The organism is Actinomadura macra NBRC 14102, assembly GCF_001552215.1.
GTDB lineage: Bacteria > Actinomycetota > Actinomycetes > Streptosporangiales > Streptosporangiaceae > Spirillospora > Spirillospora macra.
The window spans coordinates 1-49213 of sequence record NZ_BCQT01000022.1; the positions used below are offsets into that span (position 1 = coordinate 1).

At 68.2% G+C, this 49213-nt stretch carries 52 protein-coding genes and 4 tRNA genes; 16 read left to right on the forward strand and 40 right to left on the reverse strand.

What is annotated here, in order from left to right:
* Positions 1 to 11: 11 nt before the first annotated feature.
* From AMA02S_RS32990 to AMA02S_RS33000, 3 genes are all read left to right on the forward strand, one after another.
* Complete coding sequence (locus AMA02S_RS32990; protein ID WP_157430990.1) at positions 12 to 971, forward strand: ABC transporter substrate-binding protein; 960 nt, start codon at positions 12 to 14, stop codon at positions 969 to 971.
* 8 nt (positions 972 to 979) lie between these two features.
* Positions 980 to 1291 (forward strand): hypothetical protein, encoded by a 312-nt coding sequence (locus AMA02S_RS43300; protein WP_067466538.1) that lies wholly within the window; start codon positions 980 to 982, stop codon positions 1289 to 1291.
* Positions 1292 to 1608: 317 nt separating this feature from the next.
* Complete coding sequence (locus AMA02S_RS33000; protein ID WP_084265865.1) at positions 1609 to 2733, forward strand: adenosine deaminase; 1125 nt, start codon at positions 1609 to 1611, stop codon at positions 2731 to 2733.
* A gap of 221 nt (positions 2734 to 2954) precedes the next feature.
* On the opposite strand, the gene rpoB is transcribed toward AMA02S_RS33000, so the two are convergent.
* The 21 genes from rpoB to AMA02S_RS33105 form a co-directional block, all read right to left on the reverse strand.
* Complete coding sequence (gene rpoB / locus AMA02S_RS33005) at positions 2955 to 6431, reverse strand: DNA-directed RNA polymerase subunit beta (protein WP_067466544.1); 3477 nt, start codon at positions 6429 to 6431, stop codon at positions 2955 to 2957.
* 414 nt (positions 6432 to 6845) lie between these two features.
* On the reverse strand, positions 6846 to 7910 hold the full coding sequence (locus AMA02S_RS33010; RefSeq protein WP_067466547.1) for an Rv1363c family protein: 1065 nt from the start codon (positions 7908 to 7910) through the stop codon (positions 6846 to 6848).
* Positions 7910 to 8401, reverse strand: coding sequence for an Rv1363c family protein (locus AMA02S_RS33015; protein WP_067466549.1), 492 nt, complete (start codon positions 8399 to 8401; stop codon positions 7910 to 7912). The genes AMA02S_RS33010 and AMA02S_RS33015 overlap by 1 nt, the downstream gene beginning before the upstream one ends.
* A gap of 10 nt (positions 8402 to 8411) precedes the next feature.
* The gene (locus AMA02S_RS33020; RefSeq protein WP_067466552.1) at positions 8412 to 9872 is read right to left on the reverse strand and encodes an MCE family protein; all 1461 of its coding nucleotides are present in this window, start codon (positions 9870 to 9872) and stop codon (positions 8412 to 8414) included.
* Positions 9869 to 11212, reverse strand: a complete 1344-nt coding sequence (locus AMA02S_RS33025; RefSeq protein ID WP_067466555.1) for an MCE family protein — start codon at positions 11210 to 11212, stop codon at positions 9869 to 9871. Before AMA02S_RS33025 ends, AMA02S_RS33020 begins: the two co-directional genes overlap by 4 nt.
* Positions 11209 to 12486, reverse strand: a complete 1278-nt coding sequence (locus AMA02S_RS33030; protein ID WP_084265866.1) for an MCE family protein — start codon at positions 12484 to 12486, stop codon at positions 11209 to 11211. The genes AMA02S_RS33025 and AMA02S_RS33030 overlap by 4 nt, the downstream gene beginning before the upstream one ends.
* A gap of 18 nt (positions 12487 to 12504) precedes the next feature.
* Positions 12505 to 13563, reverse strand: coding sequence for an MCE family protein (locus tag AMA02S_RS33035; protein ID WP_067466558.1), 1059 nt, complete (start codon positions 13561 to 13563; stop codon positions 12505 to 12507).
* Positions 13564 to 14595, reverse strand: a complete 1032-nt coding sequence (locus tag AMA02S_RS33040; RefSeq protein WP_067466560.1) for an MCE family protein — start codon at positions 14593 to 14595, stop codon at positions 13564 to 13566. It abuts the gene before it with no gap.
* Entirely contained in the window at positions 14592 to 15896 is a 1305-nt protein-coding gene (locus AMA02S_RS33045; RefSeq protein ID WP_245667934.1) for an MCE family protein, read from the reverse strand. Before AMA02S_RS33045 ends, AMA02S_RS33040 begins: the two co-directional genes overlap by 4 nt.
* Positions 15897 to 15903: 7 nt before the next feature.
* Positions 15904 to 16728 (reverse strand): MlaE family ABC transporter permease, encoded by an 825-nt coding sequence (locus tag AMA02S_RS33050; protein ID WP_067466563.1) that lies wholly within the window; start codon positions 16726 to 16728, stop codon positions 15904 to 15906.
* Positions 16728 to 17579, reverse strand: coding sequence for an MlaE family ABC transporter permease (locus AMA02S_RS33055; protein ID WP_245667935.1), 852 nt, complete (start codon positions 17577 to 17579; stop codon positions 16728 to 16730). Before AMA02S_RS33055 ends, AMA02S_RS33050 begins: the two co-directional genes overlap by 1 nt.
* Positions 17579 to 18679 carry an ABC transporter ATP-binding protein gene (locus tag AMA02S_RS33060; protein ID WP_067466566.1) on the reverse strand — a complete coding sequence of 367 codons (1101 nt, stop codon included), beginning with the start codon at positions 18677 to 18679 and terminating at the stop codon, positions 17579 to 17581. Before AMA02S_RS33060 ends, AMA02S_RS33055 begins: the two co-directional genes overlap by 1 nt.
* A gap of 584 nt (positions 18680 to 19263) precedes the next feature.
* Complete coding sequence (gene rplL, locus AMA02S_RS33065; protein ID WP_067466569.1) at positions 19264 to 19656, reverse strand: 50S ribosomal protein L7/L12; 393 nt, start codon at positions 19654 to 19656, stop codon at positions 19264 to 19266.
* Between the two features lie 52 nt (positions 19657 to 19708).
* Positions 19709 to 20317, reverse strand: a complete 609-nt coding sequence (gene rplJ, locus AMA02S_RS33070; RefSeq protein ID WP_067466571.1) for a 50S ribosomal protein L10 — start codon at positions 20315 to 20317, stop codon at positions 19709 to 19711.
* Positions 20318 to 20617: 300 nt separating this feature from the next.
* Entirely contained in the window at positions 20618 to 21514 is an 897-nt protein-coding gene (locus tag AMA02S_RS33075; RefSeq protein ID WP_067466574.1) for an SCO4651 family lipoprotein, read from the reverse strand.
* A gap of 115 nt (positions 21515 to 21629) precedes the next feature.
* Complete coding sequence (locus tag AMA02S_RS33080) at positions 21630 to 22487, reverse strand: SCO4651 family lipoprotein (RefSeq protein ID WP_067466575.1); 858 nt, start codon at positions 22485 to 22487, stop codon at positions 21630 to 21632.
* A gap of 267 nt (positions 22488 to 22754) precedes the next feature.
* Positions 22755 to 23471, reverse strand: coding sequence for a 50S ribosomal protein L1 (rplA, locus tag AMA02S_RS33085; protein ID WP_067466579.1), 717 nt, complete (start codon positions 23469 to 23471; stop codon positions 22755 to 22757).
* Between the two features lie 61 nt (positions 23472 to 23532).
* On the reverse strand, positions 23533 to 23964 hold the full coding sequence (rplK, locus tag AMA02S_RS33090; RefSeq protein ID WP_067466582.1) for a 50S ribosomal protein L11: 432 nt from the start codon (positions 23962 to 23964) through the stop codon (positions 23533 to 23535).
* A gap of 126 nt (positions 23965 to 24090) precedes the next feature.
* Positions 24091 to 25032 carry a transcription termination/antitermination protein NusG gene (gene nusG / locus AMA02S_RS33095; protein WP_439951619.1) on the reverse strand — a complete coding sequence of 314 codons (942 nt, stop codon included), beginning with the start codon at positions 25030 to 25032 and terminating at the stop codon, positions 24091 to 24093.
* 77 nt (positions 25033 to 25109) lie between these two features.
* Positions 25110 to 25358 carry a preprotein translocase subunit SecE gene (gene secE, locus AMA02S_RS33100; RefSeq protein WP_067466585.1) on the reverse strand — a complete coding sequence of 83 codons (249 nt, stop codon included), beginning with the start codon at positions 25356 to 25358 and terminating at the stop codon, positions 25110 to 25112.
* A gap of 121 nt (positions 25359 to 25479) precedes the next feature.
* Positions 25480 to 25552 (reverse strand) — tRNA-Trp (locus AMA02S_RS33105).
* A gap of 302 nt (positions 25553 to 25854) precedes the next feature.
* On the opposite strand from AMA02S_RS33105, the gene AMA02S_RS33110 reads away from it, so the two are divergent.
* Complete coding sequence (locus AMA02S_RS33110) at positions 25855 to 27066, forward strand: pyridoxal phosphate-dependent aminotransferase (protein WP_067466588.1); 1212 nt, start codon at positions 25855 to 25857, stop codon at positions 27064 to 27066.
* 186 nt (positions 27067 to 27252) lie between these two features.
* Here the strand turns inward: AMA02S_RS33110 and AMA02S_RS42385 are convergent, their stop codons facing one another.
* The 3 genes from AMA02S_RS42385 to AMA02S_RS33125 form a co-directional block, all read right to left on the reverse strand.
* On the reverse strand, positions 27253 to 28002 hold the full coding sequence (locus AMA02S_RS42385; RefSeq protein ID WP_067466591.1) for a hypothetical protein: 750 nt from the start codon (positions 28000 to 28002) through the stop codon (positions 27253 to 27255).
* A 3-nt stretch (positions 28003 to 28005) separates the two neighbouring features.
* Positions 28006 to 28515, reverse strand: coding sequence for a SigE family RNA polymerase sigma factor (locus tag AMA02S_RS33120; RefSeq protein WP_067466594.1), 510 nt, complete (start codon positions 28513 to 28515; stop codon positions 28006 to 28008).
* 77 nt (positions 28516 to 28592) lie between these two features.
* Positions 28593 to 29597, reverse strand: coding sequence for a hypothetical protein (locus tag AMA02S_RS33125; RefSeq protein WP_067466597.1), 1005 nt, complete (start codon positions 29595 to 29597; stop codon positions 28593 to 28595).
* Positions 29598 to 29820: 223 nt separating this feature from the next.
* Between AMA02S_RS33125 and AMA02S_RS33130 the strand changes: the two genes are divergently transcribed.
* Positions 29821 to 30921, forward strand: a complete 1101-nt coding sequence (locus tag AMA02S_RS33130; RefSeq protein WP_084265869.1) for an adenosine deaminase — start codon at positions 29821 to 29823, stop codon at positions 30919 to 30921.
* Between the two features lie 14 nt (positions 30922 to 30935).
* On the opposite strand, the gene AMA02S_RS33135 is transcribed toward AMA02S_RS33130, so the two are convergent.
* The 6 genes from AMA02S_RS33135 to AMA02S_RS33160 form a co-directional block, all read right to left on the reverse strand.
* Positions 30936 to 31517 (reverse strand): TMEM165/GDT1 family protein, encoded by a 582-nt coding sequence (locus AMA02S_RS33135; protein ID WP_067466600.1) that lies wholly within the window; start codon positions 31515 to 31517, stop codon positions 30936 to 30938.
* 221 nt (positions 31518 to 31738) lie between these two features.
* Positions 31739 to 32806: a UDP-N-acetylmuramate dehydrogenase gene (locus AMA02S_RS33140; RefSeq protein WP_067466603.1), complete on the reverse strand. Its 1068-nt coding sequence runs from the start codon at positions 32804 to 32806 to the stop codon at positions 31739 to 31741.
* 50 nt (positions 32807 to 32856) lie between these two features.
* On the reverse strand, positions 32857 to 33282 hold the full coding sequence (locus AMA02S_RS33145) for a MaoC family dehydratase (protein WP_067466605.1): 426 nt from the start codon (positions 33280 to 33282) through the stop codon (positions 32857 to 32859).
* A complete protein-coding gene (locus AMA02S_RS33150; protein ID WP_067466608.1) occupies positions 33282 to 33719 on the reverse strand; it encodes a MaoC family dehydratase N-terminal domain-containing protein in 438 nt (145 codons plus the stop codon). Before AMA02S_RS33150 ends, AMA02S_RS33145 begins: the two co-directional genes overlap by 1 nt.
* Before the next feature lie 268 nt (positions 33720 to 33987).
* A complete protein-coding gene (gene rpmG / locus AMA02S_RS33155) occupies positions 33988 to 34152 on the reverse strand; it encodes a 50S ribosomal protein L33 (protein WP_067466611.1) in 165 nt (54 codons plus the stop codon).
* 117 nt (positions 34153 to 34269) lie between these two features.
* Positions 34270 to 34343, reverse strand: a tRNA-Met gene (locus AMA02S_RS33160).
* Between the two features lie 672 nt (positions 34344 to 35015).
* On the opposite strand from AMA02S_RS33160, the gene AMA02S_RS42390 reads away from it, so the two are divergent.
* From AMA02S_RS42390 to AMA02S_RS33170, 4 genes are all read left to right on the forward strand, one after another.
* On the forward strand, positions 35016 to 35447 hold the full coding sequence (locus AMA02S_RS42390) for a hypothetical protein (protein ID WP_157430991.1): 432 nt from the start codon (positions 35016 to 35018) through the stop codon (positions 35445 to 35447).
* Between the two features lie 97 nt (positions 35448 to 35544).
* Entirely contained in the window at positions 35545 to 35694 is a 150-nt protein-coding gene (locus AMA02S_RS42395) for a hypothetical protein (RefSeq protein ID WP_157430992.1), read from the forward strand.
* Between the two features lie 55 nt (positions 35695 to 35749).
* Positions 35750 to 35902 (forward strand): hypothetical protein, encoded by a 153-nt coding sequence (locus tag AMA02S_RS42400; RefSeq protein WP_157430993.1) that lies wholly within the window; start codon positions 35750 to 35752, stop codon positions 35900 to 35902.
* Positions 35899 to 36207 carry a hypothetical protein gene (locus AMA02S_RS33170; protein WP_067466616.1) on the forward strand — a complete coding sequence of 103 codons (309 nt, stop codon included), beginning with the start codon at positions 35899 to 35901 and terminating at the stop codon, positions 36205 to 36207. Before AMA02S_RS42400 ends, AMA02S_RS33170 begins: the two co-directional genes overlap by 4 nt.
* A gap of 46 nt (positions 36208 to 36253) precedes the next feature.
* On the opposite strand, the gene AMA02S_RS33175 is transcribed toward AMA02S_RS33170, so the two are convergent.
* From AMA02S_RS33175 to AMA02S_RS33195, 5 genes are all read right to left on the reverse strand, one after another.
* Positions 36254 to 36329: transfer RNA gene (locus tag AMA02S_RS33175), tRNA-Thr, on the reverse strand.
* 91 nt (positions 36330 to 36420) lie between these two features.
* The gene (locus tag AMA02S_RS33180) at positions 36421 to 36684 is read right to left on the reverse strand and encodes an acyl-CoA dehydrogenase family protein (protein WP_245667936.1); all 264 of its coding nucleotides are present in this window, start codon (positions 36682 to 36684) and stop codon (positions 36421 to 36423) included.
* 31 nt (positions 36685 to 36715) lie between these two features.
* Entirely contained in the window at positions 36716 to 37438 is a 723-nt protein-coding gene (locus tag AMA02S_RS33185) for a hypothetical protein (protein WP_245667937.1), read from the reverse strand.
* 58 nt (positions 37439 to 37496) lie between these two features.
* A complete protein-coding gene (locus AMA02S_RS33190; RefSeq protein ID WP_067466623.1) occupies positions 37497 to 38324 on the reverse strand; it encodes a hypothetical protein in 828 nt (275 codons plus the stop codon).
* Positions 38318 to 39049, reverse strand: a complete 732-nt coding sequence (locus AMA02S_RS33195) for a MerR family transcriptional regulator (protein WP_067466626.1) — start codon at positions 39047 to 39049, stop codon at positions 38318 to 38320. Before AMA02S_RS33195 ends, AMA02S_RS33190 begins: the two co-directional genes overlap by 7 nt.
* 263 nt (positions 39050 to 39312) lie before the next feature.
* Between AMA02S_RS33195 and AMA02S_RS33200 the strand changes: the two genes are divergently transcribed.
* From AMA02S_RS33200 to AMA02S_RS33210, 3 genes are read left to right on the forward strand one after another with little or no spacing between them, the layout of a single operon-like run.
* Positions 39313 to 40440 carry a pentapeptide repeat-containing protein gene (locus AMA02S_RS33200; protein ID WP_067466629.1) on the forward strand — a complete coding sequence of 376 codons (1128 nt, stop codon included), beginning with the start codon at positions 39313 to 39315 and terminating at the stop codon, positions 40438 to 40440.
* A gap of 2 nt (positions 40441 to 40442) precedes the next feature.
* Positions 40443 to 41306 (forward strand): ABC transporter substrate-binding protein, encoded by an 864-nt coding sequence (locus AMA02S_RS33205; RefSeq protein ID WP_067466631.1) that lies wholly within the window; start codon positions 40443 to 40445, stop codon positions 41304 to 41306.
* Positions 41307 to 41314: 8 nt separating this feature from the next.
* Positions 41315 to 42490: a WD40 repeat domain-containing protein gene (locus AMA02S_RS33210; RefSeq protein WP_067466634.1), complete on the forward strand. Its 1176-nt coding sequence runs from the start codon at positions 41315 to 41317 to the stop codon at positions 42488 to 42490.
* Between the two features lies 1 nt (position 42491).
* Here the strand turns inward: AMA02S_RS33210 and AMA02S_RS33215 are convergent, their stop codons facing one another.
* The 4 genes from AMA02S_RS33215 to AMA02S_RS33235 form a co-directional block, all read right to left on the reverse strand.
* Entirely contained in the window at positions 42492 to 43040 is a 549-nt protein-coding gene (locus tag AMA02S_RS33215; protein WP_067466637.1) for a YciI family protein, read from the reverse strand.
* Between the two features lie 195 nt (positions 43041 to 43235).
* Positions 43236 to 44024 (reverse strand): hypothetical protein, encoded by a 789-nt coding sequence (locus AMA02S_RS33220; RefSeq protein ID WP_067466640.1) that lies wholly within the window; start codon positions 44022 to 44024, stop codon positions 43236 to 43238.
* Positions 44021 to 44584, reverse strand: a complete 564-nt coding sequence (locus tag AMA02S_RS33225) for an RNA polymerase sigma factor (protein ID WP_067466643.1) — start codon at positions 44582 to 44584, stop codon at positions 44021 to 44023. Before AMA02S_RS33225 ends, AMA02S_RS33220 begins: the two co-directional genes overlap by 4 nt.
* A 715-nt stretch (positions 44585 to 45299) precedes the next feature.
* Positions 45300 to 45587 (reverse strand): hypothetical protein, encoded by a 288-nt coding sequence (locus AMA02S_RS33235; protein WP_218005202.1) that lies wholly within the window; start codon positions 45585 to 45587, stop codon positions 45300 to 45302.
* Positions 45588 to 46973: 1386 nt separating this feature from the next.
* Between AMA02S_RS33235 and AMA02S_RS42405 the strand changes: the two genes are divergently transcribed.
* The 3 genes from AMA02S_RS42405 to AMA02S_RS43685 all read left to right on the forward strand — a co-directional run bounded on the left by AMA02S_RS42405 (position 46974) and on the right by AMA02S_RS43685 (position 48483).
* Positions 46974 to 47273: a hypothetical protein gene (locus AMA02S_RS42405; protein WP_169806943.1), complete on the forward strand. Its 300-nt coding sequence runs from the start codon at positions 46974 to 46976 to the stop codon at positions 47271 to 47273.
* 145 nt (positions 47274 to 47418) lie between these two features.
* Positions 47419 to 47625: a hypothetical protein gene (locus AMA02S_RS33240; RefSeq protein WP_157430996.1), complete on the forward strand. Its 207-nt coding sequence runs from the start codon at positions 47419 to 47421 to the stop codon at positions 47623 to 47625.
* 186 nt (positions 47626 to 47811) lie between these two features.
* Complete coding sequence (locus AMA02S_RS43685; protein WP_067466656.1) at positions 47812 to 48483, forward strand: site-specific integrase; 672 nt, start codon at positions 47812 to 47814, stop codon at positions 48481 to 48483.
* Positions 48484 to 48881: 398 nt separating this feature from the next.
* Here the strand turns inward: AMA02S_RS43685 and AMA02S_RS33250 are convergent.
* Positions 48882 to 48963, reverse strand: a tRNA-Tyr gene (locus AMA02S_RS33250).
* Between AMA02S_RS33250 and AMA02S_RS42410 the strand changes: the two genes are divergently transcribed.
* Positions 48942 to 49136: a hypothetical protein gene (locus tag AMA02S_RS42410; RefSeq protein ID WP_157430997.1), complete on the forward strand. Its 195-nt coding sequence runs from the start codon at positions 48942 to 48944 to the stop codon at positions 49134 to 49136. The genes AMA02S_RS33250 and AMA02S_RS42410 overlap by 22 nt on opposite strands.
* The last annotated feature ends 77 nt before the right edge of the window (positions 49137 to 49213 follow it).

Here is a 49213-nt window from a genome sequence, read left to right on the forward strand (position 1 = left end):
CCGGTTCGGCGGTGCCGTGGCTGGCCGGGTGCGGTACCAACGAGGGCACCGGCGCCGCCGGCGGCTCCACAACCGGCCGATTCTCCGTGAAGCTCGGCTGGATCCCGAACTCGGAATACTCCGGCATCTTCCTCGGGACCGAGGACGGTTACTACGCCAAGCAGGGCCTCACCGTGGACGTCCTCCCGGGCGGGCCGAATTCCGCGGTCGTCCCGCTGGTGACGACGAGTCGCGTCAACGTCGGTATCGAGGCGATTCCGGAGAATGTCGCCACCGCCGTTGCCCGTGGCGCGAAGCTGAAGATCGTCGGCGCCGGACTGCAAAAGAGCCCCGAATGCTGGGTCTCACTCGCCAGTAATCCGGTCAAGAATCCGAAGGAGATCGAGGGTAAGAAGCTCGGTATCACGCTGGCCGGTAAGAACACGGCGCTGGTGTTCATGAAGCGTAACGGGGTCGATGTCAGCAAGGTCAAGCTCGTGCCGATCCAGTTCGATCCCGCGCCCCTCGCCGCCCGTGAGGTCGACGCGATCTGGGGGTTCGCCTCAAACCAGCCGGTGTCGCTGGCACTACGCGGGATCAAAACGCACGTGATGCCCCTGGCCGACTTCGGCTTCAACCGAATGCAGAACGTCTTCTTCGTCTCCCAGAAGACCCTGGACGACTCCGCCGCGCGCGAGAGCGCCCGCAAGTTCATGACGGCCAGCAGGCAGGGCTGGGAGGCGGCACTGCGCGATCACAAGCATGCCGCCGACGTGATCATCAAGAACTACGGCGCCAAGCTCGGCCTGAAGCGCGACGAGGAGATCAAAACGCTTGCCGCCTTCGCGCCGTACGTGACCGGCCCGGGTACGGCGTCCAAGGGCCTGTTCTGGATGTCCGACGCGCTGATCGAGCAGACGATCACCGGCCTGTCCAGCATCGGGATCAAGGCCGACAAGTCGCTGTTCACCAACGAGTTGCTCGGGGGGTGAGCCCCGCGATGGCCGAGGAGGGAGCGTTGCCGCAGACCACGGCAACGGGCGGCGGCCCGGCTGGCGCAGACGACGCGGTCACCCACGGCATCGCCGAAGCCGTCCTGCTCTCCGACACCGTGGTCCTGATGTCACCCCGACCCGGAACCATCCTGGACACCATCACCATCGACCTCCCCCGCCCCCGCACCCCCGACATCCTCCACGACACCGCCTTCCACACCCTCTGCGACCAACTCTCCGAAAAACTCTTCACCACAAACGGCGACGGGACCGCGACCGTAAAGGGGCAGGGAGGCGAGGACGGATCGTCGCGGTGACGGTTCGGCTCGCGATAAGGGCGGCACCGCGCAGCGCCGATGATCTGCTCACTGCAGTGGGCCCCGGGCGCAGGGGATCCTACGGCCTGGGCACCTCCATGACCGTCGCGGCGACTCTGCCGGCTACAACTTCGAACGAACACCAGAAAGCAAACAATGCTCAGAGTCATCGTGCCCCATGTCCGTGTGAACGGCGTGGGCGCCCTGCAAGTCGTCACCCTCGCCAACGGGAATATCGTCGCCCGCGCCGGCGTCCGCGTGACCACCGCTGGAGCCGGCTCCAAGCGCGGTATCGGTGCTGGTCCAGGGGTGGCTGGGTGACGAGGTCGTTGGGGGCCAGGCCGGGCGGATTCAACACTCGTCCGACGCTTGAGGACATCCGGCGTGCGCCAAAGGTACTGCTGCACGACCATCTGGACGGCGGCGTACGGCCCGGGACCGTCGCCGATCTGGCGCGGGAGTCCGGGTACGGGGGGCTGCCGACCACGGACCCCGAGGCCTTGCGGGCATGGTTCGCGGAGTCGGCCAACTCAGGGTCGCTGGAACGGTACCTGGAGCCGTTCTCCCATACCTCCAGCGTGATGCAGTCCGTTGAAGCCCTGACGCGGGTCGCCTACGAATGCGCTGAGGATCTTGCGAACGATGGGATCGTCTACGCGGAGGTCCGGTACGCACCCGAGCTGCATCTCCGCGCCGGATTGACGCTGGAGCAGGTCGTCGAGGCCGTCTTGGACGGGTTCGCGCTGGGAAGGCGGGAGTTCGGCATCCGGGTCGGGACGCTCCTCACCGCGAACCGGGACCAGGCACGGAGCACGGAGATCGCGGAGCTGGCCGTCCGGTACCGGGACGACGGCGTCGTCGGGTTCGACATCGCGGGTGCCGAGGCCGGTTACCCGCCGATCAAGCATCTGGACGCGTTCGAGTACCTGCAGCGGGAGAACGCGCACTTCACCATCCACGCGGGCGAGGGGTTCGGCCTCCCCTCCATCTGGCAGGCGATCCAGTGGTGCGGGGCCGACCGGCTCGGCCACGGGGTCCGGATCATCGACGACATCGAGGTGAACAGCGACGAGGCCAGGCTCGGACGCCTTGCCGACTACGTGCGCGACAAACGGATCCCGCTGGAGATGTGCCCCTCCTCCAACGTCCAGACGGGCGCGGCAACGTCGATCGAGGAGCATCCGATCGGGCTGCTGCGCAGGCTGGGCTTCCGCGTCACGGTCAACACCGACAACCGGCTGATGAGCGGGACGACGCTTTCGGAAGAGTTCGCCAAGCTCACCGAGGTGTTCGATTACGACTGGGACGACCTCCAGTGGTTCACGGTGAACGCGATGAAGTCGGCGTTCGTGTCGTTCACCGAGCGGCTCGAACTGATCAACGGGGTGATCAAGCCCGGTTTCGCGCAGCTCAAGTGGCGCGGTGACCGGCCCCTGGCATGATCGGACCGTGACCCTCCGTTCCACACGCGGGGTATCGCGGCCTGCATGTGGCCAACGTTCGGCGCCGCCTCCGACCCTATTCAGCCGGTCGGAGGCGGCGCCTTTTCGTTGGGTTATCTCTGCGCGCGAACGTGCGTCATTGCTTGGCCACCACGCTCAGGCCGTGGGGACCGGCCTAGGCGCTCGCCTTGGCGGATGGCTCCGAGCTAGTCGGTCGTTCCTCAGATGTCCTCGACGTTCATCGCCCCTTCGTTGGGGCGCCGGGACAGGTCGATGCCGAGTTCCTCCGCGGCGCGGAAGACGTCCTCGTCGGTGTCGCGCATCTCGATGGACATGCCGTCGCTGGACAGCACCTCGACGTTGAGGCACAGCGACTGCATCTCCTTGATGAGCACCTTGAAGGACTCGGGAATGCCGGGCTCGGGGATGTTCTCGCCCTTGACGATGGCCTCGTAGACCTTCACGCGGCCAAGGACGTCGTCGGACTTGATGGTCAGCAGCTCCTGGAGGGCGTAGGCGGCGCCGTAGGCCTCCAGTGCCCACACCTCCATCTCACCGAAGCGCTGGCCGCCGAACTGGGCCTTACCGCCGAGCGGCTGCTGGGTGATCATGGAGTACGGGCCGGTCGACCGCGCGTGGATCTTGTCGTCGACCAGGTGGTGCAGCTTGAGGATGTAGATGTAGCCCACGGCGATCGGGTAGGGGAACGGTTCGCCGGACCGGCCGTCGAACAGCCGGGCCTTGCCGCTAGGCATCACCATCCGGTCACCGTCGCGGTTGGCGGTGGTGCTGCCCAGAAGACCGATGATCTCCTCTTCGCTGGCGCCGTCGAAGACCGGGGTGGCGACATTGGTGCGTGGCTCGACGCGGTCGAAGCCCTTCTCGCGCAGCGGTTCGGCCCATTCCTCCGCCACCCCGCTGATGTCCCAGCCCTGGGCGGCGATCCAGCCGAGGTGGGTTTCCAGGACCTGGCCGACGTTCATGCGTCCGGGCACGCCCAGCGGGTTGAGCACGATGTCGACCGGGGTGCCGTCCTCCAGGAACGGCATGTCCTCCACCGGCAGCACCTTGGAGATCACACCCTTGTTACCGTGCCGGCCCGCCAGCTTGTCCCCATCGGTGATCTTGCGCTTCTGCGCCACATACACCCGCACCAGCTCGTTCACACCCGGCGGGAGCTCATCGCCCTCATCGCGGGAGAACACCCGCACACCGATGACCTTGCCCTGCTCACCGTGCGGCACCTTCAACGAGGTGTCACGCACCTCACGGGCCTTCTCACCAAAGATCGCCCGCAGCAGCCGCTCCTCCGGCGTCAGCTCGGTCTCACCCTTGGGCGTGACCTTCCCGACCAGGATGTCACCGGGCACCACATCGGCGCCGATCCGGATGATCCCGCGCTCGTCCAGGTCCGCCAGCACCTCTTCGGAGACGTTGGGGATATCGCGGGTGATCTCCTCAGGCCCCAGCTTGGTGTCACGGGCATCGACCTCGTGCTCCTCGATGTGAATCGAGGACAGCACATCATCCTGCACCAGCCGCTGGGACAAGATGATCGCGTCTTCGTAGTTGTGGCCCTCCCACGGCATGAACGCCACCAGCAGGTTCTTGCCCAGCGCCATCTCACCGTCATCGGTGCACGGCCCATCGGCGATGACCTGCCCCACCTCCACCCGCGAACCCTCGTCCACGATCGGCTTCTGGTTGAAGCAGGTGCCCTGGTTGGAGCGCTTGAACTTGGCCACCCGGTAGGTGGTGCGGGTGCCGTCATCGTTCATCACCGTGACGTAGTCAGCCGACACCTCCTCCACCACACCGGCCTTGTCCGCAGTGATCACATCACCGGCATCGGTCGCGGCCCGGTACTCCATACCGGTCCCCACCAGCGGCGCCTCGCTGCGCAGCAACGGCACCGACTGCCGCTGCATGTTGGAACCCATCAACGCCCGGTTGGCGTCATCGTGCTCCAAGAACGGGATCATCGCCGTGGCCACCGAGGTCATCTGCCGCGCCGAGACATCCATGTACTGGACATCACGCGGCGGGATCAGTTCGACCTCGCCGCCCTTCTTGCGGATCAGGACCTTGTCCTCGACGAAGGTGCCGTCGTCGTTGAGCAGGGAGTTGGCCTGCGCGATGACGTAGCGGTCCTCCTCGTCGGCGGTGAGGTAGTCGATCTGCTCGGTCACCACACCGTCGGTGACCTTGCGGTACGGGGTCTCCACGAACCCGAACGGGTTGACCCGCCCGAACGCCGCCAACGACCCGATCAGCCCGATGTTGGGACCCTCGGGCGTCTCGATCGGGCACATCCGGCCGTAGTGGGACGGGTGCACGTCCCGGACCTCCATGCCCGCCCGCTCACGCGACAGACCACCCGGACCCAGCGCCGACAGGCGACGCTTGTGCGTCAGTCCGGCCAGCGGGTTGGTCTGGTCCATGAACTGGGACAGCTGGCTGGTGCCGAAGAACTCCTTGATGGAGGCCACGACCGGCCGGATGTTGATCAGGGTCTGCGGCGTGATCGCCTCGACGTCCTGAGTGGTCATCCGCTCCCGGACGACCCGCTCCATCCGCGCCAGACCCAACCGGACCTGGTTCTGGATCAGCTCACCCACCGTGCGCAGACGCCGGTTGCCGAAGTGGTCGATGTCATCGACCTCGATCGGCACGGCGACGGCACCGAGGGTGGCCTCCTCCTCGCCGGCGTGCAGGCGGACGAGGTACTCGATCGTGGAGACGATGTCGTCCTCGGTCAGCGTGCCCTGGTTCATGTCCAGGTCGAGACCGAGCTTCTTGTTGATCTTGTATCGGCCGACCTTGGCGACGTCGTACCGCTTGGGATTGAAGTACAGGTTCTCCAGCAGGGTCTGCGCCGACTCACGGGTCGGCGGCTCACCCGGCCGCAGCTTGCGGTAGATGTCCAGCAGCGCATCGTCCTGACCGGAGGTGTGGTCCTTCTCCAGCGTGACGTTGATCGACTCATACGACCCGAAACGCTCACGGATACGCGCCTCGTCCCACCCCAGCGCCTTCAGCAACACCGTCACCGGCTGCTTGCGCTTGCGGTCGATACGCACACCGACGTTGTCGCGCTTGTCGATCTCGAACTCAAGCCAGGCACCCCGCGACGGGATGACCCGGCAGCCGTAGATGTCCTTGTCGGACGCCTTGTCGAGCGCGCGGTCGAAGTAGACGCCGGGCGAACGGACGAGCTGGGAGACGACCACCCGCTCGGTTCCATTGATGATGAAGGTGCCCTTGGGGGTCATGAGCGGGAAGTCGCCCATGAAGACCGTCTGACTCTTGATCTCACCGGTGGTGTTGTTGATGAACTCCGCCGTGACGAACATCGGGGCGGAGTAGGTCATGTCCTTGTCCTTGCACTCCTCGACGGAGTACTTGGGCGGCTCGAACCGGTGATCGCGGAACGAGAGGGACATGGTCCCGGAGAAGTCCTCGATCGGGCTGATCTCTTCGAAGATCTCCTCCAGCCCCGACTGGGTCGGGACGCTCTTACTTCCGGCCTTCTGGGCCGCCTCGACCCGGGCCTTCCACCTCTCGTTGCCCAGCAGCCAGTCAAAGGAGTTGGTCTGCAGAGCAAGGAGGTCCGGGACTTCGAGCGGCTCCTTGATGCGCGCGAAGGAGACGCGGTTCGGACCGGTTGCGGTATTCGAGGCGTTGCGCGAGGCTGCCAAGAGTGGTCCTTCCGAGGGCTCGCGGCGTAACTGACGACACGCACGCCAGACGATCCACGTCCAAGACCCGCGCTTCAGGGTCCAAAACAGACCCCGGGCGGGGGAGCTCTCACACGTGGATAGTCAGAGGGCAGCGCAAAGGGGCAGTGTAGCCGACCACCACACCGCTCGCAACTCTACGCCCGCAGTATGCATCACAGTTGCCTTGGAGCATCGCCCCTCAGGGCCTTGTAGTCAAGAGCGGACTTGGACTTTTCGGGCTCTGACCTGCAGTGAGGAACGCCATAGTTTAAGATCCCGTCACCTACCCGTTGGTAAGCCGGGAAAGGGGACGGAACGACCCCCTGGAGGGGTCTCGTCCCGCCGGGATCGGAACTGCTCAGACAGGGTTTTCCGGCGGCCGACCGGGGGTCTCTAGGAGATCACCGTGAGCTCCGACGCGAGCCACTTCCCGTCGACCTTGACCATGGTCATCTTGATCCGCAACGGCTCGGGCAGCCGCTGCTCCTTGTCGGAACTGGTGGCCGCCGACCGGTTGGCGTACACCAGCGCCACCACCTTGCCCGGGGAGGCGCTCACGGCCCCCGCCTTCATCACGGTGGTGGTGGAGACGGCCTGCTGACGCGGGGCGAGGGTCTTGAGGGTCTCGGCGAGCTTGTCGAACTGCTCGCGCAGCCTGCCCGTCGTCATCGCCGAGCCGGCCTTCAGGTCGCTGTCGAGGCTCCGGTAGTCGTAGGACGACAGCGCCTGCGCGGCACGGGACGCGGCGAACACTCCCTCCCGGGACGCGGTCTCGGTCGCCTTCTGCTCGCGCACCTTCATCGCCAGCGCCGTCGTCCCGCCCCCGAGCGCCAGGGCGAGCACCACCAGGACGGCGATGAGCGTCCGGTTCCGCAGCGCCCCGGACCGCCGGACCGAGTCGTCGTCCTCATCGCCGCGCACCTTCTCGGCCTTGGCGAACCGTCTGGGCTTGGGCTTCTCGACGGCTTCGGCCTCGTCGGCCTCCCCCGTCTCGCCGGGCTCCCCCGTCTCGTCTGCCTCGTCCACTTCATCCGCTTCGGCGGTGGGCGTGTCGGCCTGGACGGACTCCTCGCGCTTCGGCGACTTCCGCTCGACGTCGCCCCCGGGAGCGGAGATGGCCTCCGAACCGGCCGAGGCGGCTGCTGCGCCTTCTTCGCCTTCGGAGGGGCTTTGGGGAACCTTCAGGCCGGACTCGCGCTTCTCCGTTGCTTTCACGGCCTCGGCGTCAGGTTCGGCGTCCGAGGCGACGTCGGACTCAGCGTCGGACTCGACATCCGTGGGCGGCCCGGCGGCGGCCTCGGCTTCAGCCTCCGCGGCGGCCTCCGCCGCGGCTTCGGCGGCGGCCTCCGCGGCGGCGATCTCGGCCAGCCGGGCGGCTTCGCGGGCCCTCTCGGCGGCCTCCTCGGCGAGCCGAGCGGCCTCCTCCGCCTTCGTGGGCTGCTTGGCGGTCTTGCGCATTACGGGACCACCTCCAGGTTGGACACCAGCCACCGGTCGCCGACCCGTGTGAGGTCCATCAGGTACCTGTACGCACGCGGGGCGCCTTCCTTGACCTTGGCGTTGGTGACGGTGCCGTTCAGGGACACCATCACCTCGGCGGAGTCACCGTCGATGGACACCACGGCGGCGTCCACCTCGCTGACGGTGGACTTGGCGCCGGTCTTGGCGAGCTGGTCCAGCAGCGACTTGGTCTGGGATCCCAGCGTGTTCTTCAGGTCGCCGGTGGTGCCCGCGACGATCCGATCGATGTCGCGCTGGGCGGTCTTGTTGTCGAGGGTCAGCAGGTTGACGCCCATCTGCCGCGCCGTCTGGAGGGCCTTGGCCCTCTGGTCGGCGTCGTCCTTCTTCTGCAGGGTGAGGACGCCGAGCCAGGCGGTGGCGACGATCAGCCCGACCACGACGACGCTCAGCGCGATCGTGGCGATCGGGGTCCAGGGGAGGCGTCTCATCGGCCCGGCCTCACTGGCTCAACGGTCCGAGCAGGAGCCACTTCCACGACGCTTCCTCTCCCAACTGGCGCGTCCCGGCACTGCGGGGCATGACGTAGCGCTTGCCGTCGGGCCCGTAGACGGCGCCCGTCGATGGATCGTATCCAGCGAATTCGACTGAATCGGCCGGATAGGACAGGTAGAGACGCCCATCCGCGAGTTGCCCGGTCGGCTCGGCCGCGGACTGTTGTGTGCCCTTGGAGCCGCCGGTTCCCTTGGCCTCGGAGCCGCCCTTGCCCTTCGTCCCGTACGCGCCGCCTTGCGGGAACCCGGCACCGCTGGTGGCGCCGGGGGGCACCTGCGGGTAAGGCGTGATGGCGTCGCGCGGGAAGTTGCGGGCACCGCGCACGGCGCTCGGCGAGTTGTGGGCGTCCTTGCAGCCGACGTTCAGCGCGGGATCCCTTTCGGACGTGTCCTGGGGCCAGCGGGGCTTGGTCTTCTCGTAGCCCTTCGTGCACGGGGGCGGCGAGTCGATGTTCAGGGCGAGACCCAGGTGCTGGGTTCCGTCCCCCGGCGTGACAGTGAACGCTCCGGCGACCGTCACCGGGTACAGGATGAACAGCGACCGCAGCCCGGCCTTGCGGGACGAGATGATCTGACCGGTCGTGGTGAGGTTGGCCAGCAGGACGGGCAGCGTCGGCGCCAGCTGGTTGATCGCCTTGTGGGTCTCGTCCACCGCGCCGGGCGCGTTGGTGATGGTCTGGCGCAGCGCCGGATCGTCCTTGCGGATCGAGGTGGTCAGCTCGTTCAGGTTGCGGGCGAAGCCTCGGATGTTGGCGCCCTGGGAGCGCTGCGTGCCGAGGACCGTCACGCTGTTGTCCAGCAGCTTCTTGGTGTCCGGGTAGGCCCGGTCGGCGGTCTTCAGCAGCCGGTCGGTGTCGTCCAGGATGGACTGGAGGTCCGCAGCGGAGCCGGTGAACGCCTTGTCCAGCTCGTCCACGATCGTGCCGAGGTCCCGGGTGTCCACCGACCCGACCAGCGAGTCGACATTGCGCAGCAGCTCGGCGGTGGAGACCGGCAGCCTGGTCAGCCGGCGCGGGATCGTGTAGGCAGCGCCCTGGTCCAGGTAGGGGCCGCTGTTCTTGCTGGGCTGGAGGTCGATGTACTGCTCGCCGACCGCGGACCGGTTGGCCACGATGGCGGACGTGCCCTCGCGCGGGATCCGTTTCCCGCGCTCCAGCAGCAGCTTGACCCGGATGCCGTCCTTGGTCAGCTCGATCGGGCCGACTCTGCCGACGGGCACGCCGCGGTAGGTGACCTCGGCGTTGGTGAACACGCCGCCGGAGTCGGTGAGGTCGACGTAGGCGGTGTACTGCTTGCCGAGGACCCCCCGCCCGATCCCGATGTAGTTCACCGACACGATCGTCACGCCGATGACCGTGATGAGCGCGAAGGCGATCAGCTGGAGCTTGACACCGCGCTTGAGGATCACGAGAGACCTCCCGTCATCAGGGTCTGGAGGTCGCCCGACCCGGGCCCGAGCGCCCCTGGACGGCCTTGTGCGCTGCCACCTTCGGGCAGTCCGGGCAGTCCGGGCAGTCCGCCGCCGGAGCCCGATCCCGGCGTCCCGGTCCCGGGCGTGCCGGTGCCGGGCGTGCCAGTGCCGGGCGAGCCGCCCGGCGACTGCGGCAGCACGCCGAGCGGCGGCTGCGGCAGCGTCACGTTCGGCACCTGGAGCATGTCGCGCATCTGCCGGCCGCTGCCGAGCAGGCCCTCCAGGTCGGTGCCGCCGAGCAGGTTCCGGGCGATGGACTCGAAGTCCAGGTCGATGGTCAGCCGGACGTTGCCGTAGTCGCCCTCGATGACGTTCCCGAACGTCGCGGGGAACGGGAAGGTGATCAGTGTCTCCAGCGACTTCGGCAGGTCCGAGCCGGCCTTGTTGAGGTTGCGCAGGATCGTGTCGAGATCGCGCAGGTTCGCCACCATGTCGGCGTGCGACCGCCGGATCACGCCGGTCGTGGTGCGGCTGAGCTTGTCGAGCGCGACGAGCATCCGGGTGAGGTCGGCGCGGTTGCGGTTGAGGACGGTGATCGCCGGTCCGGTCCTGTCGATCGTGTCGGTGATCGTCTTGCGCTCGGCGGAGAGCTTGCCCGTCAGCCGGTCGATGCTGTCCAGCGCGCGGGTGATCGCGGCGCGGTTGCGGTCCAGGGTGCCGGTGAAGGTGTCGAGCCGGTGCAGCACCGACCTGATCGTGGCCTCCCGTCCGCCCATCGCGGCCTGGAGTTCGTGGCTGATCGTGGCGACCTGCTCGATGCCGCCGCCGTTCAGCAGCAGCGACATCGCCGACAGCACCTCCTCGATCTCGGTGGTGCGGCTGGTGCGCGCGAGCGGGATCAGGTCGCCCGAGCCGAGCTCGCCGGTGGCGGGCTGGTTCGCGGGCGGCGCCAGCGCCACGTACTTCTCGCCGAGCAGGCTGGTCTGCCCGATCGTCGCGGTGGCGTTGTCGGGGAGCCGGACGTCCCGGCGCACCTTGACGGTGACGACGGCGTGCCAGCCGCCCGTCCCGCCGGCGAGGTCGATCTTCTCGACCTTGCCGACCGAGACGTCGTTGACCTTGACGACCGACTGCGGGACGAGGTCCAGCACGTTCGCGAACTCGATCTTGACGGTCCGGGGGTCGGAGCCGAGGTCGGGGCCGCCGGGCAGCGGGAGGGTGTCCACGCCGCCGAACGAGCAGCCCGATAGCGCCGCCGCGCCCGCGACCGCGACCGCGCCGAACAGCCGCGCGCGACGTCCGGCGCTGTGTCCGGCGCTGGGCCGTGTCCTGGTCATCGGCCACCTCCGGGCAGCAGCGAGGTGATGTCCTGGGGCTTGTGCTGGTTCCGCGGCTGTCGCGTTGCGGCGCCGTTTCCAGATGCGCCCTTGCCGGACGCGCCCTTGCCGCCGGGCCCGTAGGCGTCCGGCGGGATCGGCACCGGGTCGTAGTGCGTGGTCAGCGCGGTGATCCAGGACAGGTCCAGGCTGAGGCCCGTGAGCGCCTTCCCGATCCCGTTGTAGGGCCGGACAAAGTCCAGGCACTGCTTCGCCGGCGTCCCGACCGAGTAGGCCAGCGAGCAGATCCAGTCGGCCAGATCGTGAAACTGGCGCAGGTCGGCCCGGTTGTGGATGGTGCCGCTGAGCGGGTCGTAGGCGCGCGCCAGGTTGTTGATGGCGAGCGGCCCGACTTCGAGCAGCTCGGCGAAGGCGTCCTTCTCCTTGACGAGCACACCGGTGATCTGCGCGAGCTGCCGGACCGACGCCGACAGCTCGCCGCGGTTGTCCTTGATGAACCGCTGCACGTTCCGCAGCGTCGGGGCGAGGGTGTTGAGCGCCGCGCTCAGCTCCTCCTTCTCCCCCGCGAGCTGTCCCGAGACCCCGTTCAGGTGCCCGGTGAACGACTTGATCTGCTGGTCGTTCGCCGTCATCGCGTCGGTGATGATTCGCAGGTTCCGGATCGTGTCGGCGACGTCGCCGCGGTCGGTGCTGAGCGTGCTGAGCATCTTGGACGTGTCGCCGATCGTCTGCCGGATGCTCTCGCCCTGGCCCTCCAGGTTGTCGGCACCGACCTTCAGCAGCCGCGACAGCGAGCCCGTGCCGTCGGTCCCGGGGGCGTTGGCGCCCTGTGGTCCGAGCGCCTTGGTGAGGTCGTTCAGGCTGCCGCCGATCTCGTCCACCTCGACCGGGACCGCGGTGCGGCTGACGGTCAGCGTCGCGCCGTCGGCCAGCACCGGGCCGCCCTTGTAGACGGGGGTGAGCTGGATATAGCGGTCGGCGACGAGCGTCTGGTTGACGATGACGGCCTGCGCGTCGGCGGGGACCTTGTACTTCGCGTCGTACTTCAGCTCGACCCTGACCGCGTCTCCGACCGGCGTCACCTTCGTGACCCTGCCGACCGGGATGCCGAGGATGCGCACGTCGGCGCCCTTGTACAGACCCACGGTCTTGGTGAAGTACGCGGTCATGTGGCGCTGCTCCGGCTTCTGGAGCAGCAGCATCAGCGCGGCGGCCAGCACCGCGACGGTGATGATCGCGCCGCCGAGGCGAAGGACGGTTGCGGAGTTACGCACGGGTGACCTGCCTGCTGCTCACGGGAGGAAGGGCAACGGGTTGTCGCTCTGATTGCCGGACTGGCCGCCCTTCTGCTGACCGCCGTTCGGGCTGTTCTGGCCGCCCTGGGGCGGGTTCTGGATAGAGGCGGGGATCGGGAGGAGGTTCTGGATGTAGGAGTCGAACCAGCGTCCCGTCCCGGTGACGTCGGCGAACTGGCGGGCGAACGGCGCGAACAGCTGGAGGATCCGGTCGAGGTTGTCCTGGTTCTTCAGCAGGACCCCGTTGACCTTCTGGAGGTTGTCCAGCATCGGTCGCAGCTGCCCCTCGTTCTCTTTGATCAGGGCGTTCACCTGCTGGGAGAGCGTGACCGTGTTGATCAGGAGTTGGTGGATGACGGCGCGGCGGGCCTGCACGGCCTGGAGCACCTTGTCGCCGTCCTGGATGAGCTTGGCGAAGTCCTGGTTGCGGTCGGCGAGCAGCTGCGAGACGTCCTTGGCCTTGCCCGCCAGCTCGTGCAGCTGGTCGTCGCGGGAGGCGATGGTGGTGGACAGCCGGCGCAGCCCCTGCAGCGACGCCCGGATCTCGTCCGGCGAGTTCTCGAAGGTCTGCGAGAGCACGTCGAACGACGTCGCGAGCTGCCGATAGTCGATCTTGCTGACCCGCCGGCTCAGCTCGCTGATCGCCGGGACGACCTCGAACGGCGTGTGCGTCCGCTCGATCGGGATGTTGCGGCCGAGCCGTCCCGTCCCGCGCGGGTTGAGGGACAGGAAGTGCGCGCCGAGCACCGTCTTGATCTTGATGTCGGCTTCGGTACGGTCGCCGAGCCGCACCCCGTCGTCCACCCGGAAGGTGACCTTGACGTGGTCGCCGTCGAGTTCGAGGCCGGTGACCTTGCCGACCTTGACGCCCGCGATGCGGACCTCCTCGTCGGTCTTCAGGCCGGCCGCCTCCTTGAACGAGGCGGTGTGCGTCCTGCCGCCGGACACCAGCGGGATGCTGTCGAGGTTCATCGCCACCGCCAGCGCCACGATGATGATCGCGAATCCGACGAGGCCGATGGGGACCGGGTTGCGCTCCCGGAAGGGGACCCTCATCTACTTGCACCTCGCGTTCTCGTTCACGATCGCCGGTGTCTGGAAGACCGGTCCGCCCGGTAGCCGCACCTTCGCGTCGAGTCCGCAGATGTACATGTTGAACCAGGAGCCGTAGGACGAGATGTTGACGAGCTTCTGCAGCCTGTCCGGGGTCCGCTTGAGGCCCGTGTCGAGCGCGCCGCTGTTGGCGTCCAGCGTCCCGGTGAGCTGCCGCAGCCCGGCGATGTCGTCCTTGAGGTCGGGCCGGACGTCCTTGAGCAGTCCCTGCGTGGTGCCGGTCAGGTCGTTGATCGCCGCGACCGAGTCGAAGATCGCCTGCCGGTCCCGCGACACCCCGCCGACGAATCCGCGCAGGTCGGTGATCAGCTGGTTGACCTCGTCATGCCGCTCGTCGATCGTGCCGAGGACGGCGTTCAGGTTGTCGATCACCCGCCCGATGACCTTGTCGCGATCGGCGAGGGTGGTGGTCAGGGACGCCACGTGCGCGAGCAGGCTGTTGACCGTCCCGCCCTCGCCCTGGAGGGTCTGGACGATCTGGAAGGCCAGCTTGTTGACGTCGTCCGGCTCCAGTGCCCGAAACAGCGGCCGGAACCCGTTGAACAGGGCCGTCAGGTCCAGCGCGGGTTTCGTCTGGCCGACCGGGATCGTGCCGCCCGGCCGCAGGTAGTCGTTGGCGCCGCCGGGCCCGTCGGTCAGCGCGAGGTACCGCTGACCCATCAGGTTCCGGTAGCGGACGTGCACCTGCGTGGACGCTGGGAGCCCCGCCTGGAACACCCCGCCCTTCTGGACGCTGAACGTCACCTCGGCCTGGTTCCCGTGGTACAGCCTGATCTTCTGGACCTGGCCGACCCGGACGCCCGCGACGCGCACGTCGTCCTTGTCGAGCAGCCCGGCCACATCGGTGAAGATCGCCTTGTAGCTGCGCGTCTCCCCGAAGTGGACGTTGGAGATCGTCATCGCCAGCACGCCGGTGACCAGCGAGGTGAGGACCACGAAGATCCCCAGCTTGACGGCGGCGCTCGTCGTTCTCATCTGACCGTCACCACCGAACCGCGCATGAGCGGCGCGAACATCAGCTGTGCCACGTCGGAGACCTCGTCGGCCGGGGTCCGCGTCATCGGGCCCACCACGTTCTTGATCTGCTCGTTCTCGCTCATCGAGCCCGGGTCGACGAACACGTTCGACAGGGCCCGGCCGCGGTTCCCGCTCCCGCCGTTCGGGGGATCGGGGTTCTTCCACCACAGGTCGTCCTGGGTGCCGTCCAGAGCCAGGTAGTCGGGGAACGGGACCTTCGGGTTCGGCAGGTTGTAGCAGCGCGGGTTGCGCTGGTCCTTGGCCTCCGGCAGGTCCAGCGGGTACTTGTACGCCGGGCGCGGCTTGACGATCTCGATCGTCAGGTTGAAGGTCGTGGAGCCGTTACCGCCGGCCACCCGTTCCGCCTCCGGCTTCAGCTTCATCATCCCGGCGAACACGCACGGCAGCGACGGCGAGTAGCGAGCGATCAGTTCGAGGCCGTCCCGGTTCGCGATGTTGAAGCCGATGATCTTCGGGCCGTTCTGGCGCATGAACGTGTTCCCGTCCGTCGCCAGCCCGGTGACCGCCGGGATGAGCTGCTCGATCGTCGCCTTCTTGGCGGTGATGGTCTTGCTGGTCACGTTCAGGTTGCGCAGCGTCTGGAGCAGGTCCGGTGCCGCCGCGGCGTAGATGTCCGACACGTCCGAGAGGGCGTGCAGATCGTGCACCAGCGTGCCGAGCTCCGGATTGATCTTCCTCAGCAGCTCGTCGGCCTGCTCCAGGTTGCGCCCGAGCTGGTCACCGCGGCCCTGCAACGCGGTGGCCAGGGCGTTCAGCGTCGTGTTCAGCTGCGCCGGCTTCACCACCTGGAGCAGGGGCAGCAGGTCGTCCAGGACCTTGCCGATCTCGACGGCGGCCTGGGAGCGGTCCTGCTGGATCACCTGGCCCTTACGCAGCCCGGCCGGGCCCGGCTGCTCCGGGATCTCCAGGTCGACGTACTTCTCGCCGAACAGCGTCTTCGGCAGCAGCCGCGCCTGCACATTGTTCGGGATCAGCCTGGCCTTATCCGGATCGAGCGCCAGGTGCAGCGTCGCCCCGTCCGCGGTCGCCTTCGTGCTCCGCACCTCGCCGACGATCAGGCCGCGGACCTTGACGTCCGAGCGCGGCAGCAGTTGCAGCCCGGCGCGCTCCGCGGCGACCTCCACCTTCACGACGGGCGTGAGCGCCTTGTTGAACAGCGCGACCGTGAGCGCCAGCAGCAGCGCGATCACCACGAGCATCGACAGCCCGAGCAGCCGGTACCGGATGTGCTCCTTCACCGCGCCCTCACCCCGCGATCCGGACGGACGTGGTGGCGCCCCAGATGGCCATGCCGAGCAGCAGGTCCGCCACGTTGATCACGACGATGCTGGTGCGGACGGCGCGGCCGACCGCGACGCCGACGCCCGCGGGGCCGCCGCTCGCGTGGTAGCCGTAGTAGCAGTGGATCAGCATCACCAGCACCGAGAAGACGATCACTTTGCCGAACGACCACAGGATGTCGTTCGGCGGCAGGAACAGATGGAAGTAGTGGTCGTAGGTGCCGGTCGACTGCCCGTAGAACAGCGTCACGATCAGCCGCGTCGCACCGTAGGAGGCGAGCAGGCCCACGATGTACAGCGGGATGACCGCGATCATCCCGGCGATCATCCGGGTGGTGACGAGGAAGGGCATCGACGGGACCGCCATGACCTCCAACGCGTCGATCTCGTCGGAGATCCGCATCGCGCCGAGCTGCGCGGTGAACCCGCAGCCGACCGTCGCCGACAGCGCCAGCGCCGACACCAGCGGCGCGATCTCGCGCGTGTTGAAGTACGACGCGACGAACCCGGTGAACGCGGCGGTACCGATCTGGTTCAGGGACTCATAGCCCTGGAGGCCCACCTGGCTGCCGGTGAAGAACGTCATGAAGCCGACGATCACCACCGAGCCGCCGATCACCGCGAGCCCGCCGGTGCCGAGGCTGACCTCGGCCAGCAGCCGCAGCACCTCGGTGCGGTAGCGGCGCAGCACCCGGAACGTCCACGCGAACGCCCGCAGGTAGAACGAGAGCTGATGCCCGAAGTCGTCCAGCCGCTGGAAGGGGGCGCCGAACGCGCGCTTACCCGCCATCACATCCCCTTCGAGGGGACGAACTGGAAGTACAGGGTGGAGATCAGGAAGTTCTCCAGGAAGAGCAGCATGAAGGTGATGACGACGGTCTGGTTCACCGCGTCGCCCACGCCCTTGGGGCCGCCCTTGGCGTTCAGGCCCTTGTAGGCCGCGACCAGGCCGGCGGTGATGCCGAACACGAACGCCTTGAACTCGGCCTGGAGCAGGTCGGGCAGCTGCGCGATGGCGTTGAACGAGGCGAGGTAGGCGCCGGGCGTGCCGTCCTGGAGCATCACGTTGAAGAAGTAGCCGCCCATCAGGCCGACCACCGACACCAGCCCGTTCAGGAAGATCGCGACGAACGCGCAGGCCAGCATCCGCGGCACCACCAGACGGTGCAGCGGGTTGATGCCGAGCACCTCCATGGCGTCGATCTCCTCGCGGATCTTCCGCGAACCGATGTCGGCGCACATGGCCGAGCCGGCGGCGCCGGCGACCAGCAGCGAGGTGACCAGCGGGCTCGCCTCGCGGACGATCGCGACCACCGCGGTCGCGCCGGTGTAGGACTGCGCGCCGAGCTGCCGGATCAGCCCGCCGACCTGAAGCGACAGCACGCCGCCGAACGGGATCGCGACCAGCATCGTCGGGACGACGGTGACGCTGACGATGAACCACGCCTGCTCGATGAACTCGCGCCACTGGAACGGCCACCGGAACATCGCGCGGAAGGTGTCCAGGCACAGGGCGAAGAACCGGCCCGGTTCCTTGATCATGACGTTCGTCGCGCCGTCCCCGACCCTGCGGAACACGCCGGAGGAGCCTTCCTCCTTCCCGGCCTCTCGCTGGTCCGCACCGACACCAGGAGTGGACATCAGTACCCTGCACCCGCCCCGGGCCGTCCAGGCGGCGGGTTGCCCGGGAAGTGGCCACCGGGCGTACCGGGCGGCGGCGCGCCGGGGCCGCTCGGGACGGACCCGCCGACGGGCGCCATGGACGCCACGTACCGCGGCCACTCCTCAACCCAGTTGCGGCCCAGGTCGTCGACGAACGAACCGGGCGGCGGGGTGACACCGTGCGCGGCGCACCAGGCGCCGGGGGCGTGCTGGCCCGGACGGATCCGGCCGTCGCTGGTCATGAGCTGCGGCGGGATCGGGGGGAGCTTGCCGGGGTCGTGGCCGAGCTTGGCCTCGGCCTCCAGCTCCGACAGGTCCTTCTCCTCCGACATGCCGATCGGGCCGACCGTGCGGGCGTTGAGGAACTGCCGGACGACGGGCTCCTCGCTGGACAGCAGCATCTCGCGCGGCCCGAACATCACCAGCTCGCGCAGGAACAGCAGACCGATGTTGTCCGGGACGGTCCGGGCGGTGTTGATGTCGTGGGTGACGATCAGGAACGTCGCGCCGATCTCGGCGTTGAGGTCGACCATCGTCTGGTTCAGCAGGGCGGTGCGGACGGGGTCCAGGCCGGAGTCGGGCTCGTCCACCAGCAGGATCTCGGGGTCCAGGACGAGCGCGCGGGCCAGCCCGGCGCGCTTTTTCATGCCACCGGAGATCTCGCCGGGCAGCTTCTTCTCGGCGCCCACCAGCCCGACCAGTTCGAGCTTCTCCATGACGATCCGCTTGACCTCGGACTCGGACTTGCGGGTGTGCTCGCGCAGCGGGAAGGCGACATTGTCGAACAGGTTCATCGAGCCGAACAGGGCGCCGTCCTGGAACAGCACGCCGAACAGTTTGCGGGTGTCGTAGAGCTTGGACTCCGGCAGGTACGGCAGGTCCCGGTCACCGATCCAGATGTGGCCGCGGTCCGGCTTGAGCAGGCCGACCAGCGACTTCAGGAACACCGACTTACCGGTGCCGGAGGGACCGAGAAGGACGGAGATCTCTCCCGCGGGCACGGTCAGCGACACGTCCTGCCAGATGGTCTGGCGGCCGAAGGACTTGGTCAGACCCTCGACCCTGATCTCGACGCCCACTCGTCACCTTTCGTCCAGGCCGGGGGAACTCCCGAACCAATGAGCGAGTAGCACTCAGGCTCTTTGCTGTCGTCGCACTCCGTCGTCACACCGCGTGTCCGCCCACTTGCTACCGCTCGGTAGCTGTGACGGGTTCCACTACCGTAGCGGCCCCTCGTCCAAATGGAAGAGGTTCGGTCCGAGATCAGCCGCAAAATGTGACGTTGTAAGACAATCGTTATTTACGTCACCTGTGCGACGAGTGATCCGAGAACCAGCACCTCAGCCGGGTGATGAGGACGCGTGGCGGGCTTCGCCGGTGACTGCGCGGCCGGGTGTGGCCGCAGCGCCACGAGGGGACGCTACGCCGCGCGTCGAGATCCACACAACCCGTTCCGGCGCACGCTTTCGCGCTGGGGTTTATCACTCCCGCACAGGAGGACGCCCCCGCCGGCCGGCCCCGGCGCCCCCTCGACGATCAGCCGACCCTGTGCCGTGACCAGGCACAACGCAAAGAGGCGGCCACCCCGTGGTGGGGTGACCGCCTCCTCGACGAGCGATGGAGCCCGCGTGTACCGCGAACGCTCCGAAGCTCTGGAGCCGTCCTACTTGACGGTGACCGAAGCGCCGGCCTTCTCCAGGGCCTCCTTGGCCTTCTCGGCCGTTTCCTTGTTGACCTTCTCCAGCAGCGGCTTCGGCGCACCGTCCACCAGGTCCTTGGCCTCCTTGAGGCCGAGGCTCGTCAGCGCGCGAACCTCCTTGATGACCTGGATCTTCTTGTCGCCGGCACCCTCAAGGATGACGTCGAACTCGTCCTGGACGGCGGCCTCCTCGGCACCGCCGGCGCCACCCGCCGCGGGGGCGGCGGCCACGGCCGCGACCGGGGCGGCGGCCTTGACGTCGAAGACCTCTTCGAATTCCTTCAGGAACCCGGACAGCTCAAGGAGGGTCATCTCCTTGAACGCGTCGAGCAGCTCGTCCGTGCTGAGCTTCGCCATGATGTTTCCTCCGCTATGGCTAAAACTGGGGTGTTAGGGGAACCGCGGGTGCCTATTCGGCGGGAGCCGTGTCGGCGTTCGCCTCGGCGGCCGGGGCCGCGTCGGCGCCCGGCGCGTCGGCCGGTGCCTCGGCGGTCTCGCCGGCGGCCTCGCGCTTGACGCGCAGGGCCTCGACCAGCTGCGCGGCCTGCGTCGGCAGGGCGTTGAACAGGGCGGCCGCGTTGGCCATGGAGCCCTTCATCGCCCCCGCCAGCTTCGCGAGGAGAACCTCGCGAGACTCAAGGTCCGCGAGCTTGGCGACCTCGGAGGCGTCCATCGGCTGACCGTCGATGAAGCCGCCCTTGATCACCAGCAGCGGATTCGCCTTGGCGAAGTCACGCAGGCCCTTGGCGGCCTCGACCACGTCGCCCTTGACGAACGCGATGGCCGACGGGCCTTCGAGCAGCTCACTGAACCGCTCGTCGACACCGGCCTCGCCCGCCGCGCGCTTGGTCAGCGTGTTCTTCACCACGGCGAACCTGGCGTTCTCGCCGAGATTGGTGCGCAGCTCCTTGAGCTGCGCCACCGTGAGCCCGCGGTACTCGGTCAGCACGGCGCCGCTGGAGCTCTCGAACTCGTTCTTGAGCTCGGCGACCGCCGCGGCCTTTTCGGCCTTGGCCATGGGGCCTCCTTCCGATTACCTGGGGAAGCCGCCGGGGCGAAAAGCTCCAGAAAAGCAGGAACGCCCCGGCGCAGGCGCACGGGGCGTGGCACGACACGGAGGTCATGCGGAAGCTCTCGTCTCACCTACGCGGGCCGCCCGAATCTCTTCGGGTCCTTCGGTCACCTCGCGGGAGGTGACGACCGGCGGTCTTCGGCAGGAAACAGAGTACGTGCTCGCCGTCGCCTTTCCAAATCGGCGGACGGAACGCGAAGGGCCGCGCCTTCACGGCGCGGCCCCCTCATCGTGCGAACGTGCGGGTCAGGTTCCCATCGGGGGCCGCAGAGCGCCGCTGAGGTTCTTCATCAGCGCACCGAAGTCGGCCACCTGATCCGCGGGCGGGGCGCTGACCTGCACCGGCTTCCCGAAGTCGTGGTAGCTCATCGTCAGGTTCATCGTGCCGTCGGACGTCTGTCCCGACTTCATGGACATCTTCCGGGGGAGCTGCTGGTCGTCCACCCACAGGTCGAAGGCCATGGCGTCCGTACCGAGCCTGCCGGAGTTCTTGCGCAACTGCTGCTGCTGTTCGGCCGGAAGCTTGGAGAGGGCGTCCTCCAGCCGGTAGGTGCCGGTGTAGTGCGTCGTCTGCACGCCGTTCACGGTCTCCTTGCCGACCTCGCGGACGTCCTTGGACGCGGTCAGCATTTTCGTGTTCTGCACCGGATCCATCTGCTGGGACTGCTGTAGCAACTGGTCGATGCTCATGCCCGACTTCTTGCCCAGCTCGTCCAGCGAGATCTTGATCCACGGCTTCGCCGCGGCGCCGCCGCCACCGAACTGCGACAGCGCGGGGACCTTCATGTACATGGTTCGGCCCACCAGCACCTGCTTCATGCCGGGCATCGACTGGCCGCCCACCGACATCTGCTCGAAGTCCATGCTGTAGGCCAGGTCGGGCTTCGTGCGGTACTGCATCGTGCCCGACATCGACACGTTGCCCACCGCGGCCGGTCCCCCGGTCATCTGCATCGACAGGTCGGCCCTGAACGAGTCGGTTCGACCCGTCTTCTCGGCCGTCCTGCCGAGCACCTGCGCGGCGGAGAGCCGGATGTTCTTGCCGGCCTCGTCCACCTTGGTGCCGGCGTCCCCGAGACAACCGGTGAGGGTGAGGGCGAGACCGGTGGCCACCGCCGTGCCCGCGGCGATGCGACGGATCATTCTGGGAGTCTCCTTGGTCTGGTGTGGGTGCCCGAGCGCTGCGGCCGGACGTTCCTTGGACGCACGGGAGACTAGCGGGGTTCGTTTCGCCGCGAGATGCCGGTGTGGCGGAAGATCAGTTCCCGCCGAGGAACGATCCCAGCGAGAGCTGCCCGACCTGGTCCGACGGCGGCGGGTTCACGCTGAACGACTTGCCGTAGTCGCTGTAGAGCACGGTCACCGAGCCGCTGTCGCCCTGTGTGCCGGTGGCCTTGGAGACCAGCTTGCGCGGCAGGTTGTCGCCGTCCGTCCACAGATCGAAGTTGATCTTCCCGTTGGCGCTGTCCTTCGGCAGCCACTTGCTGATCTTCGCCCGCGCCGGCGCGTCGAGCCGGTTCAGCGCGTCCTGGACGGTCACCGTGCCGGCGTAGTGCGTGGTCTTCACGCCGTCGACCGTCTCGGTGCCGACCCTGCGGGCGTCCTTGGAGCCGGTGAACATCTTCGTCTGCCCTGCCGGATCGACGTTCTGCACCTGGTTGACGAGATCCTGGACGTCGAGCCCGGTGCCCTTCGCGGCCTGGTTCACATCGATCTTCACCCACGGCTTCCCGCCGCTGACGAACTGCGCGAGCTGCGGGACCTTCGCGTACAACGTGTTGTCGGTGAAGATCGCCTGTCCCTTCGCGCCCGGGACGGACTGCCCGCCGTGGCTGAACTCGTCCAGCTTCGCGCTGAACTTCAGCGTGGGCCGCAGCCGGAACTGCCCGTTCGCGTGGACCTTCCCGCCGCCGGAGCCCGTGCTCGTCACGGTGAGGTCGGCCTTGAACGTGTCGGCCTGTCCCGTCTTCTGGGACGACTTCAGCAGCGCCTCGTTGGCGCTGAGCTTCATGTTTTCGGTCGCGCCGGTGCCCGACCCGTCCCCGTTACACCCGGACAGCACGAGTGCTGCGCCGACTGCGGTACCACCCGCCGCCACCACGATTCGTCGGTTCATGGGGGTTGGAGCCTCCTTTGTCGCCCTGTTGGTGTCCCCAGTCTCGCCGGGTGCTAACGGCGCTACATCCCCCGGTGGTACGAATGAACGGCTGATCGGTACGACCATCGGCGTACCCCCGGGACGACCCGAAAACGCGCAACTGCACGCCTGCGCACGCGCGGGAGCCGGTGAAACGGCGGCAGGGCGTCCCCTGCTCGGGAACGCCCTGCCATCCTGATGATCTTGCATGGGTGCGGGTCTCGCCCGCGGGTCTCGCGACCCGGATCAGGCCTCGTCGAGCTCCGCGGTGAGGTTGCGGACCGCATTCGGGTCCACCGGGATGCTCGGGCCCATCGAGGTGGTCAGCGCGGCCTTCTTGACGTACCGCCCCTTGGCGGCGGACGGCTTGAGCCGCTGGATCTCATCGACGGCGGCGGCGTAGTTCTCCACCAGCTGGCGCTCCTCGAAGGACGCCTTACCGATGATGAAGTGCAGGTTCGAGTGCCGGTCGACACGGAACTCGATCTTGCCGCCCTTGATGTCGGTCACGGCCTTCGCCACGTCCATGGTGACCGTGCCCGTCTTCGGGTTCGGCATCAGGCCGCGCGGGCCGAGCACCCGGCCCAGCCGGCCGACCTTGCCCATCTGGTCCGGCGTCGCCACGACCGCGTCGAAGTCCAGGAAACCGCCCTGGATCCGCTCGATCATCTCGTCCGAGCCGACCAGGTCGGCACCGGCCTCGCGGGCCTCCTCGGCCTTGGCGCCGCCCGCGAACACCAGCACGCGGGCGGTCTTGCCGGTGCCGTGCGGCAGGTTGACGGTGCCGCGCACCATCTGGTCCGCCTTGCGGGGGTCGACGCCCAGCCGCAGCGCCACCTCGACCGTCGCGTCGAACTTGGTGACGGCGGTCTCCTTGGCCAGCTTCACGGCCTCGACGGGGCTGTACAGGCGATCGCGGTCGATCTTCTCGACGGCGGCGCGGTAAGCCTTGCTGCGCTTCATTTCCGTTCCTCCTATGGAACTTGTGGTACGGGCCAGCGCCGGCCCTTCCACGGGTGACGCGTTACTTGACCTCGATGCCCATCGAGCGGGCGGTGCCGGCGACGATCTTCTCGGCGGCGTCGAGGTCCTTGGCGTTCAGGTCGGGCATCTTGGTCGTGGCGATCTCGCGGACCTGGTCGCGGGTCACCGAGCCGACCTTGTTCTTGTGCGGCTCGCCGCTGCCCTTCTCGACACCGGCGGCCTTCAGGATGAGCTGCGCGGCCGGCGGGGTCTTGGTGACGAAGCTGAACGAGCGGTCCTCGTAGATGGTGATCTCTACGGGGATGACGTTGCCGCGCTGGGACTCCGTCGCCGCGTTGTACTGCTTGCAGAAGTCCATGATGTTGACGCCGTGCGGACCGAGCGCGGTACCGACCGGCGGCGCCGGCGTCGCCGCACCGGCCTGGAGCTGCACCTTGACCAGCGCGGCGATTTTCTTCTTCTTCGGAGGCATGCAAAACCCCTACGTCCCATTTGATGTTGATCCCGACTCCCGCTTCGCGGGCAACACGGCGGCGGGACTCGTCCGCCGTGTAAGGATCACTTGCGACCAGGTCCGTCCCGCGAGCGGGACGGCCGGTCAGATCTTGGAGACCTGGTTGAAGGACAGCTCGACCGGGGTCTCCCGACCGAAGATCGAGACCAGCACCTTGAGCTTCTGCTGCTCACCGTTGATCTCGTTGACGGTGGCGGGAAGGGTGGCGAAGGGGCCGTCCATGACGGTGACGGACTCGCCGACCTCGAAGTCGACGGTCGCGGCGACCTTGGCCTGCTCCTTGGTCTTGACCACGCCTTCCTCCGGCTCGGGCGCCAGCAGGTTGGCGACCTCGTCCAGGCTCAGCGGGGACGGCTTGTTCAGCAGGCCGACGAAGCCGGTCACACCCGGCGTGTTGCGGACCGCGGCCCACGACTCGTCGGTGAGCTCCATGCGCACGAGGATGTAGCCCGGCAGGACCTTCTCGTTGACCTTCTGCCGCTTGCCGCCCTTGATCTCGGTCACCTCGTGCTGGGGGACCTCGATCTGGAAGATGAAGTCCTCCATGTTGAGGGTCTGGGTGCGGGTCTCGATGTTGGTCTTGACCCGGTTCTCATACCCCGCGTAGGAGTGCACGACGTACCAGTCGCCCGGCTGGAGCCGCAGCTGGAGCTTGAACTCGGCGTACGGGTCGACCGGCGGCAGCTCGGGAGCGTCCTCGGCCTCCGCGGCCTCTTCCGATTCCCCGGCCTCTGCCGACTCCGCAGCCTCTGCCGGCTCCTCGGCCTCTGCCGGCTCCTCGGCGTCCGCGGTCTCGGCGGCGTCCGCGGCCGCGACAGCGTCGGCCAGGTCGGCGGCGCCCTCGGCGGCGTCCGCGGGCGGCTCGTCCTCGCCCTCGGCCTTCGTGTCCGCGGGCTCGGCTTCACCGGCGGCGACGGCCGCCTCGGCCGTCTCGTCGGCGGGCTCGGCCACCTGGTCTGCCGCAGCAGCCGCAGCGGACTGGGCCTCTTCAACGGCCTCGTCGTAGGGCTGTGAGGGCTCGGACACGGTAACTCTTTCTCTCGTAAGTTCTGCGATGTTGGACGTACGGTGGGGCGGCGCGAGCCGCTCCGGCGGGCCTCGGCTCAGCCGAAGATCTGGTAGATGCCCTTCTGCAGGCCCCAGTCGACGCCGGACACGATCCCCACCATCACCAGCACGAACACCAGTGACACGGTCGTGTAGGTGACAAGTTCCCGGCGCGTGGGCCAGATGACCTTGCGCAGCTCGGAGACGACCTGGCGCACGAAGAGTGCGGGGCCCGTCCGCTTGCGCGCCGGCTTACCCTTGCCTTCGTCCTTCTCCGCGGCCTCGCCGCGCATCTCAGTCGCCATTGCCGCCGTTCACCTCATAGGTCGTGTGCCAACCACCCTGTGGTTGTCGCGCGTGCCCGTGCCACGGGGTGCCACGGCGACCGCCGCGGCGCGGACGGTACGGTGCGAGCACCGCACCTCGCAGGGCAGGAGGGACTCGAACCCCCAACCGCCGGTTTTGGAGACCGGAGCTCTACCAATTGAGCCACTGCCCTTCATTCTCCGGCTAAGGAGAACACCCGGCCACGGGACCAGGATCGTACCGCCCACCAGCTTACGGCCTGCCGCGGACGTCCGTGTGCGGACAGGCGCGTATACCGGCGAGGCGTCACTAGGACGGTGAGTCTACGTCTCGGAGGCCCCCGCGTCGAACCAGACCGCCGTAGATCATCGCGCGGCGGCGCGCCGTGCCGTGGAGTGCCCGTACGCGGCTGGTCTGCCAGGCGGCAGGACGTGCCGTCCGACCGGCTCCGATATATGGCTCGGGGCACAGACCGGCGTCTGTAACGATAGAGACATGAGTATCGACCGTCCTCGCATCTCCAAGCGCATCGCCGCCATCTCCGAATCCGCCACGCTGGCCGTCGACGCCAAGGCCAAGGCGCTGAAGGCGGCGGGCCGCCCGGTCATCGGGTTCGGCGCGGGCGAGCCCGACTTCCCGACGCCCGGGTACATCGTCGAGGCCGCGGTGACCGCGTGCAGGGTGCCGCGCTTCCACAAGTACACGCCGGCCGGGGGGCTGCCGGAGCTGCGCGCCGCCATCGCCGAGAAGACCGAGCGCGACTCCGGCTACTCGGTCGAGGCCGCGCAGGTGCTGGTGACCAACGGCGGCAAGCAGGCGGTGTACGAGGCGTTCGCGGCGCTGCTCGACCCGGGCGACGAGGTGATCGTCCCGACGCCGTACTGGACGACCTACCCCGAGTCGATCAAGCTCGCCGGTGGGGTGCCCGTCGACGTGGTCGCGGACGAGACGACCGGCTACAAGGTGAGCGTGGAGCAGTTGGAGGCGGCCCGCACCGACCGGACGAAGGTGCTGCTGTTCGTCTCGCCGTCCAACCCGACCGGCGCGGTGTACAACCGGGACGAGATCGAGGCGATCGGCCGCTGGGCGGACGAGCACGGCCTCTGGGTGATCACCGACGAGATCTACGAGCACCTCGTGTACGGGGACGCCGGGTTCCACTCGCTGCCGGTCGTGGTCCCCGAACTGGCCGACCGGACGCTCGTCCTGAACGGGGTGGCCAAGACGTACGCGATGACGGGCTGGCGGGTGGGCTGGCTGATCGGCCCGGCGGACGTGGTGAAGGCCGCGGCGAACCTGCAGTCGCACGCGACGTCCAACGTGGCGAACGTGTCGCAGGCGGCGGCGCTCGCCGCGGTGACCGGCGACCTGTCGGCGGTGGCCGAGATGCGCACGGCGTTCGACCGGCGCCGGCAGACGATGGTCCGGATGCTGAACGAGATCCCGGGCATCGTGTGCCCCGAGCCGGAGGGCGCGTTCTACGCCTACCCGTCAGTCAAGGGCCTGCTCGGCAAGGAGATTCGCGGCAAGCGCCCGCAGACGTCGGTGGAGCTGGCCTCGCTGATCCTGGAGGAGGCCGAGGTGGCGCTGGTGCCGGGCGAGGCGTTCGGCACGCCGGGCTACTTCCGGCTGTCCTACGCGCTGGGCGACGACGACCTCGTCGAGGGCGTGTCACGCGTCGGCAAGTTGCTGGCCGAGGCGACCTGACCCCCGCCTCCCCGCCCCGCCCTGAACGCGGCGACCGGCCCCGGGTGCACCCCAGTGCCCCGGGGCCGGTCCGCGTCCGGAGCGGGCCTGGCAACCCGACCGGCTGTGCTTCGGCGGGGTGTCCCGCCGCGGCCCCTCTTCCGCCGCGGGACACCCCGCCGGAGCGGGGAAATCGCCTTGGACGCCCTATGGGCGGACGCCCTCGGCGATACGCATCAGATGGTTCTCGGCGCCGCCGCCCGCCTGGACGACCGCGCCGACCCCGGGACGTGCCAGCCATGAGATCTGGCGGCCCGAGCCGGGCCCGTTCCCGGTGATCGCGGGCGTCCCCCTCACGGACGCGTGACCGGGGACCCCGTGCACCGGCGCCAGGTCCTCAAGACCGAACCCGGTCCCGCGCACGATCGTGATCTCCACCCAGCCGGCGCCGCCGCGCCACGTGCAGACGGTCGTCCTGCGCTTGGCGCCGCCCGTCACCGCGCACGGCGTGTGCGCCGCGAGGTCGCCGGGCAGGTACGTCACCCAGCGGGGCGGTTTCGGGAGGTCGGGAAGGCCGGGCTCGGCCGGGCGCCCGCCGGGCCCGCCGGTCGGGGGGGCTCCGGCCTTCCCGGGTACCTCGCCCGCCCCGGGCTTCCCCGCCGCCGGCGAGGATGCGGGGACGCCCGGGGCGGGCGGTCGTTCCGGCTGCCGGTACATCGAGACACCGCTGGACGGTGCCGCGGTCTCGGGTGCCCCGGCAGGTGCGGCCCGGAACGACTGGTAGGTGGGCACCAGGGCGACGGCGACGACGGACGCGGCGGCCACGCCCATGGTGGTGCGGATCCGCGTCACCCGGCGCCGGTGGCGGCGCCTGACGTCGGCGGCGAGCGATGGCGATGCGGCGGCCTCGGCCACCTGCTCGGCCATGGCCTTCCGCAGTTCACTCTCCAGGTCCATCGTTCAGCTCCCCAGTGGGGCCAGGTTCTTGTCAAGGCGTTCCCGGAGCCTGGCGAGCCCCCGGGATGCCTGGCTCTTGACCGTTCCGACGGAACAGCCGAGAGCCTGCGCCGTCTCCGCCTCCGAGAGGTCCTCCCAGAAGCGCAGGACGAGGACGGCGCGTTGGCGCGGCCCCAGTTTGCGCAGTTCGTTCATGAGCGTCCCCCGTAGCTCCACGGCATGGTCGGACGAGGCGGCCGGGGTCTCGGGCAACCTCGCCATCTGGATCTCCCTGAGCACCTTCCACCGCCGGGACCGGCTGATCACGAGGTTGACCAGGATCCGGCGGACGTAGGGCTCGGGGTCGGTGTCGGCGTCCAGGCGGCCCCAGTGCCGGTACGCCTTTTCCAGCGCGGACTGCAACATGTCCTCGGCGTCCTGATGGGCGCCGCAGAGCAGCGACGCCGTGCGCAGCAACGCGTTGCCGCGCGCCGTCACGAACTCCACGAACGACTTGTCGTCTCGACGCCCCACTGTGCTCCGTCCGGCTGAGAGCGGATACGCCTGTCCGAGGACGGGCGGCCCCGCGCCGGAGCCGCCCGTCCGGGGTCCTACTGGGCCTGCCGCAGCGCGGCGGCCACGTCCTGGAGGCCGCCCGCGAGGACCGGGCTGCCGTTGACGAACAGGGAGTAGCCGTTCGGGTCGAACAGCAGGACCCCGGTGGCACCCGGCCCCTGCCAGCCGGCCACCCCGGCAACGGTGACGGGGGTGCCGCCCTCGGGCAGGTCCAGCGCCTTGCGCAGCTCATTCTGCGACAGACCGGCGGGGGTCTTCAGGCGTTCCACGGTGAGCCACTGGCCGGCCTTACCGGTCCACTTCTGCGTGACGGCGCAGATGCGCTTCTTCTCCAGCACCTTCGAGCCGTGGGTGGTGGCCGCGTAGCGCAGGCCCTTGGTGAGCATGACGGCCTTCTCCGCCGGGCCGCCGATCTTGACCGCGGGCGGGAGCGTGGAGCAGTCGAGCGCCGGGAGCGCGGGCAGGCCCGGCTTGGCGGGGACGGGCACGGACGGCGCCTTGGACGGGGCGCCCTTGGGAAGCTGCTTGGCGTTCGGCAGGCAGGTGGGCAGATCCGCGGGAACACCCGGCTTCCCGGGCAGGTTCGGCCTGCCAGGGACGTTCGGCGCACCGGGGAGGTTGGACCCTCCTGGCAGGTTCGGCTTCCCCGCCGGGACGGACGGCAGCGTCGTCGGAGTGTCGCCGGGAACGCCGGGCTTGGGCGCCTTGAGCTTCGGCGCGCCCTCGGGCAGGGCCGGCTTCGCGCCCGGCACCTTGCCGTCGGGCAGCTTGCCACCGGGCAGCTGCGTGTTGGGGAGCTTGGTGTCCGGGAGCTGACCATGGGGCAGTTTGGTCTTGGGCAGTCCCGGCTTGGCCGGAAGGCAGGTCGGCGGGGCGCTGGGCGCGATGTCCTTCAGGTGGCGGACGGCCGCGGTCTTGGAGTTCTCGGACTGGAGGCCCGCGTCCTGGTGGGAGCCGGTCATCGCCCACGTCGCGCCGCCGCCCACGCCCACGGCACCGACGGCGGACGCCGCGATCAGGACGGCCTTCAGCGTGATCATCGTGTATCCCTCTCTGCCCGTATGTCTCTTGCGCCCCTCGTATACGCACGACCCCGATCGGGGGTTGCACGCGATTCCCAAGTTTTTTCGGGCATGCCCATGGGCGGCTTGGCCGCGCTACCCATGCGCGGCATGGTCGTCGTGTGTCATGGCAGGTAGTCCGGTCAGGTGATCCTGGTGGGGCGGGGATTCACCGCCGGGCAAGATCCGGCAACATACGTCCATGGAGGCCCGCACCGTGTCACCCCGCCCGGCCCAGGAACCTTCCGCGCCGGACCGCCAGAAGGGCGCCCTTGCGGCGTCCCGCACCGCCCGCCCGGACGTGGCCCTGCTCCCCAAGGCGCATCTGCACCTGCACTTCACCGGATCGATGCGGCATTCGACGCTCGTCGAGCTGGCCGCGCTGCGCGGCGTGCACCTGCCCGACGCCCTCGTGGAGGACTGGCCGCCCCGGCTCCACGCGACCGACGAGCGGGGGTGGTTCCGGTTCCAGCGCCTCTACGACATCGCCCGCTCCGTCCTACAGGAACCGGACGACCTGCGCCGGCTGCTGCGCGAGACCGCCGAGGACGAGGCGGCGGAGGGGTCGGGCTGGCTGGAGATCCAGGTGGACCCCGGCGGGTACGCGGCGCGCTTCGGTGGGCTGACCCCGACCGTGGAGCTGGTGCTGGACGCGGCGCGCGAGGCGTCGGAGGCGACCGGCGTCGGCATCGGTCTCGTGCTCGCCGCGAACCGGACCCGGCATCCGCTGGACGCCAAGACGCTCGCGCGGCTGGCCGTCCAGTACACCGGCCGCGGCGTGGTGGGGTTCGGGCTGTCCAACGACGAGCGGCGCGGCCGGGCGTACGACTTCGAGGGCGCGTTCCGGATCGCCAAACGCGGCGGGCTCCTGTCGGACCCGCACGGCGGTGAGCTGCTCGGCCCGGCGAGCGTCCGGGAGTGCCTGGAGACGCTGGACGCCGACCGCATCGGCCACGGCATCCGCGCGGTGGAGGACCCCCGCCTCGTGGAGCGGATCGTGGAACGCGGCGTGACGCTGGAGGTCTGCCCCTCCTCCAACGTGAGCCTCGGCGTGGCGGCGACGGCCGCCGATGTCCCGGTCCGCCGCCTGTACGAGGCGGGCGCGTCCATTGCCCTCGGCGCCGACGACCCGCTGCTGTTCGGGTCGCGGCTGGCCCGCCAGTACGACCTCGTCCGCACCGAGCACGGCTTCACCGACGCCGAGCTCGCCGACCTCGCCCGCCAGTCGATCCGCGCGTCCGCCGCCCCCGGCGACATCCGCGCCCGGCTCCTGTCCGGCGTCGACTCCTGGGCCGGCCTCTAGCTCGTCGCCTCGGGTCAGGCGGTGACGCCCTCGACGAGGAGCAGGACACCGAAGACGGCGAAACCGGCCGCGGCCCCGTACGTGATGACGCGCTCGGGGAGCCGCTTGCCGAGTATCTGCCCGGCCACGATGGCAAGGCCGTCGGCGGCGACCATGCCGATGGTCGAACCCGCCCAGACGCCGGTGAGCGCGAGGAGACCGCCGTGGTCGGCGGCCAGCGTGACGGTCGCGAGCATCGTCTTGTCGCCGAGCTCCGCGAGGAAGAACGCCACGCCGACGGCCAGGATCGCCGAGCCCGTCGCGTGCTTGGCCTTGTCGCGCTCCTCGGCGTCCAGCTCGTCCCCGCGCAGCGTCCACAGCGCGAAGCCGAGGAACGCCAGCCCGGCGAGGATCGAGATCGGGCCGGTGGGGATGGCGGCGCCGAGCACCGCGCCGAGGCCGACGCTCGCCAGGTGGACGAGCGCCGTCGCCGCGGTGATACCGATCAGGACGGGCAGCGCGCGGAAACGGGTCGCGAAGGTCATGGCCATGAGCTGGCTCTTGTCGCCGAGCTCGGCCACGAAGATCACGGCCAGGCTGATGATGAAGGCGTACACGGGTCCCTCTCGCTCGGATGCCGGGCGGAGGGCGGGAGCGCCGGATGCGGGCACACGACCTCGGCCCGGCATGACCGCCGGGCCGAAGGTCTCGTCCGCCTCGAAGGCCGGGCGTCGCCCTGGCCCGAGGCCCGCGCGACCGGGCGCCTCACACGGCGCCAGCGTGTCGATCACGCGATTGGGACTACTCCCCCTCGACGCCGCTCACACTATCAAGCGCTTCAGAGCGTGATGCCGACGAGGACCGGCTCGTTGACCAGCTCGATCCCGAACGCCGCGCGCACGCCGCCGCGGACCTCGCGGGCGAGCGCGAGCAGGTCGGCCGTCCTCGCGCCGCCCGGGTTGGTGAGCGCCAGGGTGTGCTTGGTGGAGATCCGCGCCGGGCCGAGGGCGTGGCCCTTGGCGAAGCCCGCGCGGTCGATCAGCCAGGCGGCGGACGTCTTGACCCGCCCGCCGGACTCGGGATAGCGGGGGAACCGCGCGTCCGGGCCGAGCCGCTCGGCGACGCGGCGCTCCAGCTCGGCGATCTGACCGCCGTCCAGGATCGGGTTGGTGAAGAACGACCCGGCGCTACGGCTGTCGGGGTCGGCGGCGTCCAGGACCATGCCCTTACCACGGCGCAGTTCCAGGACTGCGTCCCGCGCCTCCTTGAGCGTGACCCGCTCACCCACCCCTACGCCCAGCCGCTTCGCCAGCTCGGCGTAGGCGACGGGCTGCGACTCCTCCGCCTCGCGCAGCGCGTACGTCACGTCCAGGACGAGATACCGGTCATTTCCCTTGAAGACACTGTGCCGGTAGGTGAAACGGCATGCGTCCCGGTCGAGCGTGACGAGCGCGCGGGCCTCCCGGTCGTACGCGCGGACCTCGACGATCGTCTCGCTGACGTCCTGCCCGTAGGCGCCGACGTTCTGGATCGGGGTCGCGCCGACCCGGCCGGGGATGCCGGACAGGCACTCGATCCCCGCGAGGCCGTCGGACACGCAGCGGGCGACGAAGGGGTCCCAGTCCTCACCGGCCTGGACGCGGACGTGGACCGTGTCGCCCTCGCCGCCGACCCGCTCGGTGCCGCGCGTCCCAATGTGGATCACGGTGCCGGGAAAGCCGTCGTCCGACACCACGAGGTTGCTGCCGCCGCCGAGCACCAGCACCGGCTCGCCCTCGCCGTCGGCCGCGCGGACCGCCGCGACCAGCTCCGCCTCGGTCGTCGCCTCGACGAAGCGGCGGGCGGGACCGCCCAGCCGCAGCGTGGTGTACCCGGCCAGGTTCACCTCTTCAGCGAACACCGCCACGTCGTCCTACCCCTCCCGTACATCGCGCCCGCACGGCCTCCCGGCGCGCCTCAGGCGAGTTGGACGACGGCCTTCGCGCGCGTGAGGACCTTCTGTCCCTCCGACCTGGCGGTGAGCGCCACGACGACCTTGTTGTCGTCCAGCTTCCGCTCCACCTTGCCGCTGATCACCAGCATCGCGCCGCCCTCGTCGGGCACCACGACCGGCGTGGAGAACCGTACCCCGTAGTCGACCACGGCGCCCGGGTCGCCCACCCAGTCGGTGACGAACCGTCCGCCCTGCGCCATCGTGTACATGCCGTGCGCGATGACGTCCGGCAGCCCGACCGCCCTGGCGTGGCTCTCGCGCCAGTGGATGGGGTTGAAGTCACCGGACGCGCCCGCGTACATGACGAGGTTCTGCCGGTCGATCGGGTAGCTCTGCTCGGGGATCTCGGTGCCGACCTCGACGTCGGCGTAGCTCACCTTGGCGCTCATCAGGCACCCCGCTCCACGATCACGTTGTAGGACTTGCAGAGAAGCTCGCCCTCGACCGTCCGCACATCGGTCTCGATGACCATCTTCTCGTTGTTGCCGATCGACCTGATCTCGGTGATCGTCGACTCGCAGGTCACGACGTCCCCGGCGCGCAGGGGACGGGTGTACTCGAACCGCTGCTCGCCGTGCACGACCATCGCGAAGTTCAGGCCGAGTTCCGGGTCGGCCAGGGCGTTGTTGCCGAACGACACCACGATCGGGAACGTGGGGGGCGCGATCACGTCGGAGTGCCCGGCCGCCTTGGCCGCCTCCTGGTCGCGGTAGACCGGGTTGGGGTCCCCGATCGCGTCCGCGAACTCCCGAATCTTCACCCGGCTGATCTCGTACGGCGGGGTGGGCGGGAAGCTCCGCCCGATGAAGTCAGGGTTGAGTGCCATGCATTCCGTCCCTCCAGCTCGTCCTGGGCCGCGGGGCCCTGGGTGCCCGCGCCCGAGACACATGCCCTCTCGGACGGACCGTAACAGAACGACGTTCAGCCCGTCCTCGCCGGTCTCACTGGCGAGGACGGGCTGATTCACGTCAGGGCAAGCTTGCGAAGAAGTAGCCCCGCTGGGCCCGGTTCAGCTAGCGGGTTTCCTTGTGCGGACGGTGGGTCCTGGCCCCGTGAGAAAGCGCAGCGGGCAGTACTTCCCGTCCGAACATCAGCTAGCGGGTTTCCTTGTGCGGACGGTGGGTCCTGCAGTTGGGGCAGTACTTCTTGATCTCAAGGCGGTCCGGGTCGTTGCGCCGGTTCTTCCGCGTGATGTAGTTGCGGTGCTTGCACTCCTGGCAGGCCAGCGTGATCTTCGGCCGGACGTCGGTGGCAGCCACGATGGAGTGCCTTTCTGGGCTAGGGACATGGACTACGTACCTCGGCCACCCGGGGAGGGCGGCCGGCGATTCGACCCAGCCTTCTCACCTCCGGCTGGAGGTGAGAGACATGGGTAGTAGCGAGGGCCGGACTTGAACCGGCGACACAGCGATTATGAGCCGCTTGCTCTGCCTGACTGAGCTACCCCGCCGTGATGGTCGGTGTGGACCGGATTGCAAGGATACCGGATGCTCACCGAGCCCAGGAAACGAGAAGCCCCCGGCACGCCATGATCGGGGAATCGGTTCGTGGGCCCCCGGGACCGTCTCCCAGGCTACCGGGTATGGCCGACGACCTGCGAAACGCCCTGCTGGAACCGGTGGGACGGTACCACAGGCCCCCGTATGGAGCGAATCAGGCAGCGGCGGCAGGAGGGCCGGGTCACGGCTCGGCCTGGTGATCGCCGGTCACGGGCGAGCGGCTCCACCGAGGTGCTCTTGGTCACCCGGGGACGGAGCTCGACCGGCACGCCTTGCCGTGGCGGTCTCTGAGGCGCCACCCCTTGGTCAGAAAGTGACCGCATCGCGACAACTCCAGAGCGAACACTGGCCAATGAACCGGTAAGCGACGTTGAATGGCATCCGGCAGGGGAATCACGTCCGTCGGAATGAAGATCGGGTAACGCGCGCATCGGCATCGGCGAGGGTCTTTCTATGACCGTTTCCTGTCATCGGCGGGTGTACGCGTTATGGGCGAACGAAGAACGTTCAAACGCCTGGGTCTATCTCGACCATGTCGGATGGCGAAAGCTCGACGATACCAATGACGACGCCTGTACCGATCTTCTCCTGATCGCCGCCCAGGCCAAGGCCGAGGGGCGACCGTGCGCGTCCGCGAGGTGCTGCGCGGCGATCGCTGGTTCGTCACCGAGATCTACGACCTGCGCCCCTCGCCGCCGCCGGTGGCCCAGGAGGTCTCCTCCAGGGTCTCCGAGTGCATCTACGGCTGGACGGCCGCGTTCCGGCAGCAGGGCACGCACATCTCCGCGCGGATCAGGCTCGTACCCGACGAGCTCGTACCCGACGAGGACGTGCCGGCGGAACTGCTGGGAGAGGTCAAGGGCCGCTGGAAGAAGGGAATCGAGAAGAAGTGGAGTTTGGCGCTTCGCGTGCTGCCGTACCGCGGATTGCCCGGCGCCCTGCGCGCTGACGTTCGAAGTGCAATGGGTGGAGTCGGACCAGCACCTCAGCGTCCAGGTGAAGAAAGGAGCGGGCCGGAGCAACCTGGGGCTGTGGTACACCGGCGACTCCGGTGACGTGGCCTCCCACGAATTCGGTCATCTGCTCGGGCACCCAGACGAATATCGGGACGGCGTTTGCCCCGACCGGAGTCCGGTCGGGACCGGCACCGTCATGGACGACAACACCGAGGTCGTCCAGCGATTGTGCGAGCCCGAGCACGAACGGGCGGCGGAGGCCATCTACGAGGTGGCGGGACGGCTGATGGACGAGCCGTCGCCGCGGCCATGGCGAGAGGGGGAGCCGCCCACATGGCATGGCTGAACGGCAAGAAGGTGGACGCGCTGTGGTCGAACGAGCAGCGTTCCAACGTGCACGGGTGGATCGACGGCGCGTGGCGGGGAAGTTCCAGGACGTCCACGATGACGCGTGCACGGACTTCGCGGTGCTGGCCGCGCACGCGAAGGACGGCAACCGTTTCGTCGAAGTCCGGGTCGAGGACGGCCGCGTGAAGGAGATGTACATCTGGTGACCGCGCACGAGCCCGTCCCGCTCACCGAGGCCGAGGTCGCGATACTGGCGGGCGACCGCGGCGAGGCGGAACCGGCCGTGCAGCGGATACGTGCGGCGCGGCCCAGCGGAGAGATCGGCCACCTCGTCAGCGAGAAGGGCGGCCCCGCCACCGTCAGCGCGGACGAGATGGAGGCCATGCGGCAGGCCGGGGCACCGGCGGAACCCGTCCGCGAGCGCTTCACCGCGAGCGCCGCGGGAGAGGAACGCGCGAGCGCCCCGGTGGACCGCAAGGACCGGCCCGGCCGCTCACCAGAGTCCGGATAAACCGAAAAGGCCGCCCCCGATGATCTCGGGAACGGCCGGTGACGTGTGGAGCCCCTTTACGGAATCGAACCGTAGACCTTCTCCTTACCATGGAGACGCTCTGCCGACTGAGCTAAAGGGGCCTGCGTCGTTCGCGCATGAAAACCATACAGGGTTCGAGGCCCGGTTGCGAAATCGTTTGGGGCATCGCGCGGAGGCGTGCTCCGCCGCTGGTCAGCGCAGGAGATCACGGGCGATGGCGAGCTGCTGGATCTGGCTCGTCCCCTCGTAGATGCGGAACAGGCGGACGTCCCGGTAGAAGCGCTCGACGGCGACGCCGCGCATGTAGCCCATGCCGCCATAGACCTGCACGGCGCGGTCGGCGACACGTCCGACCATCTCGGAACAGAAGTACTTGGCGCAGGACGGTTCGTGCCTGTCCTCTCCGGCGTCGTGGGCGCGAGCCGCTTCCAGCACCATCGAGCGTCCCGCCGACACGCCGCAGCAGGGTGATCACCGCTCCGGCCGGCTAGAAGCGCACCAGCACCGCGGTGGCATCGTCGTATCGCTTCCCCCTCTCGACGACCCCCGACGCCTCGGCGACCCTCGTCCGCCGGACGAGTTCCCTCGGCCCTTCCTCGTCCAGGACCTGGAGCAGCCCGTCCCAGCTCATGGTCTCGAACACCTCCACCAGCCTGGACGCCCCGTCGCTCAGCACCGCCGCCCGCTTCAGCCCCGCGACCGGCACCTCACCCGTCAGGCCCTCATACGCGACCTCCGGATTGGAGGCCGCCACCCAGAACCCCCCCGGGCTGTTCCTGACCTTCCGCACGGCCTCCACGGTGTAGCTGGGCAGCCGGTCCACCCGGTCGTCCCGGAAGACGACGATCTCCCCGGTGTCCACCACGATCGGCGAATCCGCCAGCACGTACCACTCCACGACCTCGCCCCGCCGTCGCAGCAACGACACCGTCGCCGACGGGTTGTCCGGATTCTCCAGGTCGCATGTCCCGGTGTGCGCCTCCCCGGTCACCTTGATCGCCTCCGCCACCAGATCGGGCAGCGGCTCACCGTCCTCCAGCGCCATCCGCGCCGCGATCTGCCCGCCGATCCGCCGCACCAGCCAAGCCGGGTCATGCCGGCAGCCGCTGTCGATCCCCGGCAGCGCCGTCACCCCGTCCAGCAACACGACCCATCCGGGCCCCGCGGCGACGAAATCCTCGTTGGCCTGTCCTGGCACCGGTTCACTCACATAACTCACCTGCACGAGTGCAGTTCTACCCGCAATCCCGCCCCTTCTGGCCCCCGGCTCAGGACCACCTCTGATGGGCCTTGATGAGCTCGTCCGGACGATCGGCGAAGAAGCGGATGACCCGCGCGTCGGCCCGCTGCCCGAGCGGCCGGACGACGGCGATCGGCTCCTTCAGCTCGACCACCACGTTCGTCTGCGCCGCCACCGCCACTGACAGTTTCCCGTCCTGCACCCGGACCATGCCGCTCTCGCTGTAATTGCGCACGAGCCGCATCGAGGAGATCCGGTCCCGGGGAACACGCAGATCGAAGAAGGCGCCGTACCGGATGCGCATCTCCCCGTCCGACAGCACATGCGGCCGTGTCACGCACGCGGCGATGACCGCAAGCACGATGAGGACCGAATACAGGTCGACCGCCAGGACGACCTTGCGCACCGGCCCAGGAGCCCCGACCCCTTGGAGCAGGACCTCCGTGACAACGGCCTCCAACGCCATCACGAAGAGAAACGCCAGCTGCATGGACGTCTGCGCGCCGGAATAGGAGACGCCGACAGAACCCGGCGGCACCCCATGCCGGCGCCGCACGGCCAGCAGAACGAGACTGACCATGCCCTTGGTGTCGAACCCCAGAACCCGGCGCACCTTCTCCGGCACCAGTTCGTCCACGCTCCCCCGCAACGCCGCCCACCTCCGCGCCCCGTCCCGACGCCTCTTGCCGTACAGCCGCCACCCCACCGCGACTTCCAGAACAAGAACCGCCCCGACCACGGCCTCGCCCGAATCCACAAGCGTCCGGGGCAACGAGATCCCCGACGCCACCAGAACCAGCAGCACCGCCTCCGCCGGAAGTATCGCGAACAATGCCGCACGCGCGACCCTCAGCACTTCCGCTCCCTCAGCAAATCGACGACCCTTCGGAAAACGGCGCCCTGCGCACGAGGCATCTCTTCGATCCAGCCGATCTCTTCTCCCCGTTCCACGATCAATGCGGCCATGTCGTCCGGAACAAGAGCCGCGATCGCCGCCGCCACTCCGCCGATACGCGGATCGTCCGCCTCGGCCCCCACGAGCTCATCGAGCCGCGCATAAAGCGCACGCACCCGCGCCACCATTCCGGGCTCGGCGAAAGGCCGCAGCAGATGCGCGAAGCGCCTCCGATCGTCCGGCCCGGCCGCCGTGTCGACCAGCGCCAGCAGACCGCGATCCAGCGCAGCGAATCCCGTGCCCCGCGGCAGCTCTCGCAGCACCGACGCCATCTCCGGCGAAACAGCCGAATCAGGTCCCAGCTCCGCCTCCGCCAGCAACCCTGCCAGCCGAGCCCTCTGCTCTGCGATCGCCTCCTGCCGCCGCGCCAGGTCGGCGTCCAGCTCGCCCAGCACCTCCCGCAACTCCCGGCCGCGATCATCGGCCAGGACGTCCCGGACCTCGTCCAGCGAGAGCCCCAGCTCCACCAGCCGCCGTACCCGCGCGAGCAGCACCGCGTCCCGCACCCGGTACTCCCGGTACCCGTTGGCGAGCCGCGCGGGCTCGGGCAGCAGCCCGAGATGGTGATAGTGGCGCACGGTCCGGGTCGAGACCCCGACCAGCGCAGCAACCTCCCCGATCCGCATACCCCCATTACAGACCTTGCCGCAACGTCAAGGTCAACCGTCTCCAGACGAACCAGGCCCGGCACCCAACGCAACCTCGCCGACCTCAACAACGCCACCGGCACCACAGCGGCATCCACAATGTTTTCCGATCAACATCCATTTCCAGAAAGCCGGAAATGACCATTCCAACTTTCGTACGAGGTCAATAGAATGCGACGGTAAACGCGGCGTTCACTTGTAGGCTTCATAGCGGAACCTTGAGTTGATCCGAAGGGTCGGTGATGGGGAAGCGGCGCGACCGCCGGCGGCGATCGGCCCGGCCGACGCCGGTTCCGTCCGAGGCCGGCGCCGAAGAGTCACCGGAACCGTTCGAGCCCTCATCCCGGTTGGAGTTCGGAGCCGTCATCCTCGTGAACATCGTGACCGCGCTGGCGGCGATCGGCGCCTCGGCCGTCGCCTACCTCGGGGTCGACGCCTCCCGCGCGGAACTCGACCAGAACCGCCGGGAGCAGGAGGTCGAGGCATACGACAAAGGGCTGGCCCATCTCCAGGCGAACTCCGACGTCACCCAGCGGGTCAGCGGAGTGCTCGAACTCACGAATCTGGCGTCGCGGTCGAGCGACCGACGCAAGATCATCCTTTCGCTGCTCTGCCAGCATGTCCTCGCCCGCGCACCGGCCGCCGGCAAGGCCGCCGGAGCCCCCGACGAAGACGTCAAGGCGGCGGTGCGCGCACTCGGAGCGCTCCCCTTCGCACCCGACACCGATCAGCGGGACCTGGAGGGCGACCGCCTGCCGGTCGTCGACCTGAGCCGGACCCGCCTGCCGGGCATCGACCTCGGATTCACCCACTTCGACGGTGCCCGCTTCGCCGGCGCCGTGCTGACCGGGACCGACCTGCACCGGGCCAGCCTGCGCGGCGCCGACTTCACCGGCGCCTCGCTCGCCAGGGCGAATCTGAACGTCGCCATCCTCTACAACGCGACCTTCGTGCGCGCACATCTCGAGCACGCCGACCTCAACGGAGCCCAGATGCACGAGGCCGTCCTCGGCGACGCCCATCTCACCGGGGCCGACCTCGGGGGCGCCCGGCTGGACGGGGCTGGCCTGCAGAACGCCCGTCTGACCGGCACGAAGCTGGAAGGCGCCTGGCTCGGCGACGCGCACATCGCCAACGCCGACCTGCGCGGGGCGCACCTGTCCGGAGCCACGCTGACCGGCGCCGACCTGTCCGGAGCCGACCTCGCCGGCGCGGACCTCACCCAGACGAAGATCGGCGGAACGGACCTGTCCAGAGCCCGCAACCTCACCCTCGGTCAACTCCACAAGACCGTGGGGAGCACCAAGGCCACCCGGCTTCCCCCCGGCTTCGGCTGGACCGGCAGCAAGATCATCAAAGTGAAGGAGTGACGATGCGCACGTCCTCGATCATGGCCTGCGCGGTATGGCTCCTGTTATCGCTGACGAGCGCATGCGGCGAGTCGGACGAGCTCCGGATCGTGTCGCTGTCCCCCACCGCCACCGAGATCCTCTACGCGACCGGAGCCGGAGACGAGATCGTCGCGGTCGACAACGTCTCCGACCATCCGTCCGAGGCCAGGGCCAAGCAGGACCCGAAACTCGTAGCGATCAACCCCAGCTTCCAGGACGTCATGCGGCACGACCCCGACATCGTGATCATCACCAGGATCGACGGCCAACCCGCCGACCAGGGCGTGATCGCCGAGCTCCGCGACGCGAAGGTCCGGGTCGAGATCGAAAGACCCCCCAAGAACCTCGACGGCCTCTACGGGGAGATCCGGCGACTCGGAACGATCGTGGGAAGGACCGACCGCGCCGCATCGCTCGCGCGCACCCTCCGCTCCCAGATCGACGCCGCCGTGGCGAGCGTCCCGAAAGGCCCGGAGCGCACCTACTTCCACGAGATCGACAAGGGCTTCTACACGGCGACCTCGACCACGTTCATCGGCTCGGTCTACCGGCTGTTCAACCTGCGCAACATCGCCGACGCCTACGACACGAAGAACTCCGGCTACCCGAAGATCACCTCGCGCGACGTCATCGAGCGGGACCCACAGTTCGTCTTCCTTGCTGACACGAAGTGCTGCGGCCAGAACGAGAAAACGGTCCGGGCCAGACCAGGCTGGGCCACGATGGCGGCCCTGCGTTCCCCTGGCCACGTCGTCGAACTGGACGACGACGTGGCCTCCCGCTGGGGCCCACGAGTGATCGACTTCGTCACGAGAGTCGCAGCGGCCATCCGAAACGCGAAATGAGGCGAGACATGTCCGCTTCCCGAAGGACCATCCTCCTGACCGGCCTGGCGCTCGCGGCGGGAACCCCGGCCACGTCCACAGCCGCCACCGCTGCGTCCCGAACCCCGCAGGGCGCTCCCCTGCCACCCCTCCTCCGCTCGCACGCGGACCTGGCCGCCCGAGGCATCCGGGCCCCCGGGGTCGCACCGACCGCGCTCCCCATCAAGACGGACGGCACGACCTACCAGATGGCACAGTCCCTCGCCTGGCTCGACGCGGGCCACTTCGCGGTCGGCCGCTGGGACGGCAGCATGAGCGTCTTCACCTACAACCCCTCCGCGGTCTCCGGCCCCACCATCGACGTCGCCGTCAACAGCCCGTCCGAGCAGGGCGTACAGATGGTCACCGCGGTGACCGGCAACCTCCTGGCCTCGTCCAACGACGACCGCTCCTTCATCCTGTGGAGGGGCACCCGGGGCTGGACCGCCCTGCGTCAAAAGAAGATCGGTTACGACCCGGCCCTCGGCGTGGCCACCAGCGGCAGGACGGTCACGGTCGCCGGCCGCAGGATCCTGTGTGTGGGCCACACCACCGGACGGCTGTCCCTATGGTCGATCTCGGACGGCACCGCCACGCTCCAGAAGACCCTCGACCTGAGAAACCCGGCGCCGGTCAACCCATGGGACCTCCACGACATCCGTGCCATCGAACCCGCCGCCGGAACCAAGGTCATCACCGGCTCGGAGGACGGCTATCTCTGCGTCGTCGACGTCCGATCCCAGAAGATCCTCTCCCAGACCGTCTTCAACCCGACCGCCCAACGCGGAATCAACGATCTCGACGTGCGGGGAAACGACCTGCTGGTCGTGAACTGCTCCGTCGGCCCGCAGGACCGCAACCTGTGGCTCTTCAGCCTCGACCCGACCACCGGACAACCGACCCTGAAGACGAGCACCAACCTCCTCGTCGACGAACGCAGGCCCCAGGCCTTCGCCTTCAGCGTCGTCTGGGCCGCCTACCCCCAGGGCCCGTGCTGGTTCGTCTCCACGGAGGAAGGCGCCCTCTGGATGGGCACCCCCGACCTCAAGGTCCTCGGATACCAGCAGGTCACCGCCCCCCTGGGCTCAGCCCTCGGCTGGACGACGAACCCCGGCCGCCTGGCCCTCGTCTCACACGACCTCTACGAGTTCACCACCGGCGTCTGATCTACGATCGCCCACCGAACGCCCAGTCATGGACCTCGATGTCGGCGTACCGATCCGAGGTCAGGACGGCCCGCGCCGACGCCGGGTCCGGTGCCCGGACCAGCACCGCCGTCCCCAGCCAGGTGACGCCGTCATCGGACAGCAGCGGCCCGTACGCGATCAGCTCGTCCTGATCGGCCGGCACATCAAGATCGGCCCCCGGCCCTGCGCCGAGACCGAGCACGAGGTACCGGTTGCCGTCCTCCGAGCCACCGGGAAAGTCCCACATCGTGCGCCCCAGCGCGTTATGCCACCGGCGCAGCAGCACGTCCCGGTACACGCCGGCCTGGTAGTTGGGCTCGTCGAAGGCGAACGCGCGAGCAGCGGCAAGATCTGGCAGGTCAACGATATGCACGCTGCCGCTCGGCGTATCTGTGTCGCTGACAAAGGTCGGGCCGCGGGCGATCATCCCCGCCGCGTACCCGTCCATGTAGGACCAGTGCGATTCCAGCAGCTCGTCGCGCAGCGCCACCGAGCCGGGCCGATCTCGGTGGTAGCAGAAGAACTCCATACCGCAGTCCTACCACCCACTTGATCTTCCCGTCGCCGGCCTGCTCACGAGGGCAAGGGATCGGACGCGCCCTGACGATCTTCTGGACCCCATCAAGCAAAAGCACTCCGCCCAGGCCGTTCCGAGCACTCGTTCGCGCCAACGAGTACCCGGAACGTGGTTCTGTGCCGCAGAAGTCCAGCGACGTGTGCGCGATCAAAGGCGCAAACGGCTGGTTCCCGCGCTGCCGTCGCTATACGTCACCTCGACCTCGACGCCGTTCTTTGCGGCATCCTCAAGGTCGTCGCCCGGCAGCCAAAGCGCGAAGCGTCCTTTCGAAACGGTCGCGGCCACCACACGGCCGGACGGGCTGCGGTAGACGACCTTCGCGATCTCAGAGCCGGCCGCGCCGGCCGCGAGCGAAAGGTGACCGGCATCGATGACGCCGACGCCGAGATCGGTCGCGACCAGATCGCGTGGGCCGGGTGCGGTGTATCCGGTGGGCGTCCCGATCGACCCGAACCAATCTTTGAACAGGCGGGTCGAGCCGTCCGTGACGCACAGGGCCGAAAAGCCCTTCCCAGTCGCGAGCACTACGGTCGTCCACACACCACGCCGCTCGACGATTGCGGCATCCGCATCACGCAGTTCCCTCGCGTACTGATTCCCCGGACCGCCCCTCTGCGCCTCGCGGCATTTGTCGGCCGCAGCGGCGCGGGCCTTCGCCGACATCCCTTGCGGGGCCGGCGTCCAGGTCGCGAACGCGCGGTCCCCGCCGGTCATCGACGGCAGGGCGACAACGACCGTCACCGCAACCGCCACGACCAATCCCCCGATGACCGCGCAGATGATTCGCCCACCCACCCGCTGAGACGGGCGTCGTGATGGACGGTCGGCCAAGATACGCGCGAGATCGCCGCGGGCCCGCGCGCCCCGAGGATCGACGTCCCGGTCGGCGGCGTCGAGGGTTCGCAAGATGGTGAGGACGTCCTGGCCGCGGTTCATGGCTTGCTGATCCTTTCAGGGACGCTGACCGGCATGCCGGACGGCTGTGACAGGTGGTCCAGATGACGCCGGAGAGCCCGTCGGGCCCGACTCAGGCGCAGGCGGAACGCGACCGGCGAGATCCCGATGACCGCCGCTGCCTGCGGCGCTCCCAGCTCCTCGAAAACGTTCAGGCTCAACGCCTCTTGATGGACCTCCGACAATCGACTCCACGCCTCGGCCAGGTCCACCTGCACGACCAGGTCCGCATCCTGATCGATCTGAGTACCGGCCGAGATCTCCCGTAGCCGCACCCCGAGCGCACGCCGGCGCTCCGCTCCCCGCCGATCATTGAGAAGCGCGTTCCGAGCGATGCCGAACAGCCACGCCCGCGCGTCCTCACGCCGTTCTGGCAGCTTGTCGAAGCGACGCCACGCGACCAGGAACGCGTCCGCGACCACGTCTTCGGCGTGATCAGGGTGCGCTCGCCGCTGGACGAACCTCAGCAAGTCCGCATAGACCGCCTCGTACAGCGACTCGAAGATGACCTCAGGGTCCGGAGCCCGAGAAGGATTGCTCATACCTGTACCTGTCCGCCAACGGCCCAAGTGTGTCGCAACACCAAGAACGGCGTGACCTGTGGCCGAGAGCACGTGCAGCCCCGGACTGGCACCCGTCCGACGACGAGCCCCAACACCCAGGCGGACATCTTGGACAACCCCGCCCTACCAGCCCCTTCGCCGCAACCGACCGACGCGATACCTGACCCGACTCCCTAAAGCTATAGAAATACCCTTTATCGGACACCAAATACTTTTTCGCGACCGTGAAGCCAAGCTGGCCTCCGCCATGAACGCCTAAGGCCAATGGACGGCATGCTCACGTCGTCCGGGAGGAGAGCCTTCGACGATGCGCCGCACCAAACCGCTCCTATGGATACCGATCGCGCTAGCCCTGATGATCGACTTTTTCGCGCTGGTCGTCGCAGGAACCATCTCCAACATGGCATCCTCGTCCGCATCCGGGGTGTGGTGGGTTTGGCTCTTTCTCCTCATACTCTCGCTGGTATTCGCCGGCTACTGGGTGGCCTACTGGCGCCGCCTACCCCCACCCTGAGATGGATGGGCACGCGGCGCCTAACGCCGTCCGCTGGGAGAGCGGGCTCCCGGCGCGCGAAGACCCGCCTCCAACGGACGAGCGAGCCTTCGCCGCCCGGATCCGACAACTCCAGTCTTTCGAACCGGATCCGAATAGCCCCGACTATGCGAAGCGCAGGCGCTCGGAACGCCCGATGAACTACTTGCGTTCGCGCAACGGGTTCGTCTGGGTCGTGGTGTCGCTGATGACGGTTCCATCGACACCGACCCGCACACGGCGGGTCGTACCGTTCTTGAAGTGGATCACGAGGTCCCACATGTCGTTGTCCAGTGTGATCACCTCGCTGGTATCGACGTTCACCAGGGAGACACCGCCGATGATCTCTCTTGTCTTGTCGTAGACCGCATCGGGCAGGGCAGCCGAGCCATCGATGTTCTCTTTGTCCGAATCGGAGCCGTCACCTGGAACCTCTGTCACAAGGGTCACCTCTCCCTGAAACGAAATTTCGCCACGAGATCTCGGCGGCGATACCGAGTCCCCTCCCTTTTGGAAGCTATGTGCTGCCCGCATGTTCGTCGAGTGATCGTCGTGGCCGAAGCCGGACGAGCCCCATAGCCTGTCCACCACAGAACAACGAGACTTCTTGCCAAACCGTGCCGTAGATCAGCCGGAACAATGAGATTTCCGAGCACTCCCAGACCACTTGAAAACGAGAGCGGCACACACGATTTCACCGATCCAGTTGGGGCTGATGGTGAGGTAGTGCAGGAAGTTCCCCTCGCCGTTCAAGCTATCCCGCAGTCCGTTCGCCAACTGCAAAGGCAATCTCTCTGGCGAGATCGTTAGTGATTCTTGCGCCGTTCCAACCTGGAAGGCTGATCCGACCTGCCGGATCTGATCACCCAACAGCGAACTCCGAAGTCGATCGCTCCACCAGGAGTGCTATTCCTTCGCGCCCCCCAGGCTCTCTCGCCCAAGACCCGCAGGTACAGGACAGCCCCGGCCAATACCACCGCCCGACCGGCCCATGAGGTCGGCGAGTTGCCGAGACCAGATCCTCGCCGCCATCGGTAGTACCACGACACAACGAGACCTCCCCAACCGCGCTCCGCGACCAGCGACATCCAAGAGCACGCAGCGACATCTGGAAGCACGCCGGGGATCTCGAAACGCGAACAGCCTCCGACCGTTTCACCTGGTCAGAGGCTGTTTTACGAGGTGTGGCGGGTGCAGGGTCCGAACCTGCGTAGGCTAAGCCGACGGATTTGCCGAGAGACCGCACACACGAGGGCTTCGTCCTCTGACCTGCATAGACGCGCACACCCGTCGCGTGTGTCGACGACGTCTGATTCGCCCGACGTTGACAGCGTGGACCCTCAACATGTCCCCCTCAGTCCCGTGCGCGGCTTCAAAGAACCGGTTGGCCAGAACCAATGTTGAGCATCCCACCGTTCTACCTTCTGCAACGCCAGCGTCCTTTGTCTGCCCACAGGAACGGGATCTCTGAGTTGAGGGCACTGACAGCATCTGTGAGGACCACATTGGCCAGAGTCGGACTTTCATCAGAGTTCCGGCACCTCCGCTCGCCCGGTCGAGCAGCATGGATCCCCACCCCATGTACCGTCCCAGCCGGGCAAGCGAACACGATGACGCAAACTCGCACCTGACGTGCAGACAGTTTGGAGCGATCATGATTTTTGACCTTGTCTCGGCAACACTACTCAGCGCACTTACCGAAAAGACGGAAAGCAAGATTGCAAAGATCAATGGCCCTCGCGACACAGCAAAAGCGATAGCGGCCAAGCTCATCTGAAGTCCAGAACAAGCAAAAGGCTCATGCATAGCTGGGACTTCACGCATACCGCTCTGGGATTGATCTCGATCGTCTGTGGAGTGGTCGCCGGAACCGTGGCATTGAGCACCACCGACTTCAAAGACTACACGGCCTACCTGGTACTTGCAGCGGCCGCATGCTCTATGGCGTCACTCGTCTTCCGCGCCGACACTCGCCGAGAGTCGGCCAAGAAAAGACTTGAGGCTTTTAGCGGACTTGAAGGGGACGCACTCAAGGTCCTCTCCAGGTTCCCAGAACCCGTATCTGAACCTCAGAAACTGCAATCAGAAATCGAAAAACTATTGAGACAGTACAGAGAGGCGATGACGCTCCATTGAGTGAACGTGATCATCATCTACCGACATACTGAATTTTGGAGCCGAGAACACTCCTAGGACTGGTTCTGGTGACTGTCGGCTTCGTCATCGACAAACCTGCGAGGCGAATGCGGTGAGGCCGTCCTGAGGAGATAACGTGCGGAGCATGACGGGCACTGAGCCGCACCTGTCCGGCGGTGGGTTGTCGGTGGCGGTGACCAGTGCAAGCCGTGAGGTCGTGTCGGTGGTGGACGTGGACAACGCGCGGCTGCTGGAAGCGGCGCGGACGTTCCTGGCTGAGTGCGAGCGGCTGCGCGCCCTCGCCTCCACCACTGACGCCGCTGCCCCTTCGGCCGCTGCTGCGGCGGCCTAGACCAAGGGTGGGGCGGCTGGAGCTGGTACCTCCGGCCGCCCCGCTTCTCTCCCCAACAAATCCCATGAAGTGAAGAGGTGACCAGGGTAAAGGGAGTTCCACAAGCTCGGACCGGGTGAAAACGTCGCCGTCGAAGCACCAACCGACCCCTTCGCCGCCCCCACGTGGGCCCCGCCGGTCTGGCACATGCCTGAGGGCCTGGTCCCGCTCGTCGACCTGGTCCGCGGCCTGGTGCGGACGGTGGTGTTCCTGGTCCGCAACATCGTCCCGGTCACCGTGGCCAGCGCACTGGGCTGGCTCGGCGTCCGCTACAGCTGGGCCATCCCCCTCCTCGTCCTGGTCCTGACCGGGATCGGGGTCGGGGTGTGGCCGGAGTGGACCGTCCCTCCTTCGTCCGCTACCTGGTGGCGCGAGTGTCTGGCTGCGGTCACCTATGTCGGCAAGCGGGAACGTGGGCGGCGGCTTCGCGTACTCTACGCCTGCATGTACTACGCGGCGCTTCGTCCGGCTGAGGCGGTCGCGCTGCACAAGGACGATTGTCACCTTCCGGCAAATGGCTGGGGGCGGCTCGTCCTGGCCAGGACGTTGCCTGAGACGGGGTCGCGTTGGACGGACAGCGGGTCGACTCATGAACGGCGCGGGCTCAAGCTGCGGCCTGTGACAGAGATCCGCACGGTTCCGATTCCTCCGGTCCTGGTCCAGCTCCTGCGCGAGCACATAGCGGAGTTCGGGACGGCGCCGGACGGGCGGATCTTCCAGACTGAGCGGGGCGGCATCGTGGGGTCGACCGCGTACGGGGATGTCTGGACCGAGACTCGCGCCCTGGCGCTCACTCCTGATCAGGTCGCTTCCCCGTAGACACGGCGGCCGTATGACCTGCGGCACGCGGGCGTCTGGCTGTGGTTGAACTCTGGTGTTCCGGCAACTGAGGTCGCCGAGCGTGCCGGGCACAGCGTCAAGGTCCTACTGAAGATCTACGCCAGTGCGTCGATGGTCATCAGGATCGGGCGAACAGGCGGATCGATGATGCGCTCGGCGACTGATCGGCCGTACGGTGGAGGGGCTCCGGTTCATCCCCGGGCCCTTTGCTCGTTGCGGGGGCGACCTGCGGAAACAGGTCGGATCCCATCCCGCGAATATCCCACGACCAGTGACATACGGCCGTATCCGGGGGGGCGTCTGGCTGCACGTGGGGGATCTTGGAAAGCGAACAGCCTCCGACCGTTTCACCTGGTCAGAGGCTGTTTTGCGAGGTGTGGCGGGTGCAGGGTTCGAACCTGCGTAGGCTAAGCCGACGGATTTACAGTCCGCTCCCATTGGCCACTCGGGCAACCCGCCTTGGCGTCGCTCTCGCGACGGCACTGGAAAGGATAGCGGACGGGCGGACTGGTCGTGACATCGGTGGGCGGCGGCCTGAGCTGATCTCCTCGGGGACGTGGGCGATCTTCGTTTCGGTGCTGGTGGCGCTGGTCGGACGGGTCGGTGGCGCCGCGGGCGGTGGGTTGGTGTGACAGGTGCGGCATCCTCGCTACGCTCTTCTGATCGGAAGTTGCTGCTGAGGAGATGTGTGTGGATGGCCGACTCTTCG

Excerpts from the sequence above, each read along its gene's own strand:
- AMA02S_RS43300 (WP_067466538.1), top strand. The coding sequence starts at position 980 with ATGGCCGAGGAGGGAGCGTTGCCGCAGACCACGGCAACGGGCGGCGGC.
- AMA02S_RS33010 (WP_067466547.1), bottom strand. The coding sequence starts at position 7,910 with ATGCGCAAGACCGCCAAGCAGCCCACGAAGGCGGAGGAGGCCGCTCGG.
- AMA02S_RS33015 (WP_067466549.1), bottom strand. The coding sequence starts at position 8,401 with ATGAGACGCCTCCCCTGGACCCCGATCGCCACGATCGCGCTGAGCGTC.
- AMA02S_RS33025 (WP_067466555.1), bottom strand. The coding sequence starts at position 11,212 with ATGACCAGGACACGGCCCAGCGCCGGACACAGCGCCGGACGTCGCGCG.
- AMA02S_RS33035 (WP_067466558.1), bottom strand. The coding sequence starts at position 13,563 with ATGAGGGTCCCCTTCCGGGAGCGCAACCCGGTCCCCATCGGCCTCGTC.
- AMA02S_RS33040 (WP_067466560.1), bottom strand. The coding sequence starts at position 14,595 with ATGAGAACGACGAGCGCCGCCGTCAAGCTGGGGATCTTCGTGGTCCTC.
- AMA02S_RS33050 (WP_067466563.1), bottom strand. The coding sequence starts at position 16,728 with ATGGCGGGTAAGCGCGCGTTCGGCGCCCCCTTCCAGCGGCTGGACGAC.
- AMA02S_RS33055 (WP_245667935.1), bottom strand. The coding sequence starts at position 17,579 with ATGTCCACTCCTGGTGTCGGTGCGGACCAGCGAGAGGCCGGGAAGGAG.
- rplL (WP_067466569.1), bottom strand. The coding sequence starts at position 19,656 with ATGGCGAAGCTCAGCACGGACGAGCTGCTCGACGCGTTCAAGGAGATG.
- rplJ (WP_067466571.1), bottom strand. The coding sequence starts at position 20,317 with ATGGCCAAGGCCGAAAAGGCCGCGGCGGTCGCCGAGCTCAAGAACGAG.
- AMA02S_RS33075 (WP_067466574.1), bottom strand. The coding sequence starts at position 21,514 with ATGATCCGTCGCATCGCCGCGGGCACGGCGGTGGCCACCGGTCTCGCC.
- AMA02S_RS33080 (WP_067466575.1), bottom strand. The coding sequence starts at position 22,487 with ATGAACCGACGAATCGTGGTGGCGGCGGGTGGTACCGCAGTCGGCGCA.
- rplA (WP_067466579.1), bottom strand. The coding sequence starts at position 23,471 with ATGAAGCGCAGCAAGGCTTACCGCGCCGCCGTCGAGAAGATCGACCGC.
- rplK (WP_067466582.1), bottom strand. The coding sequence starts at position 23,964 with ATGCCTCCGAAGAAGAAGAAAATCGCCGCGCTGGTCAAGGTGCAGCTC.
- secE (WP_067466585.1), bottom strand. The coding sequence starts at position 25,358 with ATGGCGACTGAGATGCGCGGCGAGGCCGCGGAGAAGGACGAAGGCAAG.
- AMA02S_RS33110 (WP_067466588.1), top strand. The coding sequence starts at position 25,855 with ATGAGTATCGACCGTCCTCGCATCTCCAAGCGCATCGCCGCCATCTCC.
- AMA02S_RS42385 (WP_067466591.1), bottom strand. The coding sequence starts at position 28,002 with ATGGACCTGGAGAGTGAACTGCGGAAGGCCATGGCCGAGCAGGTGGCC.
- AMA02S_RS33125 (WP_067466597.1), bottom strand. The coding sequence starts at position 29,597 with ATGATCACGCTGAAGGCCGTCCTGATCGCGGCGTCCGCCGTCGGTGCC.
- AMA02S_RS33130 (WP_084265869.1), top strand. The coding sequence starts at position 29,821 with ATGGAGGCCCGCACCGTGTCACCCCGCCCGGCCCAGGAACCTTCCGCG.
- AMA02S_RS33145 (WP_067466605.1), bottom strand. The coding sequence starts at position 33,282 with ATGAGCGCCAAGGTGAGCTACGCCGACGTCGAGGTCGGCACCGAGATC.
- AMA02S_RS33150 (WP_067466608.1), bottom strand. The coding sequence starts at position 33,719 with ATGGCACTCAACCCTGACTTCATCGGGCGGAGCTTCCCGCCCACCCCG.
- AMA02S_RS42395 (WP_157430992.1), top strand. The coding sequence starts at position 35,545 with ATGGACGACAACACCGAGGTCGTCCAGCGATTGTGCGAGCCCGAGCAC.
- AMA02S_RS33195 (WP_067466626.1), bottom strand. The coding sequence starts at position 39,049 with ATGCGGATCGGGGAGGTTGCTGCGCTGGTCGGGGTCTCGACCCGGACC.
- AMA02S_RS33200 (WP_067466629.1), top strand. The coding sequence starts at position 39,313 with ATGGGGAAGCGGCGCGACCGCCGGCGGCGATCGGCCCGGCCGACGCCG.
- AMA02S_RS33205 (WP_067466631.1), top strand. The coding sequence starts at position 40,443 with ATGCGCACGTCCTCGATCATGGCCTGCGCGGTATGGCTCCTGTTATCG.
- AMA02S_RS33210 (WP_067466634.1), top strand. The coding sequence starts at position 41,315 with ATGTCCGCTTCCCGAAGGACCATCCTCCTGACCGGCCTGGCGCTCGCG.
- AMA02S_RS33215 (WP_067466637.1), bottom strand. The coding sequence starts at position 43,040 with ATGGAGTTCTTCTGCTACCACCGAGATCGGCCCGGCTCGGTGGCGCTG.
- AMA02S_RS33220 (WP_067466640.1), bottom strand. The coding sequence starts at position 44,024 with ATGAACCGCGGCCAGGACGTCCTCACCATCTTGCGAACCCTCGACGCC.
- AMA02S_RS33225 (WP_067466643.1), bottom strand. The coding sequence starts at position 44,584 with ATGAGCAATCCTTCTCGGGCTCCGGACCCTGAGGTCATCTTCGAGTCG.
- AMA02S_RS33240 (WP_157430996.1), top strand. The coding sequence starts at position 47,419 with ATGACGGGCACTGAGCCGCACCTGTCCGGCGGTGGGTTGTCGGTGGCG.
- AMA02S_RS43685 (WP_067466656.1), top strand. The coding sequence starts at position 47,812 with ATGCCTGAGGGCCTGGTCCCGCTCGTCGACCTGGTCCGCGGCCTGGTG.